The organism is Mycolicibacterium mageritense (genome assembly GCF_010727475.1).
Lineage (GTDB): Bacteria > Actinomycetota > Actinomycetes > Mycobacteriales > Mycobacteriaceae > Mycobacterium > Mycobacterium mageritense.
Map to the genome: position 1 here is coordinate 2683829 of NZ_AP022567.1, position 55778 is coordinate 2739606.

Sequence of the window (55778 nt, forward strand, 5' to 3'; positions counted from 1 at the left end):
CGCCCGTGCGTCGGATCCGGCAATCGGGAGGCGCTGGGGGAGAAGAAGATTCAGTGGCGTTGTGACGGTCGGTATCACCCGGGTGGATCGGTGCTCCGGGCGATGACAACTCATCCCCGCCGTCGCCAGCATGTGGTCATGGAACCAATCGATCCCCCTGCAGACAGCGGTTCATCCCAGGCATCGCGCGATCCAGAGCTGGCCGCCCGATTCGTCAACGGCGCGCTGCCGTATCTGAACCAGCTCCATCAACGTGCTCGCAGAATTACGGGCAATGCCATGGATGCCGAAGACCTCGTACAAGAGACGATGTTGAAGGCTTACGCCGGGTACAACACGTTCACCGAAGGAACCAACCTTCGCGCGTGGCTGTTCTGCATCATGGCCAACACCCATATCAACCATCTGCGGCGGGCGCGACACCGCCCGATCGAGTACCTCAGCGACCACATCACCGACCAACAACTGGCCGCCGAGGATCGACACGCCTCGCGCGGATCACGCTCCGCGGAACTCGAAGCGCTGGACGCGCTGCCGGACGGCGATCTCGCCGACGCGATGGCGACACTGCCCGTGCAGTTCCGGCTGGCTGTTTACTATCGCGATGTCGTCGGACTCCGAGGCCGCGAGATCGCCGAGGTGATGGCGTGCTGCGAAGGCACCGTCATGTCACGTGTGCACCGGGGCCGCGAACGGTTACGAACGCTTTTGCGACCTGCCCACGAAGGGGCATGAGCACTCGAGGCGGATCGACCCGGGCGTCGCGATGACTTTCGCTCTTTGGTGCAGTCTGATCTGCATGGGCAAGCTCATCTATGGCCTCAACGTGTCGGTGGACGGGTACATCGCCGATGCACAAGGCAACATCGACTGGTCCGATCCGAGCGATGAACTGCATCAGTACTGGAACGACTTCGAGCGGGAGACCGCGCTGTCGTTCTATGGCCGGCGGCTCTACGAACTGATGGCCGAGTACTGGCCGACGGCCGACCAGGATCCGGACGCCACGCCGTTGATCGTCGACTTCGCCCGCATCTGGCGCGCCATGCCGAAGGTCGTGTTCTCGGGCACTCTCGAGTCCGTCGACTGGAACTCGCGCCTGGAACGTGGCGACCCGGTCGAGGTGGTGAGGAAGCTCAAAGCCGAAACCGACGGCAGGCTCGAGGTGGCCGGCGCGACCCTGGCCGCACCGATCGTGCAGGCGGGACTGGTGGACGAATTCCGGATCGTGATCGCGCCGACCGCGGTGGGCGGCGGCACCCCGTTCTTCCCGACCCTGCCGTCGTGGATCTCGCTGCGACTGCTGGAGAACCGCACCTTCCCCGGCGGCACGGTTCTGCTGCGCTATGAGGCGAAACACGAGTGATCGACGTTGCACAGCCGGCTAACGCCGATCCGGTGGATACCGATAACAAGGGCATGACTGCGTACCGCACTGCCGGCGTGCTTGCCGCGGCGTTGGCTGCGCCCTGGTTGTGGGCGACGACGGCCCACGCCGAGGGGTCTGCGCAACTCGACCGTGTCCCGGTGGTGGCGTCACCGACGTGTGGCGGGAGCGTCAGCGCCGAGGCGCAGGTGACGCCGGTTCAGGTCGGGGACCGGGTCGAGGACGGCGTGCGCGTTGCGATCCACTACGACGCGGGTGTCTACGACGGCTCGTGCTCGCTGACCGTGGCGGCTAATTGGGTGAACCTCGATACCGGCGCCTCGGGACGAGGGGATATCACCGCGGTGTCAACGATTGACGGGCACTACGGCTTCATCGGCTACGCCAACACCACGTTCGAAACGGGTAGCGGCACAGTGGTCGTCACCCTGAGTTCGCACCCGGGGGCCGAGCTGCGGATCACGACGTGACCTCACGGGTGTAGGTTCCACTGGCCGCAATCCTGGGCCAGGACGTCGTTGACGTCGACTTCGAGTCCACCGACCACCGGGCCGGGATTGGACGCCGTGCTCACGATGCGTTGGTAGAGAACCGCGGCAGGGTGGATCTGCCCGCCCGACCACGATCGCGTCTGCCATGCCCACGCCCGGCCCGGTGTGCTCGACCTCCCGATGACACCGTCGGCAATGGCCCACTGGCACGGTCGGATACCCGCGTATATGCCGGTGCGCTGCACCCCGATCACCGAGTTGATTCCGCGAAACCACGGCAGCGCCACGTTGTTCCACGTGTTGTGGTCGATGTCGTCGTCGACGCTGAAGAAGATCGGGGCGCTGCGGCCACCGCCTGCCGCGGTGTGGAGCTGCCACGCGGTGCGAGCGTCGGCCACCCCGCCGGCATATCCACGCGTGAAGTCCGACGGCGCAGTACCGCCCGGCTTGCCGTACTGGTAGTTGCTGACGATCACGAGTCCGGCGGCCGTCAGCGACTGGGCGTAGGGCAAGGTGATCGGCTTGGCGCCAAAAGACGAGCCGGGACGCGATGTCGAGACGTAGTTGATCACGCCGGAGTGTCCCGCGGCCCGGATGTCCCGAGCCGGAATCTGACGCATGGCGAAGTCGATCAGAGTGGGCGCGGCAGCCGACGCCGGGGGAGCTCCGATGCCCGCTGCTACCGCACCCAGCCCGGCCAGCGCCGACACCGCGGTGGCGTAGCGCAGGACGTCACGCCGGGAAACCTGCACGTCGCGATGTTAACAAAGTGATTGGTGTTAACAGTGTGACCACGCTGGTTGATGCCAGCTCGTATTCGATCGGTTACTTGTCGATCACGACCCCGCACCGATACCGCGCGTCGTCAGTTGAGTGGTGGCGGTTGTGGTTGGTAGGGGGTGTACCACCACCAGTCGGCGTGTTCGCCGGTGGGCCCGGGGTAGGGCGGGACGTCGGGTGGGGGTGTGGTGGGTGGGCGGGCCACCGAGGCGCTGGTCAACGCCCGCCCGGTGGTGTCGGTGACGACGAGGCGGTGGGCGGGTCCGGTGATGGTGAGGCCGCCGCGATGATGCAGCCGGTGATGGTAGGGGCAGAGCAGGACGAGGTTGTCCAGTTCGGTGAGTCCGCCGTCCTCCCAATGGATGAGGTGGTGGGCGTGCAGTCCGCGGGTGGCGCCGCAGCCGGGCACGACACAGCAGGTGTCGCGGTGTTCGAGGGCTCGGCGCAGGCGCCGGTTGACGGTGCGGGTGGCGCGTCCGGTGCCGATGAGCTGGCCGTGGCGTTCGAACCAGGCCTCGCAGGTCGCATCACAGGTCAGGTAGCGGCGCTCGGCGTCGGTCAGCAGCGGACCGAGGTGCAGGGACGCGACGGGTGTCTCGACGTCGACGTGCACCACCACGGTGGTGTGCTGGCCGTGCGGGCGACGCGCCACGTCGGTGTCCCAGCCGGCGCAGATGAGGCTCATGAACGCATCTACGGTGTGCGGGAACGGTGGCGCCTGCCCGGCCGCCGGCTCGTCGGTGTGGTGGTCGCGGCGCCAGTCGGCGATCAGGGCGTCGAGATGGGATTGCAGCGCGGCGTCGAAGGTGGCGGCGTCGACCCTTGGCAGGGTGAGGTGGTAGGTGGTGTAGCCGTCGTGGACGTCTTTGGTGAATTCCCGGTGCGGCTCCGGCTCCGGCTCAGACTCAGGCTCGGGTTCCGGTTCCGGTTCCGGCTCGGGTTGGGGGTGGGGTTCGAGTTTGGTGGCGGTGCGTAACTGTTCGACGGTGGCCACCGCGGCCAGTTCGGCGTAGTGCGCATCGGAGCCGTCGGCGGCGCGTGCGGCGATCACCCCGACCTGATCCAACGACAACCGACCCTCGCTCAACGCCCGGGTGCATTGCGGGAACTCCTCGACGCGTCGGGCGACGGCGAGCATGGTGTCGGCGTTGTGTGGGGTGATGCCGGTTTTCCAAGCCACCAACGCTGTCATCGACCGCGCGCCGGTAGCACCCCAGAGTTCGTCGCGGTCGATCTCGGCGACGATCTGCACCAACCGACCATCGATGGCGTTGCGCTGCCCGCACAATTCGGCCATCTCCTCGAACAACACCTCCAACCGCTGCACCGGGCTCGGGCCCGGAGCCACAGGAACTGCCGCCGAAGACATACCCCAATCCTCGCAAAAGGGACCGACAAAACCGGACGCCCGGGCGCCCGCCTAATTGCCGTACAGATGCAGCGCCCGTGCAGTCATGGTGGCGATGTCTCCGCTCAGCGACGCGATGGGTGGGCCGCCGCGTTGATGGATCACATTCGCGAGGACGACGACGTACGTGTCTGATCCCGGATCCAGCCACAGCGTCACCCCCGTGAAGCCGGTGTGGCCGAAGCTGCCGACGGGAAAGACCATGCCGCGCGGCCGGGAGTGGGCGGTGTCGATGTCCCAGCCGAGACCGCGGAGGTCGTGCCCGTCGATGGCCGGATAGTGCGGTGCGAGCAGGGGATCCGTTGTGTTGGGCGATGTTTCGATCGCCACGCGGGTGGCCTCGTTGGCGGCAGCGAGTTGGTCCGCGGTGTGCCCGGGCTGTTGCGGCGTCGTCATCAACTCCGCGGTCGCTTGTGTCAACGGGAACGGGCTCGGGCGGCCGGCGAGCCGATCGAGTAACGCCTGCGCGAACAGGCCGACATCGTGCACGGTCGAGAACACGCCCGCGCTGCCGGCGACTCCGCCCATCCGTCGCGCCGTCGGGTCGTGCACGGTTCCGCGCAGCGGATGGCCATAGTCCGGGTTGACACCCGGGGTGTCCTCGTCGAGCGCGGTCGGGGCGACGCGGGTCAGGAGTTCCGTGCTCCACATGCCCTGCGGACATTCGCCGGTGGCAGGCGCGGTGGGATCGAGAGCGATCGCCGCACCTCGGATCTGGTGTGGGCCGCATGCTTTGGCGGCAGGAAAGTAGTGGGTATCTGACATGCCAAGGGGTGCAAAGACATTGCTTTGCACATAGCTGTCGAGGGACTGGCCGGTGATTCTCTCGACGATCGCGCCCACGAGAATGAAGCCGATGTCGGAGTAGTGGAAGCGTTCTCCGGGATTGAACACCACCCACGCGCCCAGCGCCCGGCGAATCCCTTCGGCCTTGTCAGCCTTTTCCAGTCCCCATGGCCCGTCGAGGCTCAGATCACCCGCTATGCCCGACGTATGGGTGAGCACCATGCGCAGCGTGACTTGTGCACGGCGCGGATCGTTCGCCGGGTTGAACTCGGGCAGATACGTCTGCACGGGTTCGTCGAGCCCCACCTTGCCTTGCTCGTAGAGCTGCAGGAAGGCAGTCGTGGTCGCGACGCTCTTGGTCAGTGACGCCAGGTCGAAGATCGTGTCCTCGGTCATCGGCTCGGCGGGCGCAGGCGACCCGTCCAGTCCCGGTTCCCCGTCGAGTTTCCGATCACCGAAGGCCTGCCGGAAGACAATGTTGCCGGCGTGTCCCGCCTGGACGACCGCTCCGGGGAGTCGATGCGCCGCAATGGCTTCGGTGACGCGCTCGGCGACCGGTGTGAAATCGCCGGCAGGAACCACGGCTGCGGTCGTAGTGGTCGTTGTTGTGGTTATTGCAGGCTCGCTGGTATGGAGAGCCGGCTGCGAGGGTTGTCCACACGACGACGTCACGACGAGGACCATCGCCACCGCGCAGGCCCGGGTGAGGCGTGCTCCGGAGATCACGTGATAACGCTAACCGGGCTGGCTGCCAGCGTCATGGAACCCGTCGCTGTGGAATGCAGAGCTGATGGCCGTGACCGCTGCTCGACGGTTTCGGAGGACTGTCACGGAACGCTTTGGTGGAGCAGCCAAGGTCTGCGATCGAACTCATGGCGGACGCCCCTGCGTCGCGGTGTCCAACCATGGTGGTCGGGTTCAGATGTCACTCATCATGGTGGTGATCGCCGTGCGAATCATGTGATGGCTCTGCGGCAGGGATCTTGACTTCGGTGGGTGCCGGTGGCCTCGACCCACCCTTCTCGACAACGGGCGGCGGGGCGGCTGGCACTGGAGGGTGACCGTGATCGCCGTCTGCGTGTTCGACGCTCGTGCCATGGTGGCCGGGTTCTGCGCCCGCAGGCGCATGGTGCCCGTGCCGTAGTCCCGAAGCCACGCCTGCAGTGGATGCGAGCGTGACGATCCCCGCCGCGCCCAGAAGGATCATCGCGTTCGCGTACGCCGGTATCGGCTCTCCTTGCAGGCCGCGGTACCAAACCCAGCCGGCTCCCATCACAACGTAGATTTGCAGCAACAGGGCACAGAGGTCCGCGGCCTGCACCAGTTCGCCCTCCCCGGCGTGCGGTCCGAACGGGGCTCCGGCGGTCCGCGAGAGTGCCCAGAGCGCAATGGCTCCCAGATTCAGCAGGATCCCGGTGGCCAGCACCGGATTGGTCGTTCGGACGAGTACGGCGCGAGCCCAGATCAGTTGGAACAGCGCGATCGAGACGAAGAACAAGCCTGATGGTATCCACTCGCGCCAGTGCGCAGGTGCGACGGAGAAGTGGATGACGGCGGCGCCGAGCGAGGCGAGCGCGGCCAGGCGAGCCGCCAGCCTACTGTCCGTCTTCTTCGCCGTCCGCGGTGACACTTGTCCGATGATGACAGCATTGCCGCGTTCGGTGACCAGGCGACATCACATCTCAACCTGAACGAGATTGCTCTGTCACGCGCTGTGCCCATTTGCCGACGACATGGAGGCCTGCGAGGCCGTCAGCACGGGTCATGGGAGAAGCACGGGTCATGGGAGAAGGAAGCACCCCGGCCCTCCCCACGGCCCGTCCCGGATGACACCGAGCACGGTGTCGGGCGTCAGGTCATGCGGATGCTCGAAATCGGTTGCCCACCATGTCGCTCCGGCCGCGGCGTACGGGGATACGTCGGTTCCTGGCGGCACGGGGACCACGACATCGTACGGTTCCGTGTGGTTCTGCCGCAGCCGCATCACCGAGTCGATGGCTTCCGCGAGCTGATCCGGATGCTCGAGGTTGACCGGAAAGAACCCGTCGTAACGCGCGGCGCGCCGCAACGGCTTCGTGTTTCCGGGAAACCCGGCGATCCAGACGGGAATGCTCGACTGCTGAGGGCGAGGCAGGAAGGTGACGTCGTCGACGCGGAAATGCTCGCCGCGGTGGTGCACAGGCGCACCCGCCCAGGCTTGTTCGAGGATCGCCAGCGATTCGTCGAGCATCGCCGCACGCACGCGATCGTCGGTCTCCTCGCCGAAACGGCTGTATTCGGCCCCGAAGGCATCGCTACCCACTCCGGCGCCCAGCACCAGGCGACCGCCACTGAGGATGTCGAGCGCCGCGGTCTCGCGCGCGACCTTGGCGGGACGCCGGCGTGCAAGTGGGGTGACCATCGGGCCGATGCGGATGGTCTGCGTGAGCGCGGCAACGGCCGCGAGCGTCACCCACGGGTCGGCCACGGAACGCACAGGCGGACGCCAGCACAGGTGATCCCACACGAACAGTCCGTCCCATCCCGCCTCCTCAGCGGCGACGGCGAGGCGTGCGACCACGCGCGGATCGGCGAGCTCGTCGAACAGCGGCAGCCAGACAGCGGATTTCATGATGCGGTATGCCTGACCAAGGCCGGGACGAACTGGTCCCACGCGGGCCTCAGCACGTCGTGTCCGGATCCGCGCAGGACGACGAGCTGAGACCCTGCAATCGCCTCGTGCAGGGCCTGGCCGTGGGGGACGCCGAAGACAGGATCGCATTCCCCTTGCACGACGAGGGTGGGCACGCGCACGTCGCGATAAGAACCACCCTGTGGGGCAACGAATTCCATGCGAAAGTGGTTGACCATTGCAGCCCTCAGGTCGACGCTGCGCGCGACGTCCTGGGCCGCGAGTGCCCGAACCTCCGCTTCATCGAAGTGCGGTGAGCGCCCGGCGTATGCCCGGATCGCGGCGACGATGTAGTCCACGGCCTCGTCGTCGTTCGCCATTTCGGGCATGCCGGGTGCCTCGACATGCCCGAACGGCAGATCCCCGGTGCTGGTGCTGACGAGGGTCAGGGTCGACACGCGGTCGGCGTGGTCGAGCGCAGCACCCAACGCGATCGCGCCCGACATGGACCGGCCGACGACGTGCGCCCGTTGCACGCGCAATGCGTCGAGCAGTCCGATGGCGTCGAGTGTCAAATCGGTTGACGTGTAACCGGGTTCACCGACGGGGTACGTGACGGAGCGGCCGGTGTCGCGTTGGTCGTACCGGATGACGTAGCGTCCCGCCGCGGCGATTCGCCGACAGAGCTCGGCCTCCCACCACACCATCGACGCGGACGCGCCGTGAATCAGCAGTATTGCGGGATCCTCTGGCGATCCGAAGGTTTGTGCGCAGATCCGGACACCGTTGATGGTGTGGAGCGTCTCGGGGGTCATAGTTCAGACGCTATTCTCGACGCTTTATTCAGAAAAGCGATTCTCTCTGATAATTATGATCGGTATGTACGATCATCAGGTGATCGATTTTCGCCACCTCGCCGCTCTGCAGGCCATCGCGGAGGAGGGCACGTTCGGTCGGGCGGCGGCGCGGCTGGGCTATACGCAGTCCACCTTGAGCCAGCAGATTCGCGCGCTCGAACGAAAGGTCGGCGGTGTACTTTTCGACCGCCCACGCGGTCCGAAGCCACCACAGCTGACACCTTTGGGGCGGCTCGTGTTGAGCGAAGGGGGCCAACTGTTGGCGCGGTATGACGGACTGGTGAGCTCGATCGAGCGGTTCAAGGCCGGTGATGGCCGCGTCGACATCGGCACGTTCCAAACCGTCACCAACGTACTCCTGCCTCCCGTGATGCGTCAGCTTCGAAAAGAGCACCCGCACTGCGACATCCGGCTGTACGAGGAGGAGACCGCCCGGCCCGCCCTCGGCGAACTCGACCTCATGTTCTTCGACGGGCCCGGTGGCGACGATGTGGACAGCAGGCTGCTGCTCGAAGATGACCACGTGCTCATCGCGCGCCGAGGCGACCTGCCGGCGGGACCGGTGCGGTTGCAGAGCCTCGATGCCGTGCCGATGGTGGCACTGCCGGCAATATGTGACCAGGCCCGGGTCGAAGCGGCATTCGCCGCGGCGCACGTCGTACCGCGGATAGTCTTTCGTACCGCGGACAACCAGGCGGTGGTGTCCACGGTCCGCGCGGGACTCGGCTGGGCGGTGATGCCGGTGCTGGCCTGCGATGTCCGTCCCGATGACTCCGAGCTCTCGCTGCACCCGCTGACCCCGCGGCTGCCGAGGAGACCCATCTACGTATTGACTGCCGGGGCGCTTTCCCCGTTGGCCACTCGTGTTGTCGAATTGGCGCGCAGGGCGGCCGCCGACCTCGTGGCGAGCCGCCCACGCGGTCCGGGCGAGCGCGTGCTCATCCCCAGGGCGTCAGCGCGGCGGTAGGGATATCCCTACACTCAAACGCGGGCGGACGGGATGGGAGTGACGCCAGTTGATGCCTAGCGTCGAGGATATGACCAAGACGGCGCAGCCTGAGCGAGTAGGCGTGATCCGCCAGCTCGGTGTCGACACCGCTTACCTCGTGCTCGGATTCCCGCTCGCCCTTGTCAGTTTCATCGTGATCGTGACCGGGCTGTCGGTCGGCCTCGGCACGGTGGTCATCGCTGTCGGCGTGCCCTTGTTGGCATGCGTACTGCTGGTTGCCCGCTTCTTCGCCGACATCGAACGGTTGCGGTTCCCCGCGGTGCTGCGCCGGCCGCGGATGCGGCCGACGTATCGGACCGCTCCCCGCGGTGCGGGCATCTGGCGGCGGTTCGTCACGCCGCTCACGCAGGGCCAGTGCTGGCTCGACGCGATGCACGCGATCGTGCACTTCCCGATCTCGGTGATCACGTTCAGCGTCGTGATCAGCTGGTGGGTCGCGGCGGTCGCGGGCACGCTGACCATCGCGTGGGACTGGAGCATTCCGCGGGGACCGGACAACACATCTCTCGCGCAACTGGTCGGGCTCGGTGACAGTGCCTTCGCGCGCATCGCCTTCCAGACGGCGATCGGCCTGGTCTGCTTGATCACCCTGCCGATCGTGGTCCGAGGGTGTGCCCTGCTCTCGGCCGGATTCAGCCGGATCCTGCTGACCGGAATGGCCGAAATGCGCCAGACCATCACGGTGCTGACCGAACAGAAGGCGGCGGCGGCATCGGCCGAGGCGATAGCGCTGCGCCGGCTGGAACGAGACATCCACGACGGGCCGCAACAGCGACTCGTGCGGCTCGCGATGGATCTGGGCCGCGCCCGTCAACAACTGGACAGCAACCCCCAGGCGCTACGGGACACCCTCGACGAGGCGATCAGCCAGACCCAGGAGTCCCTGAACGAACTACGCGCGTTGTCCCGTGGCATCGCCCCGCCGATCCTCACCGACCGTGGTCTGCCGAGTGCGCTTGCCGCACTTGCCGTTCGGTGCACCGTGCCGGTCGAGCTCGTGGTCGACCCCGAGCTCGGCACGACCGGCGGGCGGCTGGATCCGGCCGTGGAGACGGCCGTCTACTTCACGGTCGCCGAAGCTCTGACCAATGTGGCGAAGCACAGTGCCGCGGCCAACTGCTGGGTCACGGTGGCGCACGGTCCGGCCCGCGTCGGCGTCGAGATCGTCGACGACGGGGACGGCGGTGCCCACGTGGCGAAGGGACATGGTCTGGCCGGCCTCGTCGACCGGGTCCGGGCCAGCGGTGGCACTCTCACCGTGGTGAGCCCGGCCGGCGGGCCGACGACGATCGGAGTGGAGCTGCCGTGTTGAGAGTTGCGGTGGCCGATGATTCGGTTCTCCTGCGCGAGGGCCTGATTCGGCTGCTCACCGAGAACGGTCACGATGTGGTCGCTGCTGTCGGTGACGGGCCGTCACTTGTGCAGGCGATCGAAGACCACCGGCCGGACGTCTCCGTGGTGGACGTCCGGATGCCGCCGTCGCACACCGACGAGGGGCTCCGGGCCGCGGTCGAGGCACGTCGGCGGGTGTCCCGCTCCCCGGTGTTGGTCCTGTCCCAGTACGTCGAGGTCTCCTACGCCGACGACCTGCTCGCCGACGGTGTCGGCGCGGTGGGCTACCTGCTCAAGGACCGAGTGTCCGCCGTCACCGATTTCCTCGATGCGGTGAATCGGGTGGCTTCTGGTGGCACGGTGCTCGATCCGGATGTCGTCGCACAGTTGTTGGTGCGGCGTCGCCGGGACGATCCTCTGCGGCAGATGACCCTACGTGAGCAAGAGGTGCTCAGGCTGATGGCCGAGGGCCGGTCCAACACCAGCATCGCCCGCAGCCTGGTGGTCAGCAATGGTGCGGTCGAGAAATACATCGGCAGCATCTTCACCAAGCTCATGCTGCCGCCCGACAGTGAGCACAATCGGCGCGTGCTCGCGGTGCTGAGGTATCTCAGCGGCTGATCACGCAGTAGCGCCGGTTCGGTACGGAAATCGATTGATCAGCACACGAGGTGCTGACACAGCTGGTCGTAGGACCACGAAGTCAACCGGAACTGCCCGTCCCGAATGACTGCGACTGCAACGTCGTTCGCGTCCAGGCCGGAATGGTTGGCGGGCGAGAAGTGGTATTCGCCCTCAGGCGTGAGGCATCTCAACGAGTCCATCGCGCGCTGGACCGCGCGGGCGTCGTCGTCGCCTGCCGACTCGACGGCCGCGGCGATCAGTTGTACGGCGGTGTATCCGTCCACCGCGAACTGAGAGGGCGGTCGACCATGCCGGCGCTCAAAGGGGTCGCTGAGCGCGGAGATGGCGGTGCGGATCGGCGACGGCGGCAAGTCGGACCTGACACTGACCAAGGATGTCGCGACGATGATGCCGTCGGCGCCCGGACCGACTGCATCGACAAACGCCGGGCTCGCGGCACCGAGGCCGGCAACCATGGGAATGTTCAGGCGCGCAGCGCGGTACGCCAGCGCCAAGCCGATGGCCGGCGGACCCGTGACCCACGCCATCAAGGCTTGCGCACCGCTCTGGGCGATCGAGGTGACTGTAGGTGTGAAATCCTCGGTGTCCACCTCGAACGACTCGACCGCTACCGCGTCGATTCCGAACTGGCTCAACATGGATTCCTGTTGCGCCCACGCGACGCGGTTGAACACGCTGTCGGAGTCGAAGGCCACACCAATCCTGGTGAGGCCCTGATCACGCAGATACCTGAGCAATTGTACCGCCACCAAGCGACCTGTCGGCGGAGTCATGAAGACATATGGCCGCACCGGGTCGACCTGTGTGTGCGCAGCTCCCGTCGACACGTACACGACTTTGCGCTCGTCGGTGTAGGGCAGTACGGCCAAGCTTGCGTTGGAGAAAGACGTGCCGACGACGGCGGTGACCCCGTTGTCGGTCAGCCCGAGGTAGGCGTCGACGGCCCCCTGGGGCAGGCTGCGATCATCTACGGTCTTCAGCTCGACTCGCCGCCCGGTGAGCAGTCCGCCGGCGTCGTTGAGTTGCTGAACCGCCAGCTCCGCGCCGTCCCGATTCTCGGCGCCCATGTAGTTCGAGCCCGTCAACGACGCGACCAGGCCTATGACGATCGCGGCGGTATCGGACTGCGGCACGTTGTGGGACACCAACCACCTTCTGCCTCGGGCCTCGCGAAACGACTGCGGGAACGATATCGCGCGACTTGCGGCACGGATCGAGGTGCCGCTTCTGGACCGGTACCGGCCGCCGCGGATACGCTTCACGCCGTGACGCGATCCGCTTCACGGCGTGAAGTCCTCAGATCTGCCGCGGTGTTCGCGCCGGCATTGGCCGTCCCGGGCGCGCTGGCCGCGGCGCTCAGTACTCCGCGGGCCGTTGCCGAGGGTCTGCAGCTCATCGACTTCGCCGACCGGTTGGTGCAGCCCGAGCAGATCAAATCCGCAGGCTTCGGTGGCGCACTGGTGTACGTGTCCGAACTGCGGCCGGGAGCCACCTTCGACTTCAAGCCGGTCACCCGTGACTACGCCGACCGTCTCCGGTCAGCGGGGTTGCAGATCGTCAGTTGCTACCAGTTCGGCAAACCCGGCTGGCCGACCCCATCGGACTTCACCCGTGGTTACAACGGGGGTGTGGCCGACGCCCAGACCGCGGTGGGGCTGCACACCGCGGCCGGTGGCCCCGCGTCGGCGCCGATCTTCTTCAGCGTCGACGAGGACATCGATGCCACAACGTGGAAAACCTTGGCAGCCCAGTGGTTTCGGGGAATCAACTCCGTCTTGGGAGTGGCGCGCACCGGAATCTATGGCGGCAGGCGCCAGTGCGGCTGGGCCATCGCCGACGGTGTCGTCGGTTCCTCGACCAGCCCGGGTTACCGCTGGGCGTGGCAGACCAAGGCATGGTCGCGGGGCGAGCGCGAGCCGGCCGCGGTGCTGTTCCAGCGCGAAGTCGTCACGGCATCCGACCCGGGTTTCGTGATCGACGGCGTACACGTCGACGTGAATGACGTTCTCGCAGCCGATTTCGGCCAGTGGGACTTACCCCGATAGCGCCGGTCAGCCCGTGCGCACCGACAGTTCGTTACCGCGGCGCGGTTCGAACGGCAGCGGCATGGATCGGTACCCGTTGCCGGGATTGCGGACATAGGTGAGGTAGTCACCCGTCTCGTCGACAGCGTTCTCTGCGATGACCAGAGCGCCTGGCGCCAACCGGGTTTCGAGAAGTCGCAGCACCGGGAGATACAGGCTCCATGCCCCGTCGAGCAGGACCAGATCGACCTGGCCACCGACGTCGTCGCGAAGTGTTTCAAGGGCGTCGCCGACGCGGATCTCCACGACGTCGGCCAAGCCGGCGGCGGCCAGATTGTCTTGCGCGCGACCGGCTTTGGTCGGCTCCAGTTCGGTGCTGATGAGATGACCTCCGCCGCCATCGCGGACGGCCGCCGCGAGATGGATCGTCGAGATGCCGAATGACGTCCCGAACTCCACGATGTTCTTCGCCTGGCGGGCGCGTGCACAGATGTAGAGGAAGCGGCCGAGCTCGGCCGACACGTTCAGGTAATTGTCGGCGAACTCGCGGTAGACAGCCTTGTAGTCTGCGGCTTCGCGCGCCAGCAGTTTCGCGATCTCCTCGCCGTTGTCGGCCAGTGCGTCGGCCCATTGCGCCTCCAGTGACCCGTCGGCGGCTTGCGCCTCGGCGAACAGCCGGTTCAGCACGTCGGCGACAGGCGGTGAGGTGAGGGTGTCCATGGATAGCTCCCTTGGTCGGTTCCGGGTGTCAGATGACGAACTAAGGGTTACCTAACAAAAGTGGTTGCACCACCGCTAATGTGACGGTCGATGCCGGAAACCCGCCAACCTGTCGTCCCGCCGACCTACCCGGCGGGCGCGCCGCACAGCACTGGGTGGCTCACCGACGGCGTCCACATCGGCGTGCACCGCCACACCGAAGGTCAGCTGGTATATCCGGCGTTCGGCGCCCTGGCCACCACGACCGAGCGCGGAACGTGGGTGGCGCCCGCGAACCGCGTGACCTGGACCCCGCCCGGATTTGCGCATTCGCATCGCTTCTACGGCAGGACGGATGTCCGCATAGTCGTCGTCCCTGTCGAACTGTGCTGCGAACTGGCGCGACAGCCCAGTGTGTTCGCGGTGAGTTCGCTACTGCGCGAGGCGATCTTGGCGCTCACCGATCGGCGCGAGACCCGTCGCGGCGCCTACGAACGGTTGCGGGCGGTGGTGCTCGACGAGCTTGTCGAAGCCCCCGAGCAGCCGCTGCACCTGCCCGAACCACGCGACGACCGGCTGCGTGCCGTTACGGATCTGCTGTATGCCGACCCGGCCCGGCCCGCGACCTTGGGCGAACTCGGCCGGACCGTCGGAGCGAGTGAACGTACCTTGAGCCGGCTGTTCCACACCGAGTTCGGGATGAGTTTTCACCGTTGGCGCACCATATTGCGGGTCCATCACGCCTTGCTTCATCTCACCAACGGCTGGTCGGTCACCGCCACCGCCGTGGAGTGCGGGTGGTCGAACCCGACGAGTTTCATCGACGCCTTCACGTCGGTTGTCGGTCAGACCCCGGGCCGCTACCAGGCCGAGCTGGACCGGCCGTGAACTCGCCGGCTCAGCGGAAGCGCACGTGCATGGTCGCCAGGCCGAAGATCTTCCGGTCACCGGACTTCGCCGCGACAATGACGATGCCCGAGCGGGTTTCGGGATCCAGCGACTTGACTCGCCCGCTGAACTCGATGTCGGCACCTTCGGCGGCAGACACGATCGCCGGCTGTGACAGCCGCACGGCGTAGCGGGTGACCGCACCCGGGTCGCCCGTCCACGCGGAGGCGAATCCGGCGCCCAGCCCCATGGTGAGCATTCCGTGGGCGATCACGTCGGGCAGGCCTGCCAGTTTGGCGATGTCCTCGTCCCAGTGAATCGGGTTGGCATCGCCGGCCACGCCGGCATAGTTGACGAGGTCGCCGCGGGACAGCCGGGTGTGATGCACCGGCAGCGCGTCGCCCACCTTGACGTCGTCGAAGGACGGTGTCCCCGGTACGCGGGTCGTGCCGGCCTCGGCGATGTGGATGTCGCCCTCGGGACGCACCGTCTTCTCGTAAGGAGCCTCGGATTCCCCGACTCCGAGGATGTTCACGTCGTGCATCATCGCCTTCTGCACGGCGGCCTTGATCGTGGGATCGACATCCTCGGCGGTGAGGCCGACGACGGTGGTGTGCAGGGTGTGCACCCGCTCGCCCGCGGTGTCGGTGAAGGTGTTGGTGACGGTGATGAGGTCTCGGCCCGCGATGCGGCGGACCGACGACAGTTCGACGTCGACCGACAGGTCGTCGCCCGAGACGATCGGGCGGTGCTGCTCGAAGACCTCTTCGGTCTGCAGGTAGGTGTCGTAGCCGACAACCACCGACTCGAAGAGATGGCGGTTGGCTGCCATGGCCGGGGTCGAGGTGAACGTCAGCGGCGCGACCAGGCCCGAATAGCCCAGCTTGGCGGCGGCGTCGAGATCCCAGTGTGCCGGGTGGTAGTCCTGCACGGCTCGGGCGTACTCACGTACCTTTTCGCGGCCGACCAGGTAGGTGTCATCCACCTGGTAGTAGTGGCCGACGCGGGATTCGAGTGTCGACGTATCTGCTGCGGTCATGGCTTTGCTCAACTTTCCGGTCGGCATATTCGCTGAAGCCGACCTGAGCACACTAACGCGCGCACAGTGCTGCGATACAAGTCGAGGCGCCGCCGCTACGGCACGATCAGTGTCCCCGCGTCCGACGCCGCCTTCTGCAGCTCCGGAATCGTCATGTCGGCGTAGGCGGCGTTGACCGCGCCCATCGGGCTGCCCAGCCAGGGCACGACACCGGGATCCGGCGTGACGCCAAGGTGGTAGGCCTGCACGCCGGGCAGGTGGTACTGGAAGAAGTTGCCGAGGATATCGACGATGAAGATCGCGCTGCCGATGGGGCTGGTGCCCCACAGCGCCGAGGCGTTCGTGAGTGGTATCGCGGCGGCGGGGTCGCCGATCATCACGATCGAGCCGTAGTGCGGCTTGCTACCGCCCCCGGGCACATACTCCGGCATGAACGGCTGCAGGCCGGGCAGGTCGGTCGAGAAGTAGGCCGCGGTGTCGCCGTAGGTGAGGATGTTGACGAATCCGGAGTTGGCGCCGTTGCCAGGGACCGTGGAGTTGAGGCCGGGGCTTTCGAAACCGATGCCGCCCAACCCGGTTTGCTGAGCGACGTAGGCCGCCTCCCACCCGCCGAGCGAGTGGCCGGTGACGAAGATGTCTTCCCTTCGGTAACCCTGTGCGATCGCGGCCGCCTCCACCTCCTGCTCGAAGGCCAGCGAGTCGGTGAACGCCTGAGGTGTGGTGTCGGTGAAGATCACCTGGGCGTCGGTGATCACCTGGGAGACCGCGATGAACGGGTTGGCCAACAGGTTCGTGCCGCCCGTGGTGCCCTGGTAGGCGATGATGATCTGGCCGTCGGGCGTCACCCATGCCTTGCCCGACGAGCCCGACAGCACGTTCGTGGATTCCATCTGCTTGCCGTCGACCGTGAACGGCTTCAAATCACCCGGTTGCCCGCCGAGCACGTACTCGGCAGTCGCGGCGTTGAGGAACTGTTCCACCGTCGGGGTCTTGCCCGTGGTGGGGCCCGTGTAGACGAGCTTGGGCGGCTCTTGTTGTCCGGCTGGGGCTTTGGTCAGGCCGAGCTTCTCTTCGACGCCGCGGAACGCCGCCCACAGCGCTTCGTCGATGGGATCGAAGTTGATCGGGCTCTTCGGCCCGTTGGCCGACGTGGTGATGTCCAGCGTTTCCAGGACGGCGTTCACGACGCGGCCCGGAATCGCGGCGATCTGCTCGATCGGTGACAGCGGCTCTGGCTCGCTCGGCGCAGTGGGCGAGGTGGGGGAGGGCGCCACCGCGGCGACTCTGGCGATCTGGCGGGTCGGTTCCGCGGTGAGCTTGGGCGTGACCGCGGTGACGGCCTCGGTCACCTTGTCCACCACGGTGGTCACCTGTGCCACGGCGGTATCTCTCGCCGGCGCCGGCGGGGTATCTGTCGCCGTCAGGCGTTTCGTCGCGGTGCGGGGTAGCGAAATCGGGGATTTGCGGGTCGGGCGATCTGCGGCGCCGGGGACATCGATCCGGATCGGAGCCTCAGGCTTCGTGCCGTGGAATATTCCGCCGAGGGTTTCGGCAATCGAGTCAGCCTGCTCGGCAAGAGTTTTCGGCTTGTCGCTGCTCCGCTTGCGGGGCGGTGCTTCGGTATCCGAGTCCGTAACCGAATCCGCATCGGACGACGCTTCGCCGCTGGTCCCCGCGTCATCGGTCTTTGTCTTCGGCTGCGGCCGGTTCTGCCGCTGCCCGTGACCGAACGCGGGCTTCTTGGGCCCCTTGTTGGTGTGCGTGCTCGACTGGCTCGATGTCTTGTCCGCGGCCTTGTCCGACGAATCCGGTGCACTCGATGTGCCAGCGGCGTCAGGTTCCGCCCACGCCACCGCGTGTCCGCTCGCGCCGGCGATGCCGATGCCGATCCCGACCACCGCGACGGAAAGTCCGTACCGGATCGGTCTACGGTTCTTCGGGCAGCGTGGATCTTGCACCATTATCGATGTCCCCCTTGACATTCCACCGTGATGTCCGTTGCTCCGGTCGCGATTGGACCGGCCGCGGCGAACACGAGTCGGCTCAATATATGACATCGCGTGATGTCATTCTTGGCTTTTGACAGAGGAATGCCGATCCAGGCGATTGGGCGGCGCAGGCCCGTCCACGTCAAAGCTGCGAGCCATCGTCCGTTGGAGTGCAGCTGTTGCCTTCACTGCTCGCCAGATACCAATAATTGGTATCTTGGCGGCGTGGGTAAGAACACGTCATTCAGCCTCGACGAGCATTTCAGCTCTTTCATCGAGGAGGAGGTCGCATCGGGCCGGTACCGCTCGGCCAGCGATGTCGTTCGTACAGCACTGCGACTGCTGGAGGACCGTGAGACCCGCCTGCGGGCATTGCGTCGGGAACTCATCGCCGGTGAACGAAGCGGCGAATCAACACCGTTCGACTTCGATCAATTCATCGCGGGCAAGCGAACTGAAGAACCCCGCGCGCGGTGAGTCGTTATGTCCTTTCACCCGCTGCGCGGGCGGACCTGGAATCAATCTGGGATTACACGTGTGAACGATGGGACATCAAGCAGGCGGAGGAATACGTCCGTGAAATCCAGCTCGCGGTCGAACGTATCGTCGCGAATCCCATGATCGGACGGGCGTGCGACGACGTCCGCCCCGGATACCGCAAGCACGCTGTCGGATCCCATACGCTGTACTACCGGATCGGCGGTGGCGACATGGTTGACGTTGTGCGCATCCTCCACCAACGAATGGACGTGGACCGGTACTTCGACTGAACGCTGCCGGCTAATGTCCCGCGTTGCGCGCCAGGTCGATGGCGTACTGGCTCACGAAGCGGCCCGCCTGCGGCTCGCCGCGGTCGCATGTTCCGTCGGATTCGCCGGGACGCTTGACCCACAGGTAAGCATCGGCGTGCGGTCCGGCGGTGGCCGTCGTGGGCGGCGTGCCGAGTGCGCGGCCCGTGGGGTTGCACCAATAGAGCGCGTCGTCGGTCGGGCCCGCGCCGTTGCGTGACGTGTCGATCACGTAGTGCGCCCCGTTGGTCTGCGCCGAAATCGCCTCGCCGTAACCGATCTCCTCATCGGTGGTGAAGAAGTTCGCGGTGTTGAGACTGAATCCCCGCGCCTTGGCGACGCCGACCTGGTTCAGCCGCGCGGCCATGTCGTCGGCGCTGAGCCAGCGCGAGTGCCCGGCGTCGATGTACACGGCCGTGCCGGGGTTGCGGGTAAGCGTGTCGACGGCGTAGCCCATCAGGTCGAAGCGTTCCTGGCGCTGATCGGCCGACAGGCAGTCGGCCATGGCGAGCGCGTCGGGTTCGAGGATGACCGCTGCCGGCCCACCGCCGATGGCTGCGGCAACGCCGTCGATCCACCCACGGTATGCCGCGCCCGACGAGAAACCGCCGGCGGCGAAGCTGCCGCAGTCGCGGTGCGGGATGCCGTAGAGCGCCAGCACCGGCCGGGTGCCCGCGGCCTGCGCCGCGGCGATGTACTTCGCGTCGACCGCCGGAGTCGAGGCCTGGTCCATCCAGTACGCCTGCGGAGTGTTGGCGATCGCGGCCAGTTGGGGGCTCGCGGGATCCGCCTGCGCGGCGCGCATCGCCGCGGATTTGGGGTTGACGTAGAACGGCATGCCGTCCAGCGGGTTGGCCTCATCGACCAGGCGGATCGCCGGGGCGGGATCGACCGGAGCCGGGGCGGCGGCGAGACCCACGCCTACCACTGTGGCAACTGTCAGGAAAGGAGCGATACACCGCGCGACTGCACCAGCAGCTGAGGACATCACCCCAGAAAAATAATGGGGCGACGTGGCGATCGCCAATCCGGGTGACACTTGGGGCTGGGCTTACCGATGCCGTCCCGTCGTGACGACGGGGCGTTCCTCGGATTCACCGTCGTTGGCGCTGGGGTCGGGTGCCAACATGACGGCGGTGATCGGGACGACGAGCGCGAGCAGGCCGATCACGAAGACCGGGAACAGGAACGAGAACACCTCGGGACCGGCAGGCACGGGCATCGTGCGGTCGACGGTCACCCGGACCGCGGCCATGCCGGTGAAGTGCATGCCGACGACGGCGACACCCATCACGAGGCCCGCGATGAACCGCAGCCCGCGTGACTTGAGGACGAGCGTGAACCACAGGGCGGCGGTTGCCGCGACGACGGCGATCAGGAACGACAGCGCCACGAGGAACTTGTCGTAGGAGATCGTGCCCTGGATCTGCACCGCCCACATGCCGGTGTAGTGCATGACCGCCACCGCCAGGCCCGTGATCACGCCGCCGGCGATGAGCCGGCGCAGATCGAACGTGCGGCCGCTGGTGATCAGCCCGATGAACACCGCCGAGATGGCCAGCACGGCCGACGCGATGGTCCAGCCGAGGTGGTAGCGGACAACGGTGTTCGGGACCGCGAAGCCCAGCATCGCGATGAAGTGCATGAGCCAGATGCCGACACCGCCGATCGCGATCGACGCCATGAGCAGCCAGCGCAGCCGGTCGCGTTCGTTGTCCGCGCGGGCGCTGCAGCGGGTACATGCCAGGCCGACGACCGAGCCGGTCACGGAGACGATGTACGCCAGGAACAGCAGCCAGAGGCCCATGTCGAAGTGGTGTACGTGGTGGTTCATTTTCGGTTCCTAGCGATGTGGATCAGGGCGCTGTGGCCGCGAGGCGGTCCAGCGCATACGAGGTGATGGCGATCAGTGCGTTCTTCGCCGAATCGCGTTGCCGTGCATCGACGTTGATGATGGGAACGCCCGGCGACACGGCGAGCGCCTCACGTAGGTCGTCGGCATCGTGTACGGGGGCGTCGTCGAACTGGTTGACGGCGATCAGGAACGGCAGGCTGCGCGCCTCGAAGAAGTCGACGGCGGCGAAGCTGTCCTCGAGCCTGCGGGTGTCGACCAGCACCACGGCACCGATCGCGCCGTGGACCAGGTCGTCCCACATGAACCAGAACCGGCGCTGGCCGGGCGTGCCGAACAGATACAGCACCAGGTCGTCCGCGATCGTGATGCGGCCGAAATCCATGGCGACCGTGGTGGTTTCCTTGCCGGGGATCGCTTCGAGATCGTCGTGACCCTGCGACGCGTTCGTGACGAGGGCTTCGGTGCGCAGCGGCGCGATCTCCGACACGGCGCCGACGAACGTGGTCTTGCCGACGCCGAAGCCGCCTGCGATCACGATCTTTGTCGACGACACCGCGGCGTCAGAGTCAGAGGGCGCGTAAGCCACTGAGTGTCCTTTCGATGAGTCGGCGCCGCTCCGTTGCGGTCGAACGGTCGGTCAGCGTGGCGTGCACGCGAAGGTGTCCGCTCTCCACGAGATCGCCGACCAGCACCCGCGTGACGCCGATCGGCAGACCGGCGTACGCGGAGATCTCGGCGATGGACGGCCGCCGGCCGCACAACCGGACGATGACGGCGTGGACGTCGCCGGGCGCCACGTCGAGTTCGTCGCTCGACACCAGGGCCTCCACGGGAGCCTCGATCGGCATCTCGATGCGGGCCCGGGTGCGCCCGCCCGTCAACGTGTACGGCCGGGCACGGCTCGCCGACTGCTTCTGCTCAGGCCTGTTCATGCTGAGCGTCATCAAACTCCCTGCGCGGCACGCGGAGTCGCCTGGATGGTCTTGCCGACCCGGTCGACGAGCAACGCCATCTCGTACCCGACCTGCCCGATGTCGCATGACACGGACGCCAGCGTCGCGAGATACGAACCGTTCCCGACACCCATCAACAGCAGGAAGCCGTCGTCCATCTCGACGATCGACTGGCGCACGTTGCCCGCCTCGAACAGCCGGGCGGCACCGGTCGACAGGCTCGCCAGACCCGATGTCACCGCGGCCAACTGCTCGGCGCGATCGGCGGGCAGATGCGAATTCGACGCCATCAGCAGGCCGTCGGCCGACACCAGGATCGCGTGCGACACGCCCGGCACGTCGCGGACGAAGTTCGACACGAACCAGTCGAGGGTTCGCTTGGTGGCAGCAGCAGATCCGGCCGTCCGATCGTCTGGTTGCGTGCCGGTGTTCATCGGTCTCCTTCGGTTCGGCGATCTGCTGCATCGGTTTCGGCTCGGCCCCTACGGACACCGGCCAGCTGCCGGCTCAGGATGTCCCGGATCGCTCCGGGATCCTTCCCCACGTCTGCTCTCGCGCCGGACCCGGGTAGGGCGTCGTCCGGCACCAGGCGGGCGCCCCGCTCGCGGATCGGCAATCCGGAGGCGGTGTGCCGCTTGGGCTCCTGTTCGGCGGCGTTCGCGGCGGCGGCCCAGCCCGCGTCGGTGGCGCTGACCCAGGCGCGCGCGCGTGACTCGGGCGCGGTCGGGTCCATGAGCCATTCGGACGTCATGCGCTCGAAGATCGGCGCGCTCTCGGACTCGACGTCGAGCCGCGCCGTCGGCGCCGACGCACGTTCGGCGGGTGCCGGGGACTGCGTCGACGCGGTAGCGGTCGCCGCAGTAAAGAAGGAAAGCGCGTTCGGCCGGGCCTGGGGTGCCGGCTCCTCGGCGGGCGCAGGCTCGGGTGCGGTCATGCCGTTCGCGGCGCCGACCGCGCCGTTGACACCGCTGGCACCAGGAGACCGCTTGGGCAGCGTGCTGCCGTTGCGGGCCGTGTGGACCGCACCGTTCGATCCACCCGCCGGGCTCGCCGTGGGAGCACCGTTGGGCTGCGGCGCGTGATCCGGCGCGGGCCCGGATCCGGTCATCCGAGGCGTGTCGGAGAACAGGCTGGTACGCGCGTCGTCGGCGGGATCCACGAACCCGGCAGGCGGGGCGATCAGTGTGCCGGGCAGGTGCACGCTCGCGGTCACACCGGGCCGATCGGTCAACCCGGCGGTGGTGCGCAGGCGCACGGTCGCGTCGTGCCGGCGCGCCAGCCGCCCGACGACGAACAGGCCCATTCGCTTGGCGGTCTCGGAGGTGACCTCGCCACCGAGCGCGAGGCGTTCGTTGGCCGCGGACAGATCTTCCTTCGGCATGCCGAGGCCGCGATCGGCGACCTCGACCAGCACGCCGCCGTCGACCGCGCGTCCGACCGTCACCACGACCGGTGCCTCGGGCGGTGAGTACCGCAGTGCGTTGTCGAGCAGCTCGGCGATCAGGTGGCCGATGTCTCCGGCGGCCGGCCCGACGATCGAGACGTCGACCATCTGGCCGACCTGGACACGGCGGTACTCCTCGACCTCGGACATCGCGGCGCGCAGCACGTCCGGCAACGTGACCGGGCCCGAGGTGCGGTGGCGTTCCGCGGTGTCGGCGAGCACCAGCAGGTTGTCGCCGTTGCGTCGCATACGGGTCGCGAGGTGATCGAGCCGGAAGAGATGCTCGAGGCGCGCGGGATCTTCCTCGTCGAGTTCCAGTGCCTCGATCAGGGCCAGCTGCTCTTCGACCAGCGACCTGCTGCGCCGGGAGAGGGTTTCGAACATGTCGCCGATCTGCAGGCGTACACCGTGCTCGCTCGCGAGGCGCACAGCCTGCGAGTGGATGTCGTCGATCGCGCGTGCCAGCTGCCCGACCTCTTCGTTGGTGCGGACCGGCAGCGCGGTGATCTCGGGAAGACCGCCGCCCTTGCTGAGCCGTTCGATCTCCTCGGGCAGCTCGACCTGGGCGACGTGCAGGGCACCGCGACGCAGACGTCCGATGGAGCGGATCAGGGACCGGCCGACGGCCAGCGCGAAGACCAGGGCGGCCAACACCGCGCCGAGGATGATCGCGGTGTCGCGCAGCGCGTCGGACCGCAGCGCGTTGGCGCGGGTGCGCAGCGTGTCATCGAGATCGGACGCCAGCTGCTGCGTCATCGTGCGGTACTGGTCGACGCTCGCCTGCATAGCGCCGGTGAACTCGGCGGTGTCCACGGGCTCGCCGAGCGGGCGGGTGTAGGTGGCGCGGCGAACGTCGGAGGCTCCGCGCAGCGTCGCGTCCTCATCGGACAGGGCCAGCTGGTCGAGGCGATCGATCGCCGCGGCTTCCGCGCCTGCGGCGTCCGCGGCCGCGGTCCGCAACTCGACCGAGTCGGCGAAACCGGGCGTGGTGGTCAGCACCCGCTGGGTGGTCAGCGCGCGTTGCGCCGCGAGGGCGGACACGAGCTGCTCCGCCAGCGGCCGGACCGTGGCGTCGTCGACCGACGAAGTGGTGGTCGCGATGGCCGAGATGACCCCGGTCGTGGCACTGCGCGCACGGTCGGCGAGCTGTGGCTGCGGGACGGCGCCCGCCCCGATCTCGTCGCGCAGCGTCTTGGCCGTCGAGGACGCGGTGGTCAGCTCGGCCGCGACTGTCGGGTCGAGTTCAGCCGATGCGGTCAGCGATGCGAGCGCAGCCGCGCTCGTGTCGAACTGTTCGAGCGGCTCGTCGAGCGGGGCGCCCGAGGCCGCCGCGTAGGCGAGGCCGTCGAGCCGGTCGACCAGCTCGACGGCAGGTACGACGATCGCGGCGCTGTCGGACGCGACCTTCAACTCCGACGCCGCAGAGAGCTCGTTGTAGATCCGGACCGCGCCGAATGTCGCCGCCAGCAGAATGGGCAGGATCAGCGTCGCCGCGACCTTCCAGCGCAGCGGCCATCCTTCTATAGATGCTCGTGACACCGTCGATTGCGCATGTTCACCGACGTTCGGAGCATGTGCATCCACGGCCGTACCACCCTTCGACCGAGCTAATTGACGTTCAGGTAGCTGAACTCGGCCACCGCACAGGCTAGATGAGGGGTAACGATTCTGCATCGACGGGGCTAACCGCGGCGGGTTCGCTGGCGCATCCGCGTCAATTGTGCAGTGCGCCTACATGGGCGTTCTCCCGAAAGTAAGAAAACCCTACGATTGTCGGTTTGACGGCCGACGGCCTCATCCGCCCTGCGGCCGAACAGGCTTCGGCAGCCGCCGTTTCAACCGTGCGCTCCGGAGAATCTGGATCGCCATGTTGGTCGACGTGAGCATCGGGAACACACCGAGGAACGTCCGCTCGGAGGGAGTGCGCCCGTGCAACTGCTCGAGGCTGCCGAAGACGTAGAAGCAGCCGAGGCAGAACAGGGTCGCGGGAACGGCGAGCGCCAAGACGCTGCCTCGGTCGGCGAGCACCTGCCGCGCGAGGCCCAGTTCGTCGTCGGAAAGGGGTTCGCGTCTGCGGACCTTGCGCAGCGTCGCCGCCAGCACACCGATGCCCAGCTCGGCCGTGACGTGCGCGCGGCCCGTCATCCGCCTCGCGAACACGAACGCGACGACGGCGAACACCCAGATCAGGGCGAACGAGATGATCGCCAGGATGCCGTAGAGGCTCGACGTCGTCATGTGGTCACGCCTCCTGCAGCTGCCGGGTCCGGTGCCGGCGTAACGGCCGCTGGCGGATGAAGGTGGGCCACCAGAACCACGGGCCGAGCAACCGCAGCAGGCACGGCACGATGAACGACCGCACGATCAGGGTGTCGAGCAGCAGGCCGATGCACACCGTCGAGCCGACCTGCCCGATGGTGCGCAGATCACTGATGAGCATTGCCAGCATCGTGAACGCGAACACCAGGCCGGCGGACGTCACGACGCCACCCGTACTCCCGAGCGCGCGGATCAGCCCGGTGTTCAGCCCGGCGCCGGTCTCCTCCTTGACACGCGAGATCAGCAGCAGGTTGTAGTCCGAGCCGACCGCGACCAGGATGATGAAGGTCAGCGGCAGCACAAGCCAGTGCAGATGCAGGCCGATCAGGTGCTGCCACACCAGGATTGACAGGCCGAACGCACCCGCGTAGGAGAATGCCACCGTGCCTGGGATGACCAGCGCCGCGACCAGGCTTCGGGTCAGGTAGAGCATGATCAGGAAGATCAACACGATCGCGGCGATCGCCACGATCAGCAGATCGGACGCGGCATAGGCTTTGATGTCCTTGTTGTTCGAGCCCGCTCCGCCGATGTAGATCTTGGCGCCCGCCAGCGAGGTCTCCTTGAGCGCGGCCTGGATCGCGTCGGGGAACTGGTTGACGTGATCGATGCCCTCCGGGCCCATGGCGTTGCCCTCGTGGGTGACGATGAACCGGGCGGCCTTGCCGTCGGGGGACATCATCAGCTGCATACCGGTCTTGACGTCCTCGTTGTCGAAGGCCTCACGGGGGATGTAGAAGAAGTCGTCACTGCGGGACTGGTCGAAGTCGTTGCCCACGTTGATGAGGTCGTAGTACGTCTGATCCGTCTGCGTGGACTGCAGATGCGCGGGTCCGTAGTTGTTGGTGATGACACCGAGCAACGACCGGCTGTCCGACATCATCCGCTCCAGCTGCGAGATCATCTGCGGCAGCAGGCGATCGATGGCCTCGAACGATGTCACGGCGTCGGCGATCTGCGCGTCAAGACTGTCGATGCCGTCGAGCGAGTCGAACAGCGAGCGCATCGCCCAGCACCCCGGGATGTCGAAACAATGGGGTTCCCAATAGAAGTAGTTCTTCAACGGCCGCAGGAAGTCGTCGAGATTGGATATCCCTGCGTTCATGTCGTCGGTGACCTGCTTGAGGTTCTCCAGCGTGAGCACCGTCGAATGCAGTTCGTCGGCCATCTGCTGGGTCAGCCCGATCACCTTCTGCAGCACCTCGACCGAACGCGCCTGGATCGCGGCCTGCCGGTCGGTGTTTTCGTTCTGTTGTTCGGTGAACGGCAGTTGCTGACCGCTTCCGCTGCCCTGTGTGGTGAACAGGTACGGAATCGTGGCGTGCTCGAGCGGCCGGCCCAGCGGGCGCGTGATGCTCTGCACCATCGCGACACCCGGGAGCCGGATGAGGCTCTTGGCGACGCGGTCCAGCGAGATGAAGTCCGCAGAGTTGCGCATGTCGTGGTCGCTTTCGACCATCAGCATCTCGCTGAACAGCTTGCTCTGCGAGAAGTGCCGGTCCGCCGCTTCGAAACCGACGTTGGCCGGACCATCGGCAGGTTGGTAGGCCCGGTCGTCGTAGCTGACCCGGTACGTCGGGACGAACACCGCTCCGATCATCACGACGGCGCAGCTTGCGACGAACACGGGTTTCGGCCATCGCACCACGCTCGTCGCGATTCTCCGGTACAGCACGCCTTTGGTGGCCTTACGCGGGTCGAACAGGCCGAACAGGCTGCCGAGTGTGAGGATCGCCGGCGCGAGTGACAGGGCGGCGGCGATGGTGAACAACATGCTGATGGCCACCGCGGGGCCCATGGTGTGGAAGTAGTCCAGCCGGGCCAGACTGAGGCAGTAGCAGGCGCCTGCAATGGTCAGGCCCGAGCCGATGATCACGGGGGCGACGCTGCGGTAGGCGGTGTAGAACGCGTCTTCGCGGCTCTCGCCGTGCTGCCTGGCCTCCTGATACCGGCCCAGCAGGAAGATGCCGTAATCCGTTCCCGCGCCAAGGGTCAGCGCGACGACGATGTTCACCGCAAACGAAGACAACGGGATGACGCCGAAATGCCCCAGCGTGGCGATGACGCCTTTGGCGACAAGCATTTCGATCAAGACGCTGACCAGCGGCACCAGCAGGTTGGGCAACGAGCGGTAGACCACGAGCAGCATGATGACGATGAGGATGATCGTCAGGATCGTGATGTTGTTGAGGCTGGAGTTGGCGATCGTCAGGGTGTCCGACGCCAGCGGCGCGGCCCCGCTGACGTAGACCTTGAGGCCCGGTGGCGGGGTGTCGTGGGCGATGATGTCCCGGACGGCGTCGACGGACTCGTTCGCCTGGAGTTGGCCGATGTTGCCCGCGAGCCGCAACAACACGAAAGTCGCCTTGCCGTCGACACTTTGGGCGCCGGCAGCGGTGATCGGCTTGCCCCACAGGTCCATGACGTACTGAACATGCTCGCGATCCTGCTTGAGCCGGTTCATCAGGTCGTCGTAGTACCTGTGGTCGCCGTCGTCGAGCGGGCGGTCGGCTTCAAGAACCACCATGGTCAGGCTCGTGGAGGTGGATTCCTGGAACTTCTCGCCGATGCGCAGCATCGCGACCTGTGACGGCGCGTAGCTGGGAATCATCGATCCGGCGAGTTGCTCGGCGACCCGTTCGACCTGAGGGATGAAGGTGTTGGTGGTGACGGCCAGCAGCCCCCAGAACACGATGATCGGTACGGCCAGCACCCGCACGGTGCTCGCGACCAGCGGCCTGCCTGCCCGGTGTGCGCTCACGCGGACTTCACCCGGCAGGTCACATCGGCTTCGGAGTGGGTCGACGATTGTTCGTCGCGCACAACGCCGTTGACCAACATCCGGCAGCCGACCTCACCGCCGTTGACCTGTGCCGACATACTGCCGGACACGACGGTCAAGGTGGTCGTCTCGGTGTGCGACCACGGCAGCTCGGTGAGATCCACCTTGTGCGGATGCCCGTCGATGTCGACGTAACTCAAGATTCCGCCGTCGCCGATGGAGCCGAACAGCTCGTACGTGAGCTCTTTCGGCGTGAACTGCTCGGGCGCCTGCGCGGCGAGGACCGTCGGCACCGGCACCGGCTCGGACATCTGGTGCACCTTCCAGACGCCGAGCCCGCCCACGCCGAGGGCGACGACGGTCACCAGAGCGAGCCATCCCTGCTGCAGGAAGGTGCGGCGTGGCGAGCGTCGGAGCACGCGATCATTCGCGGGCTTGTCCACGATCATGATGGCAACTTATATCGCATATAGGAACCAATGCTCAAGACGTACGTCGCGCCTACGCGATGTTCACAGCAACCTGACAGGAGGCGCGGTTAGGCAGATATCGAGAAAATCGCAAGTATTGACCGGAGTTACCGGACGCGGACAACAGAAGCGAGACGCGCCCGGATATTCATACGGGCCGCAATGTACTTCCTACTGATGATATAAATAGCGCGTGGGCACCGAATCCTTCGACAACAGCGTGGAAGCCGTTTCGGCGATGCTCGTGGCGAGCGCAGACCTGATGTGGCGGCACCTCGCCGATCGCGACAGTTTGAGTGCGAGCGCGACGCTGGTGCTGGTCCGCCTGAACCGGGAGGGCCCGATGCGGGTGACGGCGCTCGCCGAGGCGGAGGGCGCGAGTCAATCGGGCATGACGCAGCTGGTACAGCGGCTGGAAAACCAAGGGCTGGTGGAGCGTTGCAGCGATCCGGCCGACGGGCGGGCGTGTCTGGTCAAGGTCAGCGAAGGTGGCCGTCGCCTGTGGGAGGAGCGAGCCGTCGTCCGCAAGCAACGCATCGCCGCGCTGTTGGCCGGGTTGTCGGAAGACGATCGGACGTCGCTGTGGCTCGCCGCGCAGGTCTCCGCACGGCTCGTCGATCAGATGCGCGAGATCGCCGATACGCGGGCAGGCGCCCACGCCCACGGTGCCGCCTGACCGGCGTCGTCAGCTGCTGGTCTGCCATTCGAGTGCGTCCGCACCGTACGGGCCGGGCGGAGCTGAATAGCCGATGCGGTCGCCACCGGAAAACGCCGGCGGGGCCGCGAAAGACAGTCGGCCGAACACGGATTCGGCCTCAGCGCGCGGTACTGGCAGTTCCCGGCCCTCACGTCGGGTAGCAGGCAGGTCGAGGAGCAGATGCGCGGTCCTCGCCAGGCACAGATGGGCCGAGCCGGCACCGGCGGTGGACCGTCGGGCGAGTAGCGCCAGCGTGGCGGCCGCGACGCCGTAACCGCTGGCGTGGTCGAGCGCCTGAACGGGTAGCGCGCCGGGCCGCCACCCGCCGTCGGAATCCGTGCGGCCGTACAGCCGGCCGATGCCGGTGGCACATTGCACCAGCGAATCGAATCCGCGACGACCTCCCCACGGGCCCTGATCTCCCCACGCGTCCAGCGTGACCACCAGCAGACCCGGGAACCGCTCGCGCAACGCCACGGGGTCCAGGCCGAACTCGGCCAGCGTCCCCGGCCGGTATCCCATGATGACTGCATCGGCGTGCCGGAGCAGGGCAGTGAGCTTCTCGCATTGCACGCGATCGGCGAAGTCGGCTGTAGCGCTGCGCTTCCCGAATCCGCTGTCGATGTACTGATCGATGAGTTCGGGAATCGCGGGCGGGTCGACGCGCAGCACGTCGGCACCGAGGAGCGCGAGGAACCTGGTGGCGACGGGGCCCGCGATCACGCGGGTGAGGTCGAGGATCCGTACGCCCGCGAGCCGGCGGCCGGATTCGAGGGCGGGCCCGAGCACATCCGTCAGGTCGAACCGGATCCATGGTTGCGTGTCGACGTAGCGGCCTTGCGGGCCGGCACGCCAGTCCTGGGGGGCCCGAAGGGTGACGGCGAGACCGCCTGCGACCGTGACGCGTTCGGCAATCTCGTCCGCAGGCAGCGACGCGATCGTCGCGGTGAGTTCCTCCTTGGTGCTGACACCCAGGGCATCCGACAGCGCGCGGGCGTGATGCGGATAGTTCGCGTGCAGCCGCACCCAGCCGTCGCGAGCCTGGAAGTAACCGGACATCGGGGCGAATCCCTCGGGCGCGCGCCCGGCGACGCGAAGATGATCGAGAGACGCGAAAGCAGCTGCCACAGAGGCGCTGTCGGTGTGGAAACGCTCGGTGCGGCCGAACGCGAGCTGAGCCGCGGTCAGCGCGGTTCGGACACTGCCGAGGGCGAGGCCTTCGACATCGAGCGGTCCGCCCCACCAGGACCGTGGGCCTGACACTCGCGCCGCGTCGGCATCGTCGATCGGCCCGATCGCCGGGGCCAGCCACCGGTACAGGTCAGGGATCTCCGGCGTGGCGGTCTGCATAGAGGCACCGTATCGCGGTCGGCGCGACCGTTCCCCGCCGCCTCCCGGCCCTCGGGACACAAACCCGCGCCGTGGCCGAACCGTGACGAACACTTGACCGAATCGTCAACGCGCGCCGTCACGTTCGGCGGGCAGGGCGCCTCTACCATGACAACGTCAAAGGCCGGGGTGGTCGTCATAGAGGGATCGGATTGATGCGGGCGGTTGTTCAGGGTGTTCTCGCGTTGGTCGTGGTCTCCATGGCCGTTTTCGGTGGTACCGCAGGCGTTGACCCGACAGCGGTCAGCCTCCCGATCGGCAAAGCCGTCGAGTCGATCGCGCCGGCGCAAGGTGCAGTGGTCGGGGTGGGACACCCGGTTGTGGTCACCTTCGCGCGGCCGGTCGCCAACCGCACTGCTGCCGAGCGGTCGCTAGCGGTGAAGTCCGATCCCGCCAGGACAGGCAAGTATGAGTGGCTCGAAAGCAATGTCGTGCAATGGGTTCCAGATCAGTACTGGCCAGCGCACAGCACCGTGAGCCTTTCGGTCAGCAACAGGCCGACGCAGTTCCAAACCGGCCCGGCCGTGGTCGGGGTTGCCGACATCTCGGATCACACGTTCACCGTGACGATCGACGGGGTCGCCGAGGGGGCACCGATACCGTTGCCCGCGCCGCACCACCTGCCGCACCTGGGTGAGGACGGGGTACTGCTGGCGTCCATGGGCAGGCCCGAATATCCCACCCCCGTCGGCAATTACACCGTTCTGGAGAAAGACCGTTCGGTGATCATGGATTCCAGCAGCGTCGGTGTGCCCGTCGATGCCGACGACGGATACCGTCTCGAGGTGGATTACGCCGTGCGGATCACGCGCCGCGGAATCTACGTGCACTCGGCGCCGTGGGCAGTCGCATCGATGGGGCTGGAGAACACCAGCCATGGCTGCATCAGTCTGATCCCGGCAGCCGCAGAGTGGTACTTCAACACCGTCAACGTCGGCGATCCCGTCATCGTCCAGGAGTGACCGGCATCGGCGCCGGGCAGGTACAGCCGCTTGTGGCCTGACAGCGGGTCAACCCGAATGTGATTGTGTGACAAGCGAGAACACGAATGCCGTGCCGGTGTGGGACCGGCACGGCATTCGGAGACTGTCAGGCAGTGGCTGCTATCCCTGAGGCCCGGGCTGAGTCGGCACACCCGGCGTGGGCCCGTCGGCTCCGGCCGGCCTACTCGTGGGCACGCCCTTACCGGTTCCGCCCATTTCCATCAGGGGAGCACCGCCTGCCACGGGGGCGGCGGCCACCGGTGCCCCGGCGGCCACGGGTGGCACGACGGGCACAGGTGGCGCGGCGGGCACCGGTGGGACACCCGCGGGCGGTACGACGGGCACCGGCGGCACGCCTGCCGGCGGTACCACGGGCACCGGTGGGACGCCCGCGGGCGGAACGACGGGGGGAGCCAACGGGGCGGCCACCACCCCTGCCGCTTCTACCGCAGCCGCACTGCACGGAGCTGCGGCCGCCCCGGGTGCTGCGGCGCCGGCGGCACCGTCGACGCACTTGTACCCACCCGCCTTGAGCGGGGCGGCCGTCGCATGCGGGCCCAACAATGCTGCGGCAACGCACATTCCCGTGCCGGCAACGGCCACCACAGCGACTCGATTAAAGCTGACCATCACCAGCGTCTCCCTCGACCCGTGCTCCAAAATTACTGCGGTGAAATTACCGCGACGAAAATTAGTGCAGCTGAACCGTAGAGCGGCTCAGAGTCGGTGTCCAGGCAACTGCCGAATTGGATGCCGGGTTGACACAGGACCGAATCGCGGCCGTGATCGCACCGTGTCCGAACTGTCACGTCCAGCGCACGCGTCAGACGGCCCGACAGCCCAACTCGGGCTACGGGCAAACCAATTCAGCAAATCCGGCGGGCGACGGGTCGATCGATCTCAGCTGCCCGGCCACTCCCCGGTGGCCCGCTGGAACAACCGGGCACCCTGGCGATCGATCACGGCCTTGACAACCGAGAAGATCGCGCCCTGGACCGCGGCGGCGATCAGAATCTCTTTGAACGGATACTCCGTCTGCAAAGGCTCCGGTGGATCGGGCTTGTCGCCGGGCGCCGCGCGCCGCCACACCTGCTTGAAGATGGCGCCCGCCAGCAGTCCGCCGACGACCGAACTCAGCAGGCCCACGGGCCGGTACAAGATCTTCGCCGTCGTGCTCGGATGGTTCGTCATCGGATCGTCCCTTTCGCATCGGTGAGGTCGGTCAACGGCGGCGGCGCCACACCACGACGCCGACGACGAGGGCCACCGCGATCACCGCCGCGACGGGAATCGACTTCTTGACCGCCCCGGTGTCGTCGGTGAGCGCCTCGCGCGTGTGCACGGCCGTCTCGGTGATGCGGTCCTTGGTGTCGGCCGCCTTCTGCTGCGCGCGGCCTTTGACGTCGGCCTTCGCCGCGAGCGCGTCGACGGTGTGGCCGAGCTCCTGCCGGGTCTTGTCGATGTCTGCCTGGATCTCGTCGATTCCTGCGTCGGGCCCGGGCTCAGGCGTGGCACCCGACGGTGTGTCAGCGGTCATGACGGACCCCCTTCACTTCATCGAGATCCTGTTTGACGCTGGCCACGGTCATCTCTGGCGTGGGCGACGCCTGAGTGAGCTGCTTTCGGCTGGTCAACGCCGCGATCCCGGCAATCGCGAACAGGATCACCGCGACGATCAGCGCGGCGGCCCACACGGGCAGCACCAACGCGAGCGCCGCGACCGCTGCGGTGACCACCGCGGCCACTCCGAATACGGCGGCCAGACCCGCGGCGCTCAGGAAACCGGCGCCCATGCCCGCGTGTTTTGCAGAGTTCGCGAATTCCTTTTGCGCCAACCGCATCTCGTCACGCACGAGCCGTGACGTCTGCGCTGACAACTGGCTCACCAGCTCGCCGATCGGCACGTCGGACCCGACTCTCGGTTCCGTTTGCATATCCTGTCTCCTCCTTCGGCACATGCAGCCGAGCACACACTGCATTGCACGGGAGGTTTCCCAGTCGACAGCACGCCAAACCCACTACTCGACCGGAAACTGCGCCGGGGTGGCGGACGCGTCCCGCCGGTCAATCCCACCCCGGAACGTCTGTTGCCCGGAAGGTGGCGAAACCGCCGGCGTCGTCCACGATCACGACGCGGCGCAGGCCGTCGATGTCGAACCCGGCCACGCCTTCGGGTTTCATGGATGACTCGAACTCGACCCGCAGTACTTCTGCCGCTGCGCCGTTCCCGCTCCACGTGCACAGCTCGAACGGCACCCGGTCGCCACCCGCGGATCGTCCGAGGACGACGAGGAATTCTCCGCGGGCCGTGTCATAACTGATGTCGCGGACGCCCTGCGCCGGGACCGTGCCGCTCCGGATGTGGGTGATCGGCCCCGCCTGCAGCGCAGCCACCGTCCACGGCGCCGCGAGGTCGAGGTGGATCCGGATGACCGAGGCCTGGCCGTCGCGGGTCGGCGAGCGGACCCCGAGCAGCAGGTCGCAACGCACGGGATCCCAGGCCAGGCCTTCGATGTTGAGGCCGCCGCGGTCCGGAAGCTGTTGCGCTGCCGCGGCAAGGCTCGGGTAACGCGAAAGCAGCCAGCGCCGGAAACCGGTCATGGCCTCACCGCGCAGCTCGCCCTCGGGTGTGTAGCGGATGCGCACCAGCCCGTCGCGCGTGGGGAATCGTCCCGGCCGCGCGCTGAGCGACGACGCGACGACGAGCTGGCGCAGGCCGTCGGTCTCGATCTGCGCGAGGCCCTCGGGATCGGTCAGCGAGCCGTCGGGGAGGCCGCGCAACGGCCGCCGCGAGACTGGGCGGCGTTGCGTTCCATCGGCTTTCAAGGAGAACTCGTACAGCGCATGCGGATCACGGTTGTTGATGAAGGCAAGGCGCCGCTTGCCGACCCGCACCACGCCTGAGGCGTCGAGCGGCAGGGCTGCCCGCGACACGAACGGCGTCCGTGACACCACGAGTGATCCGGCCATTGGTCCTCCCACCGCAGATCTTTTCCCGCGCAGGGGTTGTTTGGCGTGAGTAGCCGCCTACCTCAAATCCGGCTGGCGAAGGCCTTGACAACATACAACCATTTGGTTGTATGTTGGGAGCGTGACCGAGGATGACGAGGACCGGGCGGACGCCCTGTTCCACGCGCTGTCCGACCGCACCAGGCGCGACATCATGCGCCGGGTGCTGGCCGGGGAGCATTCGGTCTCGGCACTTGCGGCCAAGTACGACATGAGCTTTGCCGCGGTGCAGAAGCACGTCGCCGTGCTGGAAAAGGCCGGCCTGCTGATCAAGCGACGCAACGGTCGCGAACAGTTGGCCAGCGGCGATGTGGCAGCGGTGCGGTCGGTCGCGTCCATGCTCACCGAGTTGGAACAGGTGTGGCGCGGACGCATCGCCCGGATCGACGAACTCATCTCATTCGACACCGAGGAGCGCTGAACCATGCCCGTGACCGACGTCCAACACGATCTCGACAAACTGACGCTGACCATCACGGCGGATTTCGCCGCACCGGTGGCGCGGATCTGGCAGGTCTACGCCGATCCGCGACAGCTGGAAAAGGTCTGGGGGCCGCCGACTTACCCGGCGACCGTGGTCGACCACGACCTCAAGCCCGGCGGCCGCGTCACGTATTTCATGACCGGCCCGGAAGGCGACAAACACGCCGGGTACTGGGAGGTCACCGCTGTCGACGAGCCGGCGAGCTTCTCGTTCGTCGACGGGTTCGCCGACCTCGACTTCAACCCGAATCCCGACCTGCCGGTCTCGACCAACGTCTACACCTTCTCCGAGCGCGACGGCGGCACCCGCGCGGTCTACGTGAGCACCTTCGCGTCCGCCGAGGCGCTGCAGCAGATACTGGACATGGGCGTGGTCGAGGGTGCTTCGTCGGCGATCAACCAGATCGACGAGCTCGTCGCCTCCTGAGAGGCTGCGACGTATGGCGCGCGGCGCGGCGTGATAGCTCACCGCGCGGCGCCGGCGCGGTATACGTTCGTGCCATGGACTTCGACGAATACCGCAGTTACGACGCCACGGGTCTGGCGAAACTGGTTGCCGACAAACAGGTTTCGGCAGCCCAGTTGCTCGCTACGGCTCGAGCGCGAGCCGCTGCGGTGAACCCGAAGATCAACGCCATCGTGCGGGACATCCCCGCCGAACCGGCAGACGGCCTCACCGGCCCGTTCGCCGGCGTGCCGTTCCTCATCAAAGACCTGGCGCAGGACTACAAGGGTCAGCCGACTTCAGCAGGATCCCGCGCACTGAAGTCCCTGCCTGCCACCGAGCACGCCACCATCGTGCAGCGCTGGCTCGATGCGGGCCTGGTCATCTTCGGCAAGACCAACACTCCGGAGTTCGGATCGAAGGGCATCACCGAGCCGGTCGCCTGGGGTCCGGCACGTAACCCGTGGGACGTGACGCGCACTCCGGGTGGGTCGTCGGGCGGATCTGCGGCGGCGGTGGCCGCAGGCATCGTGCCGTGCGCGGGCGCCAACGACGGTGGCGGATCGATCCGCATCCCCGCGGCCTGCTGTGGGCTCGTCGGACTCAAAGCCGGCCGAGGTTTGACGCCCCTTGGCCCCGCGACCGGAGAATCCATGCACGGTGCGGCCGTTCAGGGCGTGGTGTCACGCACGGTGCGCGACACCGCGGCGATGCTCGACGTCATCAGCGGCGCGGAGCCGTGGGGGCCGTTCGTCCCGGGCCTGCCCGCCGAGCCGTTCGCGTCGTGCGTGGGGGCGGATCCCGGCAAGCTGCGGATCGGCGTTCGGGTGCCGTCCGCGATCAACCCGGCGCCACATGCCGAGGCGGTCAAGGCCGTCGAGGCAACCGTCAAAGCCCTGAGCGAGCTCGGCCACCATGTCGAGGAACTGCCGCAGGCGCCGTTCGACGACGCCGCGCTGGCCCGCGACTTCCTGCTCACCTGGTTCGTCTACACCGCGTGGGAACTCGCGGAGGCCAAGCGGCTCACGAGTGCCGGTGACGAGTCGTTCGAACGCGACACGCTCATCATGGCGGCGCTCGGCCGCGCGACCAGCAGCGTCGACTACGTGGACGCAGTGCAGCGGCGGCACGAACACACGCGGCGGTTGACAACGTTCTTCGAGTCGTACGACCTGCTGCTGACACCCACGTTGGCGACCCCGCCGCCGACTATCGGTGAGTTCGAGTTGCCGGTGGCGGTGCAGCGCGCGTCCGACGCGTTGATCAAGACCCGCACCGCAAGCCTTTTGCGTTACACCAAGGTCGTCGACGACATGGTGGACAAGAACCTCGGCTGGGTGCCGTACACCCAGCTGGCGAATCTCACCGGCCGGCCCGCGATCTCGTTGCCCTTGCACTGGACGGCAGACGGCGTGCCGCTCGGCGTGCAGTTCGTCGGGCCGCTGGCAGGCGAGTCACTGCTGATCAAACTGGCGGCCCAGCTCGAGCAGCGGCTGCCGTGGGCCGATCGCTTCGCGCCGGTCTAAGTGTGCCGGTTGGCCCAGCCGTCGTCGTTGTGGGCCAACAACTGCAGTTCGCGTTCCCACGCGTGGGCGCGGAGCCGATCGAGTCCTTTGCGCAGCGCGAACGCCACGAGCGCGCTGAGCACGACCAGGACGGTCCATACCATCCCCGCCGCCGCAATTGCCGTGACCTTGGCGTCGGCCGGGGTCTGGGGCGCCGCCACGGGCTTACCGGTCTTGTCGTCGAGCCAGACGGTGAGCGGATCGCCGGCGGTGACCACGCCGCGCTTGACGACTTGCGCGGTACGCATCTGGCCGCCCTCGTGCCACTGCGCAGTGACATAGGCCGCACCGTCGAAGTCGGTCATCAGGCTGGTGCCGTCGATGGCCACGGCCTCGACGGGGTGACGCGTGTTTGTCTGCTCGTGTGCGGTGCGCACAGTCGAGGAGTAGACCAGGTCGCCGGACTGCATTGCGAAGGGTATGGCGATCAGGGCGGTGAGCAGAACAGCGAGGGCTGCGAGTGCCTCGACGCGGTCGGTGAACCGGATGAGGGGATTGAAGCCGAGTGCGCGCATATGCCAACGGAACGGTCCAGCAAACGTTGTGATGGTCATCACTGGTTTCGGACCGCGGTGTTCTCCGTTTCTCGCAAACATCACACCCTATGGTGGCACCGTGGCAACGGCGCCACCAGTCAGGTCAGCTCATCGGGACCGATCTCACAGCCTGCTGAGCGGGGTCGCAGACGCCTTCCCGGGGCCGCGCGGGGCGGGGATCGCGTCGCCGTACGGTGCCGTGCTGCGGTCGTGCAGCGGGTGGATCACCATGTACACCAAGCCGATTCCCACGACCACAGCCGCCGACAGGGCCACGATCCAGTTGTCGTACCACGGCGCGTCGGGCGTGCGCGGCCACGCCATGTTGATCATCGCGGTGACGCCGTAGACCAGGGCCGCGATGTTGACGGCCAGCCCCCAGCTGCCGAGCTGGTACTTGCCGCTGGGCACCCAGCCCTTGAGGCGGGCCCGCAGCGCCGCGAGCACCACCATCTGGAAACCGAGGTAGATGCCGAACGCCGCGAAGCTGATGATCTTGGTGATGGCGTCGGTGGAGACCTTCGACCCGATGACGATCACGGCAGGCACGATCGCGGCCAGCACCAGCGCGTAGGGCGGCACGTGGCGCGTGGCGGAGAACTTCTTGAGCAGTGCGCTGCCCATGATCATGCCGTCGCGCCCGTAGGAGTAGGCCAGCCGGCTCGCGGCGGCCTGCAGGCTCATGGCGCACGACAGGAACGAGATCAGCACCACGAGCAGGATCACCTTGGCGCCGATCGGGCCGAATGCCTCGCCCAGCACGGTGCTCACGGGATCGGTGTCATCGCCTGCGATGACGGCCGGGATGTCGGCGACCGACAGGACGAGCGCCAGGCACACGAATGTGGCTGCGGCACCACCGATGTAGATCGTGCGGCGCATGGCCTTGGGGATCAGGCGGCCCGGGTCGGGCACTTCCTCGGCGACGTCGCCGCACGCCTCGAAGCCGTAGTACTGGTAGACGCCGATGAGGGCGGCCGCGGCGAACGCCCACATGTAGTTGCCGTCGCCGCCTGCGCCGAAGCTGTCGAACAGCACGCCGAGGTTGTGGTGGCGGTGCGCGACGAGCAGCCAGACGCCGACCACGAGGGCACCGATGATCTCTGCGGTGAATCCGATGATCGCCGCTTTCGCAAGGACTTTCGTGCCCATGAAGTTGATGGCGGTGGCCAGCGCGAGCAGCGCGAGCGCGAAGGCGATGGTGTTGTTGACCGTCGCGTCGAAGCCGAATGCCGCCGCGATGAACGGGCCTGCGCCGTAGACGACCGACGCGATCGTCACCAGCAGGGCCACCAGGTAGACCCAGCCGGTCATCCACGCGTACCGGCGGCCCCACAGCCGCCGCGCCCACGGATACACGCCGCCCGCGACAGGGAACTGCGCGACGATCTCGCTGAAGGTCAGCGCCACCAGCAGTTGGCCGACGCCGACGATGAGAAAACTCCAGATCATCGGTGGTCCGCCGGTCGCGAGCGCGTACGCGAACAGGGTGTAGACACCGACGACGGGCGACAGATACGTGAAGCCGAGGGAGAAGTTCGCCCACGGGCTCATGTCGCGCTTGAACTCGGACTGGTAGCCGAGCGCTTGTAGATGCTGGACGTCGTCTCCAGGGCTGGAAGTTGACATGGCCGTACTTTCTTGGGTAGGCGCAGGAAGTGAAGTAGTGCGAAAAACTACAGTCCTATTGTTTATTCGGCAAGGGAATCGGCGGAATTCGTCCGAAGTCCGGTAGATTGCCGACGTCGGACCTCGCGGGAGGGCGTTCGCGGAGGAGGAGACGCAGGTGTCGTCGTTGTCGCCGCTGGTCGCGTCGGAAGCGCCGGTCGGGCGCGCGGACGAGATCGTGCAACGGATCACCGAGGCGATCCACCTGGGGTTGCTCGACGACGGCGAGCGGCTACCCGTCGAAATCGACCTCGCGGCCCAGTTCGGAGTGGCTCCGATGACCGTGCGGGAGGCGCTGGCGACGCTCCGCGAGCAGGAGCTGGTCGAAACCCGCCGTGGGCGCAGCGGCGGGTCGTTCGTCCGCAGGCCCGCGGGTCCGCCGATCGACCAGCTGACTGCGAGGCTGGCCGCCATGAGCGCCTCTGACCTGCGGGATCTGTTCGATGAGCACACCGCGATCGCCGGCCAGGCCGCACGCCTGGCGGCCGAGCGCGCCGCGCCGTACACCGTGCGCAGGCTGTTCGCCCTGACCGATCAGCTCGATGCGGCCACGACGCTGGGGGACCGGATCCGTGCCGACAGCCGGTTCCAGATCCAGGTCGCCATCGCGTCGCAGTCGGCTCGGCTGGCGCGCCGGGAGGCGAACATTCAGGCCGAGGTGGCCGGGCTGATCTGGCTCCCGTTGGGGCCGGCGCTCGACGTCGCCGCCTACGTTGAAGAGCAGCACGCCATCGCTGCGGCGGTCGCCTCGGAGAACGCCGGTGAAGCGCGGCGGCTCGCGGAAGCGCACGTCATGGGACAGCTTGCGCGCCTGACCACCGTCAACTTGGACCTCACGACCCAGGAATCCGGCTCATGACCGATGACACACTGGCTCGCCGCCTCGCCGAGCGGGCGTCGCAACCGCTCGAACCGATCTACGACCTGCTCGGCCGGATCGCGGCCGAGGTGCTGCGCAGCCGCCCGCCACGCGCCGCGCTGACCGAGGGGCACTTCAGCGGGCTGCAACGGATGCTCGCCGATCTGCTGCGCGACGAGCGCGGGGTGTGGGGCATGGGTTTCATCGCCGCGCCGTTCGTGGTCGAAGGCCGGGAGCGCTATCTCGCCTGGTGGCAGCGCCACGATGACCGCGTGGCCCGGCTGCGGCTCAACTTCGACCCAACCAGCATCGACGTCTACGACTACCTGCAGATGGACTGGTACCAGCTGGCACTGCACGGCCAGCAGCGCGTGGCCTACGGGCCATATGTCGACTACAGCGGCTCCGACATGTACACCATCACGGCCACGATCCCGATCGTCGGTGCGGACGGCACCTTCCTGGGCATCGCGGGCGCCGACCTGGTGGTCGGGGAGGTCGAGCGCAAACTGCTCGAGGTGCTGCGGGAGACCGGTGACGACGCCCTGATCGTCAGTACCGAACGCCGCGTCATCGCGGCGAACACGCCGCGGTGGTTCGTCGGCTCGCGCCTGCCCGCGATGCCCGCGGTCGGCCCGGCCGCCGATCCCTCGGCATTTCGTGAGGTCGCGGACATGCCCCTGGGCATCGGCTGGGTGCTCGCGATCGCCTGGCCCGCCCGCGACTGACCGACCAGCGGTAAACCCGCCGTAATCAGCATCTTGCGATCAACTTGCGATCGGCTATTGACTTTAAGAACCTAGTTCTAGAGTATTTAGTGATCGTTCGGTCCCCGAGCTCTCGGAGGAAGCACTGATGTCATCCGCAACAATCGGCCAGGCCCCGGTTTTCGACGTCGCCGACCCGGCGTTCTCCATCACGTCGGCTGAGGTGCACGACGCCAGGGAGCGCAGCTGGTATGCGACGACGCCGTATGGCATCGCCGTGCTGCGGTACGAGCAGGTCAGCCGGCTGCTCAAGCACCCGAAACTGCGCCAGGGCAGCGTCGCCTGGCCCGCGCACAACGGCGTGACCGAGGGCCCGTTCGCGGACTGGTTCGCCAGCTGGATCCTCAACAAGGAGGGCGAGGAGCACCACCGCCTGCGGCGGCTCATGAACCCGGCCTTCTCGCCCAAGCTCATCGGCGGGCTCGTGCCGAGGTTCCAGGCTCTGGCCAATGAACTCATCGACAGCTTCGCCGAACCCGACCGCTGCGAGTTCGTCAGCGAGTTCGCCGAACCGTACGCCGCCCGCGTCATCGCGATCATGCTCGGTATCCCCGAAACCGAGTGGCGGATCATCGCTTCCGAGTCGGTGACCATCGGCCTGGCGATGGGCGTGACGTTGCGCGAGGATCTGCCCAAGATCGAAGCCGCGCTGCAGCGGCTCTACGACTACTGCGATGAGCTGATCGCCGACCGCCGCGCCAACCCACGCGACGATTTCGTCACCGCACTGGTCAACGCGTCGCGCCCAGAGGACGGCAGGCTGTCGGACACCGAACTTCGGGATGCCATGGTGCTCTTGATCTTCGGCGGCTTCGACACCACGCGCAACCAGCTCGGCCTCGCGATGCAGACGTTCATGGCCAACCTCGGCCAGTGGCGCCTGCTCGCGGACAACCCCGACCTCGGTGGCAAGGCCGTCGAAGAGGTCATGCGCGTCAACCCCACCGTGCGCTGGGTGACCCGCGAGGTGCTCGAGGATTTCGAGTACGAAGGCGTCGAGCTCACGGCAGGCACCACGGTGCATCTCTACAGTGAGTCGGCAGGCACCGATCCCAGGGTGTTCGAGCCGGGTTTCGACATCACCGCACAACGCAAGCCGCACTTCGGTTTCGGCGGCGGCGCCCACCATTGCCTCGGCCACTTCGTGGCGCGCTCGGACATGAGCGAGGCACTGCCGCTGCTGGCCCGGCGATTGCGCGAACCGCACGAACTGCCCGGCGCGGACTGGCTTCCCGACTCGGGCAACACCGGCCCGATCCGGTTGCCCATCGGCTTCACGCCGGCTCCCTGAATCCCTACGACACCGAGGAACCATCATGCGCGTCACCGTCGACCTCACGCTCTGCCAGGACCACGGCCAGTGCGCCATCGCCGCACCCAACGTCTTCACGATGAACGACGACGGGAAGCTCGAATATGTCGGCAACCCCGACGATGCCGAACGTGACTACGTCGAAGAGGCCGCAGACGTGTGCCCGGCCCAAGCCATCTTCATCGAGGACTGATGTCGCGCCACATCGTCGTCGTCGGCGGCTCGCTGGCCGGCCTACGGTCGGCAGAGCAACTCCGCGCACAGGGACACACCGGGCCGGTCACGGTGTTCTCCGCCGAACGGCACTTCCCGTACAACCGGCCGCCACTGTCCAAAGAGGCGCTTTCCCAGCTTGATTCGGACGGACCGGATGAACTGGCCGCGCGCCTCGCGTTCCGCAGGCGACCAAGTGTGGCCGACGTCGAATTCCGTTACGGCACAACCGTGGTCGCTGCCGACCTCGCCGCGCACACCGTCACCGCCGAATCCGGGGCCGTGGTGGGCTACGACGGCCTGGTCATCGCCACCGGCCTGCGGCCGCGACGCCTCACCGTACCGGGCCCCGAACGGGGCAGGCACGTGCTGCGCACCGTCGAGGACTGCCTCGCGCTGCGCCATGCGCTGCGGCCGGACAGCCGCATCGTCGTCGTGGGCGCCGGCTTCATCGGCTGCGAGGCAGCCGGAACACTGCACGCGCTGGGCCACCGGGTCACGGTCGTCGAACCCGCCGGAGCGCCGATGCAACGCGTGCTCGGAACCGACCTGGCCACCGCGATCCAACGCCACCATGCCGCGGGCAGCATCGAATTCGTGATCGGCACCGGTGTCGCGGCGTTCACCGGCGACGACCGCGTCACCGGCGTGGTGCTCGACACCGGAGAGATCCTGCCCGCCGATCTCGTGGTCGAAGCCGTCGGATCGGTCTGCAACGTCGAGTGGCTCGACGGCAACGGGCTCGACCTGAGCGACGGCGTGCTCACCGGCAACGACCTCGCGGTGGCCGGCGCCACCGATGCCGTTGCGGTGGGCGATGTCGCCCGTTTCCCCAACCCGCTTTTCGACCACGTGGCCCGCCGCGTCGAGCACTGGTCGATTCCCACCGACACCGCCAAGCGGGCCGCGGCGACCCTGACCGGTGCGCTCGACACCACGCCGTTCGCACCCGTCCCGGCGTTCTGGAGCGACCAACGCGACCTGCGCCTGCAGAGTTACGGCTCACCGGCCCTTGCCGACGAGATCCGCGTCGAGGACGGCAGCCTCGCCGACCTGACCGCGGGCGTCGTCGTGACATACCACCGCGACGACCGCCACGTGGGCACTGTCGCGGTCAACCTCAGCCCCGCTCGCTGCCGCGTCCTGCGCGAAGCCTTCACCGCCGTCGACGTGACGGCATGACCACATCCCTTCTCACCCCGAGGTGATCCGATGACCACGACACCACTGGATCTGCATCGCCAGACCAACGCCACCAGCCCCGAGCTCGCCGCCGCACTCTCCACGATCGCCGATCGCGGCGTTGAACTCGTCTACTTCCAGGCCGTCACCATCACCGGCCGGGTCGTCGGAAAGGTGGTGCCCGCGCGTCACTTCGAGCGGTTGGCCGTCAAGGGCGTGCAGCAGCACCAGACGGCGATCGCCAACCTGCAGGGCACCCGCGCGGGTGTGCTGATGGCAGGCGGCGTCAACGCGCCCGAGTACACCGCGGTGCCGGATCTCGACACGTTCGCGGTCCTGCCATGGGACACCAGCTTCGCGCGCGTGTTCTGCAGGCTCTACGAACCCGACCATCTCGCCGAGGGCGGCGGCGCCGAGTTCGCATGTGACACCCGCGGTCTGCTGCGCCGGTTGCACGCCGGGTTCACCGACCGCACGGGCCTTGAGCTGCGCACGGGCTGCGAACCCGAGATGACCTGGCAGGGTGAGGGACTCGAGGCGCACTTCCGGCCGGGCTCGAGCCCCGCGTACCACATCGAACACCTCGAACGGAATCGTCCGATCGTCAAGAAGGTCGTCGAATACGCGCAGGCGCTCGGACTGGACATGATCGAAGGCGACTACGAGGACGAGTTCCAGGTCGAGCTCAACTTCATGTACGACCGCGCGGACCTCACGGCCGACCGGCTGACCACTTACCGCCAGATCTGCAAGCAGGTCGCGCGCGAACTCGGCATCCAGGCCAGCTTCATGCCCAAACCCGCCACCGGCATGATGGGCAACGGCTGCCACCACAACTTCAGCCTGTGGCGCGACGACGTCAACGTGCTGGAAGACCCGGACGTCACCGAGCTGCACCTGTCCGACGTCGGAAAGCACGCGCTGGGCGGGCTGCTCGCCCACAGCGCAGGCGCGATGCTGGTCAATGGTTCGACGGTGAACTCCTACAAGCGGTATTGGGACGCAGGGCAGTTCGCGCCGTCCCGCATCAACTGGGGCCTGGACAACAAGACGTGCACGGTGCGGTTGTCGGCCAATGGGCGCCTCGAATACAAGCTGCCCGACGCGAGCGTGAACCCGTACCTGTCCCACGCCGTCATCCTGGCCGCGGTGGAGGACGGCATGAAGAACTCGATCGACCCGGGGCAGCCGACCAAGGGCTCGTCGTACGACACGCCGCAGGACGTGCGGTTCCCCGCATTGCCGCTGACCCTCGGCGAGGCCATCGACGCGTTCCGCGCCGACGATGTGCTCGCCCAGGCGTGCGGCCCGAAGTTGTCCGAACTGCTCATCGACTTCCACGCCGACGAGTGGGCTCGGTTCTGTGGATACGTCACCGATTGGGAGCGCGACATGTACTGGGATGACACGCCGTGACCGGCGCATCGAAGCCACTGCGGCTGGCCTGCCTCGACGCAGAGGCGCCGCCCCTGTTCTCGCTGTGGACACCCGAAAACGGCCGCACGGGTTACGAACCCGCGGTCGCCGAGGCCCTGGGCGACGAGCTGGGCCGGCCCGTCGAATGGGTCCGGGTGCCATGGGTCGACATGATCCCCGCGGTGCGCCGCGGCGATGCCGACGCCGTGCTGTGCGGCCAGGGCATCACTGCCGAGCGGCTGGCCCAGGTCGATTTCACGCGGCCGTATGCGATCTTTCACGAGGGTGTCCTGGTCCGGCGCGGCGCCGGCATCCACACCGCGGACGACCTCGTGGGCCGCAAGGTCGCGGCCATCGAGAACAGCACCAACATGGCCCTGGTCGAAACCTTCACCGGCGCAGTGCCCGTGGCGTTCGGTCCGGGCTCCGACGACGTGTATGCCGACATGCTGGCGGCGCTGTCGAACAACGAAGTGGACGCGGTGGTCGACGACGACGTCGTGTTCGTCCCGCTCGGCACCACGCACCCCGACTACGAACTCGCGTTCACGGTGCGGACCGCCAACAAGTGGGGCATCGCGGTGTCGAAGAACCGGCCTGACACCTTGGCCGAGATCGACGGCGCGCTGGGCCGTCTCATCGACTCGGGCCGCCTGCGCGACGTGTGGAAGGAGTGGCTGCCGACCCTCGACTACCCGTTCGGTGACGCATGATCCGGCCGCTGGTGGCGGTCATCGGCCGGCGGGCCGCGCACGTGCCGATCCTGCGCTTCTCAGCGACCCTTGCCGCCGAGGCGATCTGTGAAGCGGTGTGGTCCGCGGGCGGCGAACCGGTGATCCTGCACGGGCCTGCGTGCGATCCGATCCTCGAATTGCCAGATCGCCTGGCGCAATTCGACGGCGTGCTGCTGCCCGGCGGCGCCGATGTCGAACCGTGCCGCTACGGTGCCGTGCCGGCGCCCGAGACCACCGGCACGATGGCGTTCCAGGACGATCTCGATATCGGTGTCACGCGTGCGGTGCTCGATCACGAGCTGCCCACCTTGGCCATCTGCCGCGGTATGCAGGTGCTCAACGTGGCGCTCGGCGGCAGTCTCACCCAACATGTGGTGGAGGAAGACACCCCACACCACAACGGAATTCACTCGGTCGACGTGACAGCGGGCTCACGGTTGCACGCGATCGTGGCTGCGGAGACCGTCGATGTCTCGTCGTACCACCACCAGGCGATCGACCGGCTCGGTGCGGGCCTGAGCGTCACCGCTGTCGCGGCCGACGGGGTGGTGGAGGCCGTCGAGCACTCCCGCGCCGACGTCATCGCCGTGCAATGGCATCCCGAAGACCGCCACGCGACGTCGGCGACCGACGCGGCCTTGTTCGCCGATCTCGTCGACCGCGCCCGCAAACGGAAGGAAACCAGATGACCGACCGGGTCCACGTGTCGGATGTGACTCCGCAGCTGCCTCCCCCCGAGACGCCCCGCGCGCAGGTGTGCGTGCTGGCGTCGCTCAACTTCCCCGGCATCAGTGCCGAGGACGTGGGACTGATCCGCCGGTTCACCCGTCTGGCATTGACGACACTGCTCGAGCTCGGGGCCGGCTATGAGCTGTGGGACACCACCGAACCGCTCGACAATCCTTCGGGTGCAGGGGAGTTCGACGGCCTGCTGCTGCTCGGTGGCGGCGACATCGACGGCAGCTGCTACGGCATGAGTGCACCGAACCCAGCCGCGTACGGCGTCGACGCCCGTGCCGACCGCGACGCGTTCGCGGCCATCGAGGCCGCCGCCGCGGCCGATCGCCCGATCTTCGGCATCTGCCGGGGCTCGCAGCTGCTCAACGTCGCCCGCGGCGGGACGATCGTCGGTGACATCGTCGACTACAAGCTGCACCACGGCGCACCTGGCGAGCCGACGTTCGTCGACGAGCCGATCGACGTCGTGACCGGCACCCGATTGGCCGCGATCCTCGGCACCGACCGGATCACGGGTCGGTCCGGGCACCATCAGGCGGTCGACCGGGTCGGCGACGGATTGGTCGTCGCGGCCTGCGCGCTCGACGGCGTCGTCGAAGGCATCGAGGATCCGGACCGCTTCTACCTCGGCGTGCAGTGGCACCCCGAGGACGAGGACGGGCCTGCGGCAGACCGGCAGCGGCTGTTCAGCGCGTTCGTAGACGCGGCCGAGCTGTCCCGCAAGGCCAGTGCGGCCCCGGTCGCGGCCTGCGACTGAGCCTCAGCGGATCGCCAGACCCGTCACAGCACGAGAGATGACCAGCCGCTGGATCTCGCTGGTGCCTTCGAAGATCGTGAAGATCTTGGCGTCGCGGTGCATGCGCTCGACGGGATAGTCCCGCGTGTAACCGTTGCCGCCAAGGATCTGGATGGCCTCGTCGGTGACGTACACCGCGGTCTCGCTGGCCACGAGCTTGGCCATCGAGCCCTCCGCGGCCTCGAACGGCACGTTGTTGCGGGCCATCCAGCCGGCCCGCCACACCAGCAGCCGGGCCGCGTCGATCCGGCTCTTCATATCCGCGAGCTTGAACGCCACAGCTTGGAACTCGCCGATCTTGCGCCCGAACTGCTCACGCTGGCAGGCGTATTCGAGGGCGTACTCGTAGGCCGCGCGGGCCACGCCGACCGCCATCGCGCCCACGGTCGGCCGCGTACGTTCGAAGGTCTTCATGGCTGCCTGCCCGCGGGCCGATGCACCCGATTTGACCCGTGCGATACGGTCCTCGAACTTCTCGCGCCCACCCAGGATCATGTCCTCGGGGAGACGGACGTTGTCGAGCACGACCTCGGCCGTGTGCGACGCGCGGATGCCGTGCTTCTTGAACTTCTGCCCCTGCGTCAGGCCGTGCGTGTCCGGCGGGATGATGAACGTGGCCTGACCGCGGGAGCCGAGTTCGGGATAGACCGAGGCGACGACGATGTGCACGTTGGCGATACCGCCGTTGGTGGCCCAGGTCTTGGTGCCGTTGAGCACCCATTCGCGGGTCGCCTCGTCGAACCGGGCCCGCGCACGGATCGCGCCGACGTCGGAACCGGCATCCGGCTCGGACGAGCAGAACGCGCCGAGCTTGGGATCGCCCGGCGTCCCGAACATCTCGGGCAGCCAGCGGCCGAGCTGCTCGGGAGTTCCGTTGCCGGCCAACGCCGCCGCGGCCAGGCCGGTGCCCAGGATGGACAGCGCGATGCCTGCGTCACCCCAGAACAGTTCCTCGAACACCGTGAGCATGCCCAGTCCTGAGGGCTCGGCGGCCTGCTGCGCGAACAGCTCGGGTGAGTACAGGCCCACCTTGGCCGCCTCCTGGATGATGGGCCAGGGGGTTTCCTCCCGCTCGTCCCATTCGGCGGCTGCCGGCCGGATGATCTCGGCCGCGAACTGATGCACCCAGTCCCGCACCTCGATCACATCGTCGCTCGGCTGCAGTGAGAACGTCATTGATACTCCTCGAAAAGGATTGATGGTCAGCGCTTCTTCTTGATCGTGTGCCGCTCCAGCACACTGGTGGTTTGGTCGACCCACGCCTCGAAGAAGCGTCGGTCGTCGACGTTGCCTGGGCTGCGCGCGGTGAGCGCCCGCAGCGACGCGTAGTACGACAGCGACGCGATGGCCACCGCGGCGGTCGCGGCGGGGTCGGGGATCCGGGTGCGGCCCGCGTTGTTGGACGCCGTGAGTTCGTCGGCGAACCGTTGATAGGCGTTGTCGGTGATCACCTGCCATGACTGTTCGTCGAGCTCGCCCAGCTCGTCGGGCTCACGCAGCATGACGCGCAGCAGCTCCTCGCTTTCGGTGAGGTTGCGCCAGATGAGCTCGCCCGCGGCACGGACGGCTTCTTCGACCGAGCGCGGTGTGCCCGCGTCGTACTGCTCGCGCGCGGTCACGATGCCCTCGAGACGGCTGGTCACCGCGGCCTCGAGGAGTGCGCGCTTGGACGAGAAATGTTTGTAGAGCGCTCCGGATCCGGGTGCCAGGCCGCAGGCCTGCTGGATGTCGGCAACCGACGTCGCGGCATAGCCCTTGGCCGCGAACAGCTCGAGGGCTGCCGCGAGGAGCTGGTCACGTGTCGAGCCGGACATGGTGAGAGAGTACTCACTCACCACCGCGACAGCAAAGAATTGTCAAATTTTGGGAGTGTGAAATACGTCTCTGTCTAGGAACTTTCGGTGTGCGAGAGCCCTGCAGCAGGGATCCTTAGCTTGTTCACGGCCAACTCGACGGCATCGCCTCAGTTTGGCCGAGCACGCTGGGCACGTAGTCGAAGTGTCGTGAAGCTCTTCTGGAGGGCAATGATGATGACGACAAATGCTGCCAACGCGACGGTCATCGAGTTGGCAACCCATCCTGTCTGGCGCGCGTCGCGGCGGTACTCGCGCGAGCTCGCCGAGGCCATGCGTCGTCATCCGTCGTCGTATCGGCCCGAGCCGGAAGGTGAAACGCTCGACGCCCAGGCCCTGCCCCGGGTTCCCCAACTCGCGTGTGTGCGGGCCCCTCGACTGACACTGGCCGAGCGGGACTGACGCGTCAGGCCCGCGTCGCCTTCTGGCCGTAACTCGCCAACCGTCGTCCGACCTCGGCGATCTCGTCGTCGCCGAGCACCCGCACGGGTGCCCCGGTGGCCATGGCCCGCAACTGGACGTCACAGATGTACTCCAGGTAGGGCACCAGGTTGAGCACCTTCGGCAGCGCCTGGCCGGCCAGGACCGCGCCGTGGTTGCCCATGAGCGCCGCGGTCCGATCGCGAAGTGCCTCAGTCACGTTGTCCGCCAACTGCTGTGTGCCGAACGTGGCGTACGGCGCGACGCGCACCGCGCCGCCGAACATCGCCGAGTAGTAGTGCGACGCCGGCACGACATCGGTGACGGTCGACAGTGCGGTCGACGCCGGTGCGTGCGTGTGCACGATAGCCGTGTGGTCGGTCTGCCGATAGACCGCAAGGTGCAGGGCCAGTTCACTCGACGGTGCCAGGACCGCGTCGACAGGGTTGCCGTCGAGGTCGTGAATTCCGACGTCCCGCGCTGACATCGCCTCGTAGTCAACGCCGCTGGGCGAGATCACCACCAGGTCGCCGACCCGGATCGACACGTTGCCCGCGGTGCCCACCACAAGCCCTGACCGGCTGAGGAACTGGCACGCGTCGACCACCTGCTGCCGCTCGTCGCCGAGCCGAAGTTCGGTGCTCATGGCTCGAGGATGTATTTCGATCCGCGGCCCGCGGCCATGTCTTCGAGGCTCGGCACCAGCGCGTCGAGTGGCCGGCGCTCGGTCACCAGCATCGAGCCGTCGACCTTGCGGCTGGCGAGCAGCTCCACCGCGACGCGGACGTAGTCAGGCGTGTGGTGGAAAACCCCCTTGAGCGTGTACTCCTCGTAGTGCATGGCGCTGGAGTCCACGGAAAACGGTGCACCCTTGGGTGTTCCGCCGAACAGCACGGCCGTGGCGCCGGGGCGCAACGTGCGCACGGTCTGCTCCCAGACCTGCGGCAGGCCCACGGCCTCGATGCCGACGTCCGCGCCCCGGCCGTGCGGTGTGCGGCTCTTGATCAGTGCGACCCGGTCCTCGAAGTCCGCAACGCCGGACAGGTCGACGGTCTCCACGGCGCCTGCCAGTTTGGCCTGATCCAGCCGCCACGGCGACTGGTCGACCGAGATCACGTTGGCTCCGCGCAGCGTCGACAGCCGCACGAACATCAACCCGATCGGTCCGGCGCCGTGCACCACCACGGTGTCGCCCAACTGGATGCCCGTCTCGGCCATGCCGTGCACCACGGTGGCCAGCGGCTCGAGCGGCGCCGCATCGGCGAAGTCCAGGTCGTCGGGCAGCCGGTAGGTGTTCCGCGCGACGATCGCGGCCGGGATGATCACCTCTTCGGCAAACGCGCCGTTGAGGAATTCCAGGTTCTCGCACAGGCTTTGGCGTCCGCGGATGCACGCCCAGCAGTACCCGCACGGCACGGTGTTGGCGGCTGTCACGCGATCGCCGACGGCAAACGTGTCGACACCGTCGCCGACTGCCGTGACGACGCCGGCGAACTCGTGACCGAAACGCGAAGGCAGCGTGGGGAAGAGCTTGGGATGCCCGCGCCGATAGGACTTGAGGTCGGTGCCGCACGTCGCGGCGGCCTTCACCTCGACGAGGATCTCGCCGGGTGCCGGCTGGGCCGACGGCACGTCCTCCAGCTGTAGCTCGCCGGGCCCGTAGAACATGGCCGCTCTCATCGTTGCTCTCCTCGTGTGTCGTCGTGCCGGCCCAGATCGTGCAGGCTGTGCAGCAGGTCGTGCGTTTCGGTGTAGAGGCGTTGGTACAGCGCGCGCAGCCGGGCGTATTCGGCTGCCTCGGCCACGCGGGGCTCGACCACGGTGTCGGTGCGGGCCAGCGCGGCGGCGGCCTCGGGGATCGAGCCGAAATGGCCGATCGCCGTGAGGGCGATCGCGGCCGCGCCGAGCGCGCTGACCTCGCCGGAGGCGCACACCTCCAACGGGCGGTCGAACACGTCGGCCAGGATCTGGGTCCACAGCGGGCTGCGTGCGCCGCCGCCCATCGCCCGGATCACGTCGACCCGGCCGCCGCGGGCCGCCTCGAGCCCGTCGAGCTGCATGCGCAGTTCGAAGGCGATGCCTTCGAGCAGCGAGCGGTAGAAATGCGCCTTGGTGTGGCAGCCCTGCCAGCCGAGCGTGATCCCGGATGCCTGGCTGTTCCAGTGCGGGGTCTGCGCGCCGTTCCAGTAGGGCAGCGTCAGCAGGCGCTCACTGCCCACGGGAAGCGCCGCGGCGTCCCGTTCGAGGCGCGGATCGGGCGCACCTGCGAGCTCGGGGTCGCCGAACTCGGTGCGGAACCACGTCGGCAGGTAGGTGCCGGACGAGCTGAACGTCTCGGCCGTGGTCTGGCCGGGCATCGCCGAGATCATCGACCGGTAGGCGCGTGACGGCAGGTATGACGTTGTCTCGCTGCCGATCACCACCGCGGTGCCGAGCACGAGGTACGCCGCGCCCGGGTCGGTCACGGCCAGGCCCAGCCCGGCGGCCTGGCCGTCGCCGGTGCCCGCCACCACCACCGTGTCGGGGCGCAGTCCCCACCGGTCGGAGACGTCGGGCCGCAACGGTCCCAACGAAGCACCCGCGGGCACGAGATCCGGCAGCTGTGCACGGTGCAACCCTGCGAGCGCGAGCAGTTCGTCGCTGTAATCACCGGTGGCCTGGTCGATCAACGCGAGCGGATCCACCGACGCGGTGCTCGACACCCATCGGCCCGTCATGGCGTGCGTGAGGTAGGTGTGGACATCGGTGACCCGGTGACAGCGCGCCATGGTGTCGGGTTCGTGATCGCGCAGCCACAGCAGCTTGTAGAGGCCCGGGGTGATGTCGGCGGGCTTGCCGGACAGCAGCTCGACGCGTTGCGTGCCATAGCGCCGGGCTTCGGCGTCGGCGCGGCCGTCCATCCACAGGATCGCAGGCCGGATCGGCTGCTCGTCGGCGTCGAGGCACACGAATGTCTCGCGTTGGTGCGTCACGCAGATGGCGGTGACCGCGCTCCTGTCGTCAATCTCGCCGAGTGCCTGCTGCACGGCCCCGTCGGTGGCGGCCCACCAGTCCGGCGCGTGTTGTTCGAACCAGTGCGGCGCCGGGGTCTGGGTGTCCAGGGCTTGCGCGCCTGTGCCCACCAGGGCGCCCGTGGCGTCCACGACGATGGCCTTGGCCGCGGTCGTCGAGCAGTCGACCGCGATCACGAGCGGGGACGCCATCGTCACACGGTCCCGGGTTCGGTCGGGGTATCGAGCTGGGCGACAACGATGTTGGCTTCGCCCGCGGTCAGCTGATCCAAGTCCTCGCCGCTCACGCCCTCGTCGATCACGACCGCGTCGAAATCTTCGAGTGCGCAGATGCGGTGAATCGCGCGCCGGGTCAGCTTGGTGTGATCGACCAGCAGTACTCGCAACTCGGCGCTCTCCATGAAGGCGCGCTTGAGATCGGCCGCGGTGCTCGACGGGTGGAAGCACATGCCGCGGGAGACCGCGGGCACCGACATGAACAGCACGTCATAGTGCATGTCGCGCAGTGCCCGCACGGCCTGCGATCCCACGAACGACGAGAACTCGGGGACGTAATCTCCGCCGATCGCGTTGAGCCGCACGCGCGGTTCGGTGGACAGTTCGTTGATCGCGGGCAGGAAGTTGGTGACGACCGTGAGCGGCAGGCGATCGGCCAACAGCGGCAGCACGTGTAGCGCCGTCGTGCTGTCATCCATTGCCACAGCTTGCATTTCGACATGTTTGGCGGCCCACTCGAACCCGGCCTTGGCCACGGCCTGCTTCTCGGCGAGGTTGAGCGCCTTGCGCAACTCGATGTTGCGCTCGACGGCCTCGCTCGGCGGCGCCTCGGCTCCCGACCGCACCTTGCGCAGCATGCCCTGCGCGTGCAGATGGTCGAGATCGCGATGGATCGTCATGGTGCTCACGCTGAACTGATCGGCCAGCTCGTCGATGCGCGCCCAGCCGCGGGCCCGGACGAACTCGACGATCTCCGAACGCCGGTGGGAGTGACTGCTGCTACGGCGAGTCGATGCGGGCACGGCGACCTCCTGTAACCCACGTCATAGTGCGCCAGACGGTATCACACGAAAAATCACAAACACAACATCAACTGTGTGATTTATAACAGGCCAGCCTCGCCGCAACCGGCCTCTCGGCGGTCGGGTACAGCCGTTCTGCAGGTCTCAGTGCCCGAGCTGGGCCTGCAGGCCGTGCGCGCGAAGTTGCTCGAAGTCGTAGATGAACTCACCCCGCCGGCCCACCGAGATGATGTAGCGGTCCTGGCCTTCGGTGATGGGGAAGCGGAACGAGAACGTGCACTTGCCGGTGTCGCCCTTGCCCTGCCCCAGTGTGGTGTTGGCGAGGATTTCGCCTTTGCCGTTCTTGACGGTGACCGGCGTGCCGCCGTTGACATCGGCATATCCGCTCGACCCCTCGCACGCCGTCCCGTCGGATGCGATCGCGCCGAGGCCGAGGCTGTCGATCAGCACGAAAGTCCCTGAGACGGTGGCTGTTTCGAGCACCCGGAAACCGTCGGAGAAATGCGGGCAGAACGCGTCGACGGCGAACTTGTCGGCGGGCAGACCCTGTTGCGGCCCACCGTCTTCGAGCTGACGGCAGACCTGCCTGCCGTGCGCCACGGCGTTGGCGTCGGAGTTGAACTGCCTGTTCAGCCCCGCCTCCTTCAGCGCCGAGAGATACCCGGTCTCCGGCGGCGGGGCCGGTCTGCGGCTCTCCACCAGCAGCACCCACACCACCGCGGCCACCATGACGATGACCGCGGTCGCCATGCCGGTGCCCAGCCACGTCGCCCTGATACCAGTCCGGGCGGCGGGCAACTCGACATAGTCGGGCAGCATCTGGCCACCGATCGGGTCGACCGACTTGGCCTTGCCGTCGCGCACGCGGTTGGTCGGGCGGCCCGCGGTGTAGTAGCGACCCTCGTGCCGCGCCGTGGGATCCGGGCGCCAGCCTGACAGTTTGGCCGGCCCGTCCACATGTCCGCAGCGTTTGCAGTTGCCGCTGCCGTCGACGTCGGAACCGCAGTACGGACAGGTCACGGGCGTACGCCCCTGACCGGCTGTCCACAACGGCGGTGACTCATCACCACCGTTATACGTCGGCGCGCCCCGGTTATCGCACGTCGGGGCCGTCACCCGGCCGGACTAGTACTTCCGGTCGCCCTCGCTGTCGTCGAAGAAAGCCCAATCACCGTCGGCCGAAAGCACTTCCATCCGCCAGCCCAGCTCGGGCTTGGCCTTCTGGTCGACGAACCAGGCATGCGCGTCGTCGGCGCTCTCGATGTCCTTGGTGTCGACGACGTCGCCCTTGGGGTTGAGAACTCGATATGTGGCCATGTTCTGCGCGTTCCTCCGTTCACGATGGTGACTCGGGCGGTGACCAGTGCACCACCTTTGTCGCGGTCATCTCGTCGAGCAGTTCGGGCCCGAACCCGAACCCGCTGCCGCTGGCCCGCCGGGGCTCGGCGGCACCGCCCGGGGCGCCGCCGAAGACGTCGTTGATCTTCACGGTGCCGACAGGCAGCCGGCGCCAAGCCTGCTGTGCATGTGCCATGTCGCCGGTCAGCACCGTGGCGGCCAACCCGTACCGGTCGTCGGCCGCCTCGGCCAGCGCGGTGGCGAAGTCGGGTACCACCCGCACCGGCGCGATCGGGCCGAACGTCTCCTCCCGCATGACCGCCATCTCCGGCGTGCAGTCTGTCAGCACGGTCGGGGGATAGAACGTGCTCGCACCCGGTTGCGGGCGCCCACCGGCCAGAACGCGTGCGCCGCGCGTCACGGCGTCGCTGACCTGAGCGTGTACCTGCTCGCGGTGGCGTTCGTCGACCAGCGGCCCGATGCGGCCTGCCCACATGCCGGCCTGCTCGACCAGCGCGGATACGAATGGCACGGCGACGGCGTCGACGACGTAGATGCGTTCGACGGACACGCAGATCTGGCCGGCGTTCGCGAACGCTCCGAGCGCGGCCTGCTCGGCCGCCCAGCGTGGATCGACGTCGCCATCCACGATCAGCGCATCGTTGCCGCCGTTCTCCAAGAGTGCCTTGGCACCACGTTCGGCGCATGCGCGTGCGATGGCCCGTCCAGCGGCGCTGCTGCCGACGTGCGCGACGATCTCGACATCGTCTGCCGCGGCGAGCCGGGCACC

The 55778-nt window shown here is 67.4% G+C and carries 61 protein-coding genes (1 of these 61 cut by a window edge); 25 read left to right on the forward strand and 36 right to left on the reverse strand.

Translation table 11 applies throughout. The features are described from left to right. Positions 1-90 precede the first annotated feature (90 nt). The 3 genes from G6N67_RS12605 to G6N67_RS12615 all read left to right on the forward strand — a co-directional run bounded on the left by G6N67_RS12605 (position 91) and on the right by G6N67_RS12615 (position 1857). Complete coding sequence (locus G6N67_RS12605; protein ID WP_230022505.1) at positions 91-735, forward strand: sigma-70 family RNA polymerase sigma factor; 645 nt, start codon at positions 91-93, stop codon at positions 733-735. A 64-nt stretch (positions 736-799) separates the two neighbouring features. Beyond that, positions 800-1366 (forward strand): dihydrofolate reductase family protein, encoded by a 567-nt coding sequence (locus G6N67_RS12610; RefSeq protein WP_036430673.1) that lies wholly within the window; start codon positions 800-802, stop codon positions 1364-1366. A 53-nt stretch (positions 1367-1419) separates the two neighbouring features. Continuing rightward, complete coding sequence (locus tag G6N67_RS12615; RefSeq protein ID WP_036435002.1) at positions 1420-1857, forward strand: hypothetical protein; 438 nt, start codon at positions 1420-1422, stop codon at positions 1855-1857. 2 nt (positions 1858-1859) lie between these two features. Here G6N67_RS12615 and G6N67_RS12620 read toward each other — a convergent pair whose 3' ends face one another. The 6 genes from G6N67_RS12620 to G6N67_RS12645 all read right to left on the reverse strand — a co-directional run bounded on the left by G6N67_RS12620 (position 1860) and on the right by G6N67_RS12645 (position 8278). Next, complete coding sequence (locus tag G6N67_RS12620) at positions 1860-2630, reverse strand: DUF1906 domain-containing protein (RefSeq protein ID WP_036430675.1); 771 nt, start codon at positions 2628-2630, stop codon at positions 1860-1862. Between the two features lie 113 nt (positions 2631-2743). Next, positions 2744-4027 carry an HNH endonuclease signature motif containing protein gene (locus G6N67_RS12625; RefSeq protein WP_163642178.1) on the reverse strand — a complete coding sequence of 428 codons (1284 nt, stop codon included), beginning with the start codon at positions 4025-4027 and terminating at the stop codon, positions 2744-2746. 51 nt (positions 4028-4078) lie between these two features. Continuing rightward, positions 4079-5536 (reverse strand): serine hydrolase domain-containing protein, encoded by a 1458-nt coding sequence (locus G6N67_RS12630; RefSeq protein WP_081812620.1) that lies wholly within the window; start codon positions 5534-5536, stop codon positions 4079-4081. A gap of 241 nt (positions 5537-5777) precedes the next feature. Continuing rightward, entirely contained in the window at positions 5778-6482 is a 705-nt protein-coding gene (locus tag G6N67_RS12635; protein WP_036430677.1) for a hypothetical protein, read from the reverse strand. Positions 6483-6632: 150 nt separating this feature from the next. After that, positions 6633-7463: an LLM class flavin-dependent oxidoreductase gene (locus G6N67_RS12640; protein WP_036430679.1), complete on the reverse strand. Its 831-nt coding sequence runs from the start codon at positions 7461-7463 to the stop codon at positions 6633-6635. Then, entirely contained in the window at positions 7460-8278 is an 819-nt protein-coding gene (locus G6N67_RS12645; protein WP_036430681.1) for an alpha/beta fold hydrolase, read from the reverse strand. Before G6N67_RS12645 ends, G6N67_RS12640 begins: the two co-directional genes overlap by 4 nt. 79 nt (positions 8279-8357) lie before the next feature. Here G6N67_RS12645 and G6N67_RS12650 point away from each other — a divergent pair, with 79 nt between their 5' ends. From G6N67_RS12650 to G6N67_RS12660, 3 genes are all read left to right on the forward strand, one after another. Then, entirely contained in the window at positions 8358-9287 is a 930-nt protein-coding gene (locus G6N67_RS12650; RefSeq protein ID WP_197747962.1) for a LysR family transcriptional regulator, read from the forward strand. A 70-nt stretch (positions 9288-9357) separates the two neighbouring features. Further along, positions 9358-10641, forward strand: a complete 1284-nt coding sequence (locus G6N67_RS12655) for a sensor histidine kinase (RefSeq protein WP_230021274.1) — start codon at positions 9358-9360, stop codon at positions 10639-10641. Further along, positions 10638-11282 (forward strand): response regulator transcription factor, encoded by a 645-nt coding sequence (locus G6N67_RS12660; protein WP_036435010.1) that lies wholly within the window; start codon positions 10638-10640, stop codon positions 11280-11282. The genes G6N67_RS12655 and G6N67_RS12660 overlap by 4 nt, the downstream gene beginning before the upstream one ends. Before the next feature lie 38 nt (positions 11283-11320). Here the strand turns inward: G6N67_RS12660 and G6N67_RS12665 are convergent, their stop codons facing one another. After that, on the reverse strand, positions 11321-12451 hold the full coding sequence (locus G6N67_RS12665) for an ABC transporter substrate-binding protein (protein WP_051578596.1): 1131 nt from the start codon (positions 12449-12451) through the stop codon (positions 11321-11323). A 120-nt stretch (positions 12452-12571) separates the two neighbouring features. On the opposite strand from G6N67_RS12665, the gene G6N67_RS12670 reads away from it, so the two are divergent. Continuing rightward, positions 12572-13351, forward strand: a complete 780-nt coding sequence (locus G6N67_RS12670; RefSeq protein ID WP_036430684.1) for a DUF1906 domain-containing protein — start codon at positions 12572-12574, stop codon at positions 13349-13351. 6 nt (positions 13352-13357) lie between these two features. On the opposite strand, the gene G6N67_RS12675 is transcribed toward G6N67_RS12670, so the two are convergent. After that, positions 13358-14050: an O-methyltransferase gene (locus tag G6N67_RS12675; RefSeq protein ID WP_036430686.1), complete on the reverse strand. Its 693-nt coding sequence runs from the start codon at positions 14048-14050 to the stop codon at positions 13358-13360. A gap of 90 nt (positions 14051-14140) precedes the next feature. Between G6N67_RS12675 and G6N67_RS12680 the strand changes: the two genes are divergently transcribed. Next, positions 14141-14917, forward strand: coding sequence for an AraC family transcriptional regulator (locus G6N67_RS12680; RefSeq protein WP_036430688.1), 777 nt, complete (start codon positions 14141-14143; stop codon positions 14915-14917). A 10-nt stretch (positions 14918-14927) separates the two neighbouring features. Here the strand turns inward: G6N67_RS12680 and G6N67_RS12685 are convergent, their stop codons facing one another. Together G6N67_RS12685 and G6N67_RS12690 are read right to left on the reverse strand one after the other, a co-directional pair. After that, on the reverse strand, positions 14928-15956 hold the full coding sequence (locus G6N67_RS12685) for a fused (3R)-hydroxyacyl-ACP dehydratase subunits HadA/HadB (protein ID WP_036435013.1): 1029 nt from the start codon (positions 15954-15956) through the stop codon (positions 14928-14930). A gap of 95 nt (positions 15957-16051) precedes the next feature. Further along, positions 16052-17917: a hypothetical protein gene (locus G6N67_RS12690; RefSeq protein ID WP_036430690.1), complete on the reverse strand. Its 1866-nt coding sequence runs from the start codon at positions 17915-17917 to the stop codon at positions 16052-16054. A 252-nt stretch (positions 17918-18169) separates the two neighbouring features. Here G6N67_RS12690 and G6N67_RS12695 point away from each other — a divergent pair, with 252 nt between their 5' ends. Then, a complete protein-coding gene (locus tag G6N67_RS12695) occupies positions 18170-18421 on the forward strand; it encodes a type II toxin-antitoxin system ParD family antitoxin (RefSeq protein WP_036430692.1) in 252 nt (83 codons plus the stop codon). Next, positions 18418-18714, forward strand: a complete 297-nt coding sequence (locus G6N67_RS12700) for a type II toxin-antitoxin system RelE/ParE family toxin (protein WP_036430693.1) — start codon at positions 18418-18420, stop codon at positions 18712-18714. The genes G6N67_RS12695 and G6N67_RS12700 overlap by 4 nt, the downstream gene beginning before the upstream one ends. 10 nt (positions 18715-18724) lie before the next feature. Here the strand turns inward: G6N67_RS12700 and G6N67_RS12705 are convergent, their stop codons facing one another. The 9 genes from G6N67_RS12705 to G6N67_RS12745 form a co-directional block, all read right to left on the reverse strand. Continuing rightward, on the reverse strand, positions 18725-19720 hold the full coding sequence (locus G6N67_RS12705; RefSeq protein ID WP_063835106.1) for a glycoside hydrolase family 6 protein: 996 nt from the start codon (positions 19718-19720) through the stop codon (positions 18725-18727). Positions 19721-19783: 63 nt separating this feature from the next. After that, positions 19784-20566 carry an MHYT domain-containing protein gene (locus G6N67_RS12710; RefSeq protein ID WP_036430695.1) on the reverse strand — a complete coding sequence of 261 codons (783 nt, stop codon included), beginning with the start codon at positions 20564-20566 and terminating at the stop codon, positions 19784-19786. A gap of 22 nt (positions 20567-20588) precedes the next feature. Further along, positions 20589-21173: a GTP-binding protein gene (locus G6N67_RS12715; RefSeq protein WP_036430697.1), complete on the reverse strand. Its 585-nt coding sequence runs from the start codon at positions 21171-21173 to the stop codon at positions 20589-20591. Then, entirely contained in the window at positions 21154-21531 is a 378-nt protein-coding gene (locus tag G6N67_RS12720; RefSeq protein ID WP_036430699.1) for a DUF742 domain-containing protein, read from the reverse strand. The genes G6N67_RS12715 and G6N67_RS12720 overlap by 20 nt, the downstream gene beginning before the upstream one ends. Further along, on the reverse strand, positions 21531-21974 hold the full coding sequence (locus tag G6N67_RS12725; protein WP_051578597.1) for a roadblock/LC7 domain-containing protein: 444 nt from the start codon (positions 21972-21974) through the stop codon (positions 21531-21533). The genes G6N67_RS12720 and G6N67_RS12725 overlap by 1 nt, the downstream gene beginning before the upstream one ends. After that, complete coding sequence (locus G6N67_RS12730; RefSeq protein ID WP_051578598.1) at positions 21971-24568, reverse strand: sensor histidine kinase; 2598 nt, start codon at positions 24566-24568, stop codon at positions 21971-21973. The genes G6N67_RS12725 and G6N67_RS12730 overlap by 4 nt, the downstream gene beginning before the upstream one ends. 210 nt (positions 24569-24778) lie before the next feature. Next, on the reverse strand, positions 24779-25222 hold the full coding sequence (locus tag G6N67_RS12735) for a hypothetical protein (protein WP_036430701.1): 444 nt from the start codon (positions 25220-25222) through the stop codon (positions 24779-24781). A 4-nt stretch (positions 25223-25226) separates the two neighbouring features. Beyond that, positions 25227-28082, reverse strand: a complete 2856-nt coding sequence (locus G6N67_RS12740) for an MMPL/RND family transporter (RefSeq protein WP_036430704.1) — start codon at positions 28080-28082, stop codon at positions 25227-25229. Next, positions 28061-28534, reverse strand: coding sequence for an MmpS family transport accessory protein (locus tag G6N67_RS12745; protein WP_051578599.1), 474 nt, complete (start codon positions 28532-28534; stop codon positions 28061-28063). The genes G6N67_RS12740 and G6N67_RS12745 overlap by 22 nt, the downstream gene beginning before the upstream one ends. Positions 28535-28748: 214 nt before the next feature. Here G6N67_RS12745 and G6N67_RS12750 point away from each other — a divergent pair, with 214 nt between their 5' ends. Beyond that, the gene (locus tag G6N67_RS12750; protein ID WP_036430705.1) at positions 28749-29231 is read left to right on the forward strand and encodes a MarR family winged helix-turn-helix transcriptional regulator; all 483 of its coding nucleotides are present in this window, start codon (positions 28749-28751) and stop codon (positions 29229-29231) included. 9 nt (positions 29232-29240) lie between these two features. Here the strand turns inward: G6N67_RS12750 and G6N67_RS12755 are convergent, their stop codons facing one another. Beyond that, positions 29241-30602 (reverse strand): CoA transferase, encoded by a 1362-nt coding sequence (locus G6N67_RS12755; RefSeq protein WP_036430706.1) that lies wholly within the window; start codon positions 30600-30602, stop codon positions 29241-29243. A 194-nt stretch (positions 30603-30796) separates the two neighbouring features. On the opposite strand from G6N67_RS12755, the gene G6N67_RS12760 reads away from it, so the two are divergent. Then, on the forward strand, positions 30797-31603 hold the full coding sequence (locus G6N67_RS12760) for a L,D-transpeptidase (protein ID WP_036430708.1): 807 nt from the start codon (positions 30797-30799) through the stop codon (positions 31601-31603). A gap of 141 nt (positions 31604-31744) precedes the next feature. Here G6N67_RS12760 and G6N67_RS12765 read toward each other — a convergent pair whose 3' ends face one another. The 5 genes from G6N67_RS12765 to G6N67_RS12785 all read right to left on the reverse strand — a co-directional run bounded on the left by G6N67_RS12765 (position 31745) and on the right by G6N67_RS12785 (position 34594). Beyond that, positions 31745-32254, reverse strand: a complete 510-nt coding sequence (locus G6N67_RS12765; protein WP_073911929.1) for a hypothetical protein — start codon at positions 32252-32254, stop codon at positions 31745-31747. Between the two features lie 270 nt (positions 32255-32524). Further along, positions 32525-32815 (reverse strand): DUF4235 domain-containing protein, encoded by a 291-nt coding sequence (locus G6N67_RS12770; protein ID WP_036430710.1) that lies wholly within the window; start codon positions 32813-32815, stop codon positions 32525-32527. Between the two features lie 31 nt (positions 32816-32846). Further along, on the reverse strand, positions 32847-33161 hold the full coding sequence (locus G6N67_RS12775; protein ID WP_036430712.1) for a DUF3618 domain-containing protein: 315 nt from the start codon (positions 33159-33161) through the stop codon (positions 32847-32849). Next, positions 33151-33558, reverse strand: coding sequence for a phage holin family protein (locus tag G6N67_RS12780; RefSeq protein WP_036430714.1), 408 nt, complete (start codon positions 33556-33558; stop codon positions 33151-33153). The genes G6N67_RS12775 and G6N67_RS12780 overlap by 11 nt, the downstream gene beginning before the upstream one ends. A 130-nt stretch (positions 33559-33688) precedes the next feature. Beyond that, the gene (locus G6N67_RS12785; protein WP_051578601.1) at positions 33689-34594 is read right to left on the reverse strand and encodes a YjiK family protein; all 906 of its coding nucleotides are present in this window, start codon (positions 34592-34594) and stop codon (positions 33689-33691) included. 121 nt (positions 34595-34715) lie between these two features. Between G6N67_RS12785 and G6N67_RS12790 the strand changes: the two genes are divergently transcribed. The 3 genes from G6N67_RS12790 (at position 34716) to G6N67_RS12800 (ending at position 37087) form a co-directional block, all read left to right on the forward strand. Next, the gene (locus G6N67_RS12790) at positions 34716-35054 is read left to right on the forward strand and encodes an ArsR/SmtB family transcription factor (RefSeq protein ID WP_036430716.1); all 339 of its coding nucleotides are present in this window, start codon (positions 34716-34718) and stop codon (positions 35052-35054) included. Between the two features lie 3 nt (positions 35055-35057). Further along, entirely contained in the window at positions 35058-35543 is a 486-nt protein-coding gene (locus tag G6N67_RS12795) for an SRPBCC family protein (protein ID WP_036430718.1), read from the forward strand. Positions 35544-35617: 74 nt separating this feature from the next. Further along, complete coding sequence (locus G6N67_RS12800) at positions 35618-37087, forward strand: amidase (RefSeq protein WP_036430720.1); 1470 nt, start codon at positions 35618-35620, stop codon at positions 37085-37087. Here the strand turns inward: G6N67_RS12800 and G6N67_RS12805 are convergent. Both G6N67_RS12805 and G6N67_RS12810 read right to left on the reverse strand, forming a co-directional pair. Further along, on the reverse strand, positions 37084-37641 hold the full coding sequence (locus G6N67_RS12805; RefSeq protein WP_051578602.1) for an Rv1733c family protein: 558 nt from the start codon (positions 37639-37641) through the stop codon (positions 37084-37086). The two genes, G6N67_RS12800 and G6N67_RS12805, sit on opposite strands and share 4 nt — an antisense overlap. A gap of 144 nt (positions 37642-37785) precedes the next feature. Continuing rightward, positions 37786-39291 (reverse strand): APC family permease, encoded by a 1506-nt coding sequence (locus G6N67_RS12810; protein ID WP_036430722.1) that lies wholly within the window; start codon positions 39289-39291, stop codon positions 37786-37788. A gap of 157 nt (positions 39292-39448) precedes the next feature. Here G6N67_RS12810 and G6N67_RS12815 point away from each other — a divergent pair, with 157 nt between their 5' ends. The 9 genes from G6N67_RS12815 to G6N67_RS12855 all read left to right on the forward strand — a co-directional run bounded on the left by G6N67_RS12815 (position 39449) and on the right by G6N67_RS12855 (position 47308). Then, positions 39449-40189: a FadR/GntR family transcriptional regulator gene (locus tag G6N67_RS12815; protein WP_036430724.1), complete on the forward strand. Its 741-nt coding sequence runs from the start codon at positions 39449-39451 to the stop codon at positions 40187-40189. Then, positions 40186-40917 (forward strand): PDC sensor domain-containing protein, encoded by a 732-nt coding sequence (locus G6N67_RS12820; protein ID WP_036430726.1) that lies wholly within the window; start codon positions 40186-40188, stop codon positions 40915-40917. Before G6N67_RS12815 ends, G6N67_RS12820 begins: the two co-directional genes overlap by 4 nt. Before the next feature lie 127 nt (positions 40918-41044). Further along, positions 41045-42247, forward strand: coding sequence for a cytochrome P450 (locus G6N67_RS12825; RefSeq protein WP_036430728.1), 1203 nt, complete (start codon positions 41045-41047; stop codon positions 42245-42247). A 25-nt stretch (positions 42248-42272) separates the two neighbouring features. Then, entirely contained in the window at positions 42273-42461 is a 189-nt protein-coding gene (locus tag G6N67_RS12830) for a ferredoxin (protein ID WP_036430731.1), read from the forward strand. Further along, entirely contained in the window at positions 42461-43663 is a 1203-nt protein-coding gene (locus G6N67_RS12835; protein ID WP_036430733.1) for an NAD(P)/FAD-dependent oxidoreductase, read from the forward strand. The genes G6N67_RS12830 and G6N67_RS12835 overlap by 1 nt, the downstream gene beginning before the upstream one ends. A gap of 30 nt (positions 43664-43693) precedes the next feature. Continuing rightward, positions 43694-45079 (forward strand): glutamine synthetase family protein, encoded by a 1386-nt coding sequence (locus G6N67_RS12840; RefSeq protein ID WP_036430735.1) that lies wholly within the window; start codon positions 43694-43696, stop codon positions 45077-45079. Then, complete coding sequence (locus tag G6N67_RS12845; RefSeq protein WP_036430737.1) at positions 45076-45792, forward strand: ABC transporter substrate-binding protein; 717 nt, start codon at positions 45076-45078, stop codon at positions 45790-45792. The genes G6N67_RS12840 and G6N67_RS12845 overlap by 4 nt, the downstream gene beginning before the upstream one ends. After that, a complete protein-coding gene (locus tag G6N67_RS12850) occupies positions 45789-46502 on the forward strand; it encodes a gamma-glutamyl-gamma-aminobutyrate hydrolase family protein (protein WP_036430739.1) in 714 nt (237 codons plus the stop codon). The genes G6N67_RS12845 and G6N67_RS12850 overlap by 4 nt, the downstream gene beginning before the upstream one ends. Further along, on the forward strand, positions 46499-47308 hold the full coding sequence (locus G6N67_RS12855) for a gamma-glutamyl-gamma-aminobutyrate hydrolase family protein (RefSeq protein WP_036430741.1): 810 nt from the start codon (positions 46499-46501) through the stop codon (positions 47306-47308). The genes G6N67_RS12850 and G6N67_RS12855 overlap by 4 nt, the downstream gene beginning before the upstream one ends. Before the next feature lie 3 nt (positions 47309-47311). Here the strand turns inward: G6N67_RS12855 and G6N67_RS12860 are convergent, their stop codons facing one another. After that, positions 47312-48523, reverse strand: a complete 1212-nt coding sequence (locus tag G6N67_RS12860) for an acyl-CoA dehydrogenase family protein (protein ID WP_036430743.1) — start codon at positions 48521-48523, stop codon at positions 47312-47314. Between the two features lie 26 nt (positions 48524-48549). Continuing rightward, positions 48550-49161, reverse strand: a complete 612-nt coding sequence (locus tag G6N67_RS12865) for a TetR/AcrR family transcriptional regulator (protein WP_036435027.1) — start codon at positions 49159-49161, stop codon at positions 48550-48552. Positions 49162-49377: 216 nt separating this feature from the next. On the opposite strand from G6N67_RS12865, the gene G6N67_RS12870 reads away from it, so the two are divergent. After that, the gene (locus tag G6N67_RS12870; RefSeq protein ID WP_131524632.1) at positions 49378-49602 is read left to right on the forward strand and encodes a hypothetical protein; all 225 of its coding nucleotides are present in this window, start codon (positions 49378-49380) and stop codon (positions 49600-49602) included. 4 nt (positions 49603-49606) lie between these two features. Here G6N67_RS12870 and G6N67_RS12875 read toward each other — a convergent pair whose 3' ends face one another. From G6N67_RS12875 to G6N67_RS12905, 7 genes are all read right to left on the reverse strand, one after another. Next, positions 49607-50266 carry a class II aldolase/adducin family protein gene (locus tag G6N67_RS12875; protein ID WP_036430746.1) on the reverse strand — a complete coding sequence of 220 codons (660 nt, stop codon included), beginning with the start codon at positions 50264-50266 and terminating at the stop codon, positions 49607-49609. Then, positions 50263-51300 (reverse strand): zinc-dependent alcohol dehydrogenase, encoded by a 1038-nt coding sequence (locus G6N67_RS12880; protein WP_036430747.1) that lies wholly within the window; start codon positions 51298-51300, stop codon positions 50263-50265. Before G6N67_RS12880 ends, G6N67_RS12875 begins: the two co-directional genes overlap by 4 nt. Further along, positions 51297-52823 (reverse strand): xylulokinase, encoded by a 1527-nt coding sequence (locus tag G6N67_RS12885; protein ID WP_036430749.1) that lies wholly within the window; start codon positions 52821-52823, stop codon positions 51297-51299. The genes G6N67_RS12880 and G6N67_RS12885 overlap by 4 nt, the downstream gene beginning before the upstream one ends. A 2-nt stretch (positions 52824-52825) precedes the next feature. Then, on the reverse strand, positions 52826-53650 hold the full coding sequence (locus G6N67_RS12890) for a DeoR/GlpR family DNA-binding transcription regulator (protein ID WP_051578603.1): 825 nt from the start codon (positions 53648-53650) through the stop codon (positions 52826-52828). A 144-nt stretch (positions 53651-53794) separates the two neighbouring features. Continuing rightward, positions 53795-54670, reverse strand: coding sequence for a DUF732 domain-containing protein (locus G6N67_RS12895; protein ID WP_036430751.1), 876 nt, complete (start codon positions 54668-54670; stop codon positions 53795-53797). Positions 54671-54775: 105 nt separating this feature from the next. Beyond that, positions 54776-54967: a hypothetical protein gene (locus G6N67_RS12900; protein ID WP_036430753.1), complete on the reverse strand. Its 192-nt coding sequence runs from the start codon at positions 54965-54967 to the stop codon at positions 54776-54778. A 19-nt stretch (positions 54968-54986) separates the two neighbouring features. After that, positions 54987-55778 carry the 3' portion of an aldehyde dehydrogenase family protein gene (locus tag G6N67_RS12905; RefSeq protein WP_036435032.1) on the reverse strand. 558 nt of this gene lie beyond the right edge of the window, so only the last 792 of its 1350 coding nucleotides appear in the window; the start codon falls outside the window, past its right edge — the gene reads right to left on this strand; the stop codon is at positions 54987-54989.

Bases quoted from the DNA above. Each gene is read 5' to 3' on its own strand.
- G6N67_RS12610 (WP_036430673.1), top strand. From the start codon at position 800: ATGGGCAAGCTCATCTATGGCCTCAACGTGTCGGTGGACGGGTACATC.
- G6N67_RS12615 (WP_036435002.1), top strand. From the start codon at position 1,420: ATGACTGCGTACCGCACTGCCGGCGTGCTTGCCGCGGCGTTGGCTGCG.
- G6N67_RS12625 (WP_163642178.1), bottom strand. From the start codon at position 4,027: ATGTCTTCGGCGGCAGTTCCTGTGGCTCCGGGCCCGAGCCCGGTGCAG.
- G6N67_RS12630 (WP_081812620.1), bottom strand. From the start codon at position 5,536: ATGGTCCTCGTCGTGACGTCGTCGTGTGGACAACCCTCGCAGCCGGCT.
- G6N67_RS12640 (WP_036430679.1), bottom strand. From the start codon at position 7,463: ATGAAATCCGCTGTCTGGCTGCCGCTGTTCGACGAGCTCGCCGATCCG.
- G6N67_RS12645 (WP_036430681.1), bottom strand. From the start codon at position 8,278: ATGACCCCCGAGACGCTCCACACCATCAACGGTGTCCGGATCTGCGCA.
- G6N67_RS12655 (WP_230021274.1), top strand. From the start codon at position 9,358: ATGACCAAGACGGCGCAGCCTGAGCGAGTAGGCGTGATCCGCCAGCTC.
- G6N67_RS12675 (WP_036430686.1), bottom strand. From the start codon at position 14,050: ATGGACACCCTCACCTCACCGCCTGTCGCCGACGTGCTGAACCGGCTG.
- G6N67_RS12680 (WP_036430688.1), top strand. From the start codon at position 14,141: ATGCCGGAAACCCGCCAACCTGTCGTCCCGCCGACCTACCCGGCGGGC.
- G6N67_RS12685 (WP_036435013.1), bottom strand. From the start codon at position 15,956: ATGACCGCAGCAGATACGTCGACACTCGAATCCCGCGTCGGCCACTAC.
- G6N67_RS12690 (WP_036430690.1), bottom strand. From the start codon at position 17,917: ATGGTGCAAGATCCACGCTGCCCGAAGAACCGTAGACCGATCCGGTAC.
- G6N67_RS12705 (WP_063835106.1), bottom strand. From the start codon at position 19,720: ATGTCCTCAGCTGCTGGTGCAGTCGCGCGGTGTATCGCTCCTTTCCTG.
- G6N67_RS12710 (WP_036430695.1), bottom strand. From the start codon at position 20,566: ATGAACCACCACGTACACCACTTCGACATGGGCCTCTGGCTGCTGTTC.
- G6N67_RS12720 (WP_036430699.1), bottom strand. From the start codon at position 21,531: ATGACGCTCAGCATGAACAGGCCTGAGCAGAAGCAGTCGGCGAGCCGT.
- G6N67_RS12725 (WP_051578597.1), bottom strand. From the start codon at position 21,974: ATGAACACCGGCACGCAACCAGACGATCGGACGGCCGGATCTGCTGCT.
- G6N67_RS12735 (WP_036430701.1), bottom strand. From the start codon at position 25,222: ATGACGACGTCGAGCCTCTACGGCATCCTGGCGATCATCTCGTTCGCC.
- G6N67_RS12745 (WP_051578599.1), bottom strand. From the start codon at position 28,534: ATGATCGTGGACAAGCCCGCGAATGATCGCGTGCTCCGACGCTCGCCA.
- G6N67_RS12755 (WP_036430706.1), bottom strand. From the start codon at position 30,602: ATGCAGACCGCCACGCCGGAGATCCCTGACCTGTACCGGTGGCTGGCC.
- G6N67_RS12760 (WP_036430708.1), top strand. From the start codon at position 30,797: ATGCGGGCGGTTGTTCAGGGTGTTCTCGCGTTGGTCGTGGTCTCCATG.
- G6N67_RS12765 (WP_073911929.1), bottom strand. From the start codon at position 32,254: ATGGTCAGCTTTAATCGAGTCGCTGTGGTGGCCGTTGCCGGCACGGGA.
- G6N67_RS12770 (WP_036430710.1), bottom strand. From the start codon at position 32,815: ATGACGAACCATCCGAGCACGACGGCGAAGATCTTGTACCGGCCCGTG.
- G6N67_RS12775 (WP_036430712.1), bottom strand. From the start codon at position 33,161: ATGACCGCTGACACACCGTCGGGTGCCACGCCTGAGCCCGGGCCCGAC.
- G6N67_RS12780 (WP_036430714.1), bottom strand. From the start codon at position 33,558: ATGCAAACGGAACCGAGAGTCGGGTCCGACGTGCCGATCGGCGAGCTG.
- G6N67_RS12785 (WP_051578601.1), bottom strand. From the start codon at position 34,594: ATGGCCGGATCACTCGTGGTGTCACGGACGCCGTTCGTGTCGCGGGCA.
- G6N67_RS12795 (WP_036430718.1), top strand. From the start codon at position 35,058: ATGCCCGTGACCGACGTCCAACACGATCTCGACAAACTGACGCTGACC.
- G6N67_RS12800 (WP_036430720.1), top strand. From the start codon at position 35,618: ATGGACTTCGACGAATACCGCAGTTACGACGCCACGGGTCTGGCGAAA.
- G6N67_RS12805 (WP_051578602.1), bottom strand. From the start codon at position 37,641: ATGCGCGCACTCGGCTTCAATCCCCTCATCCGGTTCACCGACCGCGTC.
- G6N67_RS12810 (WP_036430722.1), bottom strand. From the start codon at position 39,291: ATGTCAACTTCCAGCCCTGGAGACGACGTCCAGCATCTACAAGCGCTC.
- G6N67_RS12820 (WP_036430726.1), top strand. From the start codon at position 40,186: ATGACCGATGACACACTGGCTCGCCGCCTCGCCGAGCGGGCGTCGCAA.
- G6N67_RS12825 (WP_036430728.1), top strand. From the start codon at position 41,045: ATGTCATCCGCAACAATCGGCCAGGCCCCGGTTTTCGACGTCGCCGAC.
- G6N67_RS12830 (WP_036430731.1), top strand. From the start codon at position 42,273: ATGCGCGTCACCGTCGACCTCACGCTCTGCCAGGACCACGGCCAGTGC.
- G6N67_RS12835 (WP_036430733.1), top strand. From the start codon at position 42,461: ATGTCGCGCCACATCGTCGTCGTCGGCGGCTCGCTGGCCGGCCTACGG.
- G6N67_RS12840 (WP_036430735.1), top strand. From the start codon at position 43,694: ATGACCACGACACCACTGGATCTGCATCGCCAGACCAACGCCACCAGC.
- G6N67_RS12850 (WP_036430739.1), top strand. From the start codon at position 45,789: ATGATCCGGCCGCTGGTGGCGGTCATCGGCCGGCGGGCCGCGCACGTG.
- G6N67_RS12855 (WP_036430741.1), top strand. From the start codon at position 46,499: ATGACCGACCGGGTCCACGTGTCGGATGTGACTCCGCAGCTGCCTCCC.
- G6N67_RS12860 (WP_036430743.1), bottom strand. From the start codon at position 48,523: ATGACGTTCTCACTGCAGCCGAGCGACGATGTGATCGAGGTGCGGGAC.
- G6N67_RS12865 (WP_036435027.1), bottom strand. From the start codon at position 49,161: ATGTCCGGCTCGACACGTGACCAGCTCCTCGCGGCAGCCCTCGAGCTG.
- G6N67_RS12870 (WP_131524632.1), top strand. From the start codon at position 49,378: ATGACGACAAATGCTGCCAACGCGACGGTCATCGAGTTGGCAACCCAT.
- G6N67_RS12875 (WP_036430746.1), bottom strand. From the start codon at position 50,266: ATGAGCACCGAACTTCGGCTCGGCGACGAGCGGCAGCAGGTGGTCGAC.
- G6N67_RS12880 (WP_036430747.1), bottom strand. From the start codon at position 51,300: ATGAGAGCGGCCATGTTCTACGGGCCCGGCGAGCTACAGCTGGAGGAC.
- G6N67_RS12885 (WP_036430749.1), bottom strand. From the start codon at position 52,823: ATGGCGTCCCCGCTCGTGATCGCGGTCGACTGCTCGACGACCGCGGCC.
- G6N67_RS12900 (WP_036430753.1), bottom strand. From the start codon at position 54,967: ATGGCCACATATCGAGTTCTCAACCCCAAGGGCGACGTCGTCGACACC.